Below are 56,871 nucleotides of genomic sequence, written 5' to 3'. Positions count from 1 at the left end.
ATGGCCATGTTGATCTGCTCGATGCCGATGGTTTGCTCGTGCGTGGCGGAGGTGATTTCTCCCATGATGTCGGTCACGCGCACGATGCTGTCGACGATGTCGCCCATGGTCTGGCCCGCCTCATTGACGAGGCGCGAACCCGTATCCACGTTGGCGACGGACGCGGCGATCAATTCCTTGATTTCCTTGGCCGCCGTGGCGGAGCGGTGCGCCAGGTTGCGCACTTCCGTTGCCACCACGGCAAAGCCGCGTCCCTGTTCGCCGGCGCGCGCCGCTTCCACGGCCGCGTTCAAGGCCAGGATATTCGTCTGGAAGGCGATGCCATCGATAACGCCGATGATGTCGACGATTTTCTTCGACGACGCGTTGATGGTGCCCATGGTGTCGACCACTTGCGCGACGATGCTGCCGCCGCGCACGGCCACTTCCGATGCGCTTTTCGCCAGCTGGTTCGCCTGGCGTGCATTGTCCGCATTCTGTTTCACGGTCGAGGTCAGTTCTTCCATGGCCGACGCCGTCTCTTCCAGCGAACTGGCTTGCTCTTCCGTGCGTGACGACAGGTCGAGGTTGCCGGCGGCAATTTCGCTCGATGCCGTGGAGATCGCATCCGTGCCCTGGCGCACTTGGGCCACCACGCCCAGCAGGCTGGTGTTCATGGCTTTCAAGGCGCCCAGCAGGCGGCCCGTTTCATCGCTGGAATTGACGACGATGTGCGACGACAAATCGCCCGAGGCCACGGTTTCCGCCACGGCCACGGCTGCATTGATGGGATGGGTGATCGAGCGCGTGATGATCCAGGCAACAAAAGCGCCCAGCAGCACGGCCACGCTGCCCAGGGCAATCATGGAGCCGCGCGCGCTGGCGCTCAGCGTTTCGGCGTCTGTTGCCGCCTGCGCCGCCTGCTGCGCTTCATAGGCGACCAGGCTGTCGAGCGCGCCCAGCACGATCTTCAGGCTCGGTGCCGCCTGCTGCGTCAAAAAGGCGATCGCCTCTTCCGTCTGGCCCGCATTGCGCAGCTCGATGACCTTGTTGTTCAGTGGTGCGCCCGATTTCAGGGCGGCGTCCAGTTCGGCCATCAGGGCCGTTTCCTTGTCCGTCGAGATTTTCTTTTGCAAGGTTTCCTTGGCGGCGCCGTATTTCTTGCGCGCTTCGCCAATTTTTGCCAATTCCGCCTGCACCAGCGCTTCCGTCGGCGCCACCACCACGCTGGTGATCGCCAAAGTAATGTTGCGCACGTTGTCGCTCATGGTATTGGCGGCCGCCATCTTGACGTTCTTGTCGGCCACGATGTCGTGCGTGCGTGCGCTCAGTTGCCCCATGGAATACAGGCCGACGAGCAAGACGGCCACCAGCAGGCCGAGGACGACAGCAAACCCGATCCCGAGCCGGGTGCCGATTTTGAATTGTGTGAGTGACATGATTGCTTTCGTGGTGCGGAAGTGAGGGGAAACGTCGACAGGCCAGGTGCCAGACACGGTCATGCCTTGCCACTACGGGTTAGTACGTAACGACAGCCAGGCTGTAATTGTTCCTCAAAATTCCGCACTGCAATACAAAAACTTGTATCAAGTCCCCGAAAAGTTTGAAAATTGTTAGCAAATTAAATAAGTTGTCGTGTGGAAACAACGGGCGCGGCGCCAGCAGACGTCAGCTTTCCGCAAACACGTGGATGGCCAGAAAATCGATGAAGGCGCGCAGTTTTGGCGTCAGGTGGCGGCTGCTGGGCCACAGGATGCGGAAGGCGCCAGCGTGCTGGCGGTGCGCGTCCAGCACCGGCTGCAAGCGGCCCGCCGCGAGCGACGCGCGTACGGTAAAGTCGGGCAGGGCGGCGATGCCCAGGCCGCTTTCGGCAAAGTGCAGCAGGGTTTCCACATTGTTGCAGTTGAGCAGGGCTGACAAGCCGGCCGCGTGCAGGGCTGGCCACTCGGGCAGGGGCCAGGCCTCGACCTTGCCGCTGCTGGGAAACTTGTACAGCAAACAAGTATGGCGCAGCAGGTCGCCGGGAAGCTCCGGCGTGCCGTGCTGCGCCAGATAGGCGGGCGCGGCCACCAGCTGCAGCTGGAACTGGCCCAGCTGGCGGCTCATCAAACGGCTGTCGGCGCTCTCTCCCGCGCGCACGACGGCGTCGTAGCCTTCCTCGATCACGTCGACCCGGCGGTCGCTGAAATCGAGATCGAGTTCCACCTGCGGATAGGCGCGCGCGAACGCGGCCAGCACGGGATTGAGCAAGCTGCCGACCTGTGGCAGGCTGATGCGCAGCCTGCCTTGCGGCGCGCTCTTGCTGTTGGATAACTCCAGCTCGGCCGCTTCGATCTCGCCCAGGATGCGCCGGCAGCGTTCGAGAAACACGGTGCCTTCGCTGGTCAGCGCGATGCTGCGCGTGCTGCGCTGAAACAGGCGCACGCCCAGGCGCTCTTCCAGCCGCGCGATGCTTTTGCCGATGGCCGAGGCGGAAATACCGAGCACCCGGCCCGCCGCCACAAAACTGCGCGTTTCCGCCGCCTGCACGAAGGCCGTGAATCCCGCCAGGTTATCCATATCGTCCCCTGTCACCATTGATTGCGGATGCTAACGTCCGCACAGACAGAAACTATAGCCTGTTTTTCTTTGATTGCGCCTGCTTTACCTTGGCAGCTTGATCATTTGAAAGGCTCCGCCATGATTTACAACTGCTCTCCTGCGGCCTTGTCCGCCCGTATCGATCCCTTGCTCGATGCCGTCGTGCAGCAGCAGCGCCTGGTGGGCGCCGTCGTGCTGGTGCGCCACCGGGGCCAGGAAATCTATCGCCGCGCGGCCGGCTACCTGGACCGCGAGGCAGGCACGCCCATGCGCGAGGACGCCGTCTTCCGCCTGGCGTCCGTCAGCAAACCCATCGTTTCTAAGGCCGCGCTGGCGCTGGTGGGGCAGGGGCGCCTGGGGCTGGACGACCTGGTGACGCGCTGGCTGCCGTATTTTGCACCGCGCCAGCCGGACGGCGCCGTGGCGGCGATGACCGTGCGCCACTTGCTCACGCACACGGCCGGCCTCGACTACGGCTTCTTCCAGCCGCCGGGCGGCGCGTATGCGCGGGCGGGGGTGTCCGACGGCATGGATGCGTCCGGTATTTCTCTGGAGGACAACCTGCGTCGCCTGGCCACCGTGCCGCTGGCATATGCGCCCGGTGCGCGCTGGGCGTACTCAATCGCCACCGACGTGCTGGGCGCCGTGATCGAACAGGCGGCCGGCATGCCGCTGGCGCAGGCCGTGGCGGCCTTGGTGACGGCGCCGCTGGCCATGCGCGACACGGGCTTTTTGGCTACCGATCCGGCGCGCCTGGTTGTCGCCTATGCGGACCGCGCAGCGGGAGAGTCCCGGCCGCGCCGTTTGCTGGACGAAGGGGATGACCATCTGCCGTTTCTCGATGGCATGGCAGGTTTTACCTTGTCGCCGGCGCGCGCCCGCGATGCGCAGGCCTACCCGTCCGGCGGCGCCGGCATGCTCGGCTCCGCCCCTGACTTCATGCGCCTGCTGGAAACCCTGCGTTTGGGCGGCGCGCCCCTGTTGCCGCCTGCGCTGGCGCGCCAGATGGGCGCAAGCCAGACAGGTGCGTTCGACTTGCCGTTCTGGCCTGGTCGTGGCTTCGGCCTGGGGTTTACCGTCTTGACCGATCCGCAACTGGCGGCCACGCCTGAAACGGCGGGCACGTGGCGTATGGGCGGCACGTATGGCCACGCGTGGTTTGTTGACCCTGCACAAGAACTGTCTGTGGTGGCGTTCACGAATACGGCGCTGGAAGGCATGGCGGGTCCGTTCGTGATGGAACTGTGCCAGGCTGTGTATGGCGTGGAGCAAGGGCAATGACGCCCATCGTCTTCCTCGCGCTGGGCCTGTTCGGCGTGTATTGCATCGAGTTTGGCGTGGTGGGCATCTTGCCGATGATCATGCAGCGCTACGGCGTGACGGCGGCGCAGGCGGGATCGCTGGTGAGCCTGTTCGCCCTGGTGATCGCCGTGGGCGGGCCTTTCCTCGTGCTGCTGGCCACGCGCTGGCGCCGCAAGCGTGTGCTGATCGTCTCCCTGCTGGTGTTCGCGCTGGCCAGCGTGGCCTCGGCGTATGCCTCCCGCTTCGAGGTGTTGCTGGCGCTGCGCATCGTGCCGGCCCTGTTCCATCCCGTGTATTTCTCGCTGGCCATGGTGGCCGCCGCCGCCCTGTATCCGCCGCAGCAAGCGGCGCGGGCCGGCGCGCATGCGTTTACGGGCACCAGCATGGGCATGGTGCTGGGCATCCCGCTGACGACGTGGATCGCCGCGCAGTATGGCTATGAGGCATCGTTCCTGGCCTGCGCCCTGGTGAATGTCCTGGCCGCGCTGGGGCTGTACCTGTTCTTGCCGGACATGCCGCACGAGGCGCCGATGGCGTATGGCCGCCAATTGGCCGTGCTGCGCAAGCCCGCGCTGTGGCTGACGATTGCCTCCGCCGTCTTTGTCTTTGCCGCGATGTTTGCCGTGTATGCGTATGCGGCCGCGTATCTGCAGCAGGAAGCGGGCTTGTCGGCGCGCCAGACGGGGCTGGCGCTGGCGGTGTTTGGCGTGGGCGGCGTGGCCGGTAATCTGTTCGCGGGGCGCCAGCTGGGTACGCATGTGCTGCGCACGGTCTTGCTGCAGCCCGTGCTGCTGGGGCTGGCGTACTGGTTGCTGTATCGGTATGCGGACACTGGTGCCGGCTGGGCAGCGTTGGCTGTCTTGCTGCTGTTCTGGGGCGCGGCGCATACGAGCGGGTTGATCGTGACGCAAGTGTGGCTCAGCAGCGAAGCGCGCGAGGCGCCCGCGTTTGCCATCGGCGTGTATATCGCCGCCATCAACCTGGGTGTAACGGTGGGCGCGCTGGCCGGTGGTATGGCCATCGCCCGCTACGGCATGCCGGGGGCGCTGGGCTGCGGTGCGCTGCTGGGTGCGCTGGCGATGGCATTGATTGCGCTGAAAGCGTGGTACTACCGCTTGCCGTCAGTCGGCAATATGGTTGGGGATGCGAAACAGTAAATCCGTATCGCCGATGTCCACGCCCGCTTGCGACAGCAGGGTGCTGGCCTGGCCCCGGTGATGCGTCTGGTGATTAAAGAAATGCATGAGCAGGCTGAAAAACTCGCGCCGGTTCGGTCCCTTGCTGTTGCGGTAGTCGAGCAAATGGTCGAGGTCGGCTTCCGTGATGGAGGCGGCCCAGTCGACGATGACTTGGTCCAGCCATTGCCGGTGCGCGTGCATGGTGGCAAAATCCTCGGCCGCGAACAGCGGCTGCGTGAGTGATGCGGGCGGCGTGATGGCGCGGATGGGGTCGAGCAAGGGAAAGCCGGCCGGGTGCTGCGCGTAGCGCTGCAGCCACAGGGTGTCGCCCACCATCACGTGGTTCAAGGTGGCCAGCAGGGAGCCAAAATACGCACCCCGCTCGCGCTGCAGTTCGCCGGGCGGCAGGCCGGCCGCGGCCGCATAGACTTTGGCATTCATCCACTGGTTGTAATCGGCCATCAGGCAAAGGTGGGCGCAACGGCTCATGCTGGACTCCTTCAGTGGATGAATGACAATAGTAAGCTGAATAAATTAAACGGATTTCAGGAACGCGCGTATGCCAGCGAGCAACATTTCAATGGCCATCGCCGTCAAAATCAAGCCCATCAGCCGTTCAAACGCCGTCATGACCCTTGGACCGAGCGCCCGCTGCAAGCGTTCGGCGCACAGGAAGACGGCCAGCCAGACCACTGCCACGGCCGTCAGCCCCGCCACGTGGGCGATGACTTCGTTCATTTCATGCGAGGAAAACAGTAGCACGGTCGCCAGTGCCGACGGGCCGGCCAGCGCAGGGATGGCCAGCGGCACGATAAACGGTTCGCCGCCCATCTCGTGGTCGCTATTGCCGGCGTTGGGCTGCGGAAACACCATGCGCATGGCGATCAGGAACAGGATCACGCCGCCGCCGATGCGCAGCGCTACTTCCGACAATTGCAAGGCGTTCAGGAAATGGCGGCCGAAGAACATAAACAGCAGCAAGATGCCGAAGGCGATCATGCATTCGCGCACCACGACTTTCCAGCGCCGTTCGACCGGTACCCGTTTCAGGGCATTGACGAACAGGGAAACGTTGCCGAACGGGTCGGTGACGAGCAAGAGCAGGATAAAAGTCTGGAAGAAATTCTGTGTCATGGTGGCGTGAAATAAGGTCAACACCGCTGCCAGGATGGGCGCGGTGCGATAAGGCTTGCGATGATAACAAGCGCGGAGACTATCTCCCATGATTATTGATGCATAGCAGCATTTTTTTTACGCTGCGATGACTTTTGCCTGGTAAAACGCGGTCGGCGTGGTGCCGAAATGCTTCTTGAACATGGCGCTGAACGCACTCTGGCTGGTGTAGCCATTGTCCATGGCAACATCGATGACCTTGCTGCCATGCGCCAATTGTTCGAGTGCCCGCAGCAGGCGCGCCTGCTGGCGCCACTGGCCAAAGCGCATGCCTGTCTGTTTCTGGAACAAACGGTGCAGGCTGCGCTCGGTGATCGCCAGTTCCTGCGCCCAGTGCGCCACCTTCTGCTGTTCGCCCGGTTGCGCCATCAGCCGCGCGCAGATGCCGCGCAGGCGCGCATCCACGGGTAACGGTAAATACAGGGGCAGCACGGGCAAGCTGTCGAGCTCGTGCAACAGCAATTGCAGCAGATGCCAGTCGCGGCTGCCTTCCGTGAAATCGGGCGCGATGTCGACGGCCGCCACGATCAATTGCCGCAGCAGGGGGCTGATGTCGAGCACGCAACTGTGGCGCGGCAGCAGGGGTGAGCTGGCGCAGTCGATGAAGACGGTGCGCATTTTCACGGCGCCGCTCATGCGCACCTGGTGCGCGATGCCGGGCTGCAGCCACACGCCGCGCGTGGGCGGCACCACCCAGCGCCCGCCTTGCGCCTCGATGGTCATCACGCCTTCGATGGCATACAGCAACTGTGCATGCGTGTGGCGGTGCACGGAAATTACGTGGCCATGCGCATAGTCGACGGCCAGCGCCATGGCGCGCGCCGTGACGGGCAACAATTCCTGAAAGGCGGGGGAGGTGCAATCCATACAAAAAAGGTCAGTTTTGCGATAGGTACAGACATCTTAGCGCGAGAAGGCGCGACGCGTCTGGGGCAAGATGAATACCCGTAACTATTCCCGGAGCTACACATGCCTGTGCGCGCCTATCTGTATCCGTTTCTGGCCATGCTGCTGTGGGCTGGTAACGTCATCGTGTCCAAGTTGGCCGCTTCCAGCATCGCCCCCACGGCCATTACCTTTTACCGCCTGGTGCTGGTCTTGCTGGTGATGACGCCGTTTATCGCCCGTCCCCTGTGGCGCAACCGCGCCGCCATCCGTCGCCAGTGGTGGCAGCTGGCCCTGTGCGGCGTGATGTCGATGGCGCTGTTCCAGAGCTTGTCTTACCGCGCCGCCGAATCGACGACGGCCACCAATATGGCCATCGTCACGGCGCTGGCACCCCTGATGACGGCCCTGCTCAGCGTGCTGCTGCTGGGCGAGCGCCTGACGGTGGGCATGGCGGCCGGCGGCGTGCTGTCGTTTGGCGGCTTGCTCTACCTGGTGGGGCGCGGCGATGTGCTGGCCTTGCTGCAGCAGGGCGTGCACGCGGGTGATGCGCTGATGCTGCTCGCTTGCCTGGTGTTTGCCCTGTACGGCGTGCTGCTGCGCCGCTGGCGTTTATCCATTCCTGCCTGGCAATCCATTTATTGCCAGGCGCTGGCGGCCCTGGCTTGCATGCTGCCGCTGTTCCTGCTGCTGCCGCCCGGCAGCGCCAGGCTGGATGCCACCACCTTGCCGCTGATCGGCTATGCGGGCATTGGTTCATCCATCGTGCTGTCCTATCTGTGGATCGAAGGTGTCAAACTGCTGGGGCCGAACCGCTGCAGCATCTATGTCAACCTCTTGCCCCTGCTGACGGCCTTGCTGGCCATCGTCTGGCTGCACGAAAGCATGCATATTTATCACCTGGTCGGCGGCGGCATCTCGCTGCTGGGCGTGCTGCTGGCGCAGACGGTGCAGCGGCCCCTGTGGCGCCGGCGTCCTGGCGTGTCCGGTCTTGCCTGAATGGCCATGCATAATGGCGCTTTTCGGCAGTGGAGTTGACATGCGGCAAACAGTTTTGATGAACACGATGGCGGCGCTGCTGGCGCTGGGCGCCTTGGCGCCGGCGCAGGCTGCAGCGCGATTCTATGACGGCGCCCCCATGGCCACCGCCAGCGCCGTCGAGCGCCGCGATGGCGGCGTGGTGCTGGCCTTCCTGCGGGAAAATGGCGAGGTCAACGGCTACTATTGCCAGTGCAATGAAGGCAGCGAGAAGCGCATGAACCTGGATAAATACGGCAAGGCCAGCATCGAAGCCGTGTTCCAGCTTGACCTCGACAGCGAAGGCGAGACCACCTTGGTACTCAGCCGCAGTGCTAATGCCTATGGTTTGCATGCCTACCGCTACGAACGCAGCGGCGGCAAGATGTTCAAGGTGGCCACCTTGCAGCCCGCGCTGGACGCCATCGTGCGCGGTGCCGCCGCCATGGATGAAGCGCGGGTGCGCGCGGCGCTGGCGTCCCTGCAGCTGATCGATTACAGCATCGCGTACGCGCCCTCGGGCGTGGCCGAGTTCGACGCCATCGAGCATGCGCATGGCACCCTGGTCGGCTATTTCAATATCGATGGTGAGTTGTTGCCGGGCAAGCCAACGGAAGCGCCCGCGTTTGCCTATAAAAAAACCTTCCAGGAAAAGGAGGGCCATTTCCTTACCGTCACCTACTTGCTGGGCAAGGATAGGCAAGGGGGCCGCGTACCCAGTTACCACGTCAAGTGGATCACCTGGGAAACGCAGCCGCAGCGCTTTGCCGCCAGCCAGGATGGGCTATTCATCGAATACGAGGTGAACTGCTGCGTGGGCAGCGTGCTTGCCCGCGGCCAGTATGCGCAGGGCAAGCGTACCGGCGTATGGCATTACGAAGAGCCGAACACCATCCGCTCGTTTGGCGCCTTTGTCGACGACAGGGCAGAAGGGCCATGGACGTATGAAAGCGGCGATGAAACGACGACGGGCATGATGCAGCGAGGCCAGCGCACGGGCCGTTGGGAAGTGAGCCCGGGCGTGGCCGAATGGCGTGCAGCGGACATGCACAGTTTCACCGGTTATGACCATTTTGTGAAAGACCGCTTGAATGGACCCAGCGAGCGCCGCATCGATGGCGTGGTGCAATGGCAGGGACAGTATGTAAATGGCAAGAAGCAGGGTCAGTGGATCCAACCTGGCGGTGGCGGTAACTACGTCGATGACGTCAAGCAGGGGCCGTGGAAGAAGGCGACGCCGGACGGTGGCAGGCAAGTGCTGACCATGCTCGATGACAAGCCCGATGGCAAGCTGGAGCAATATGCGGCCGATGGCCAGCTGCAACTGGTCGAGCATTACCGCCTGGGTGTGCTCGATGGCATGATGGAAAGTTTTTATCCGGATGGCAAGCGGCGTTACCAGGGTACCTTTGCCGACGGCAAGCGCGATGGCGCGGAAACCCTGTTTTATCCGGACGGCGAATTGCCGCAATTTCACCGCAACTGGAACAAGGGCGTGCTGCATGGCGTCAGCATTGAGAATTTCCAAAACGGCAAGCCCAGTCAGATCGGTGCCTACAATATGGGCAAGAAGGTGGGGCTGCATCAGTCTTTCCGCGACGATGGCCAGCTCATCGAAGAAACCGTCTATTAACATACCTGGCATTCCGGCGCGACCGCGCACGACAGCGGAATGCCAGTTCTGCGCAAAAAACATCATCCGCTTGTTACAAAGCGTGAAAATCCATGCTGGATGTTGCTACTGGTAATTTTTCCCTGTATCTTGCAGTTAGGAAATTAAAAGTACAGGAAACCTCAACCCTGTTGCCCTGTATTTCACTCCTGACGATGATGAGCGGGCCGCCTTCCCCCAGCCGCCAGTAACGCTCCGTCGACCGAATTTTGTCCTGAACAATTAAGAACTGTCCCGCCCATCTGGCGCTTGTGCTTCCGTCCGGCATGCGCAAGCATGGTTGCGCCCTTACCAAGGAAAATAGCATGCTGTCAAATATAACAATAAAAATGCGCCTGATTGCCACCATGAGTGTGCTGGGCTTGCTGATCGCCGTGTTGGGCGTCATGAGTATCATCAGCTTGAAATCGGCCAACAATACTCTCAACGAGGTCTACAGCAATCAGCTGGCATCGACGCAAGCCATCGGCGAGTCGCAAATTGCCCTGGGCCGTGCCCGTTTCACGATGGATCGCGTGATGGTGCACCCGGATGCGCCGGATGCCAAGGAGACCCTGGCACGCTCCGAGCAATTCCTGGAAGCGTCGAGCAAGTCCTGGAAGGCGTACCTGGCCTTGCCGCAAAACGCGGAAGAAAAGCGCCTGTCCGACGACATGGACAAAAAGCGTAGCGACTATATCAACAATGGCGTGCTGGCCATGGGCAAGGCTTTGCGCGAGAACAATATCGAGCAGGCGGACAAGCTGATGATGACGGGCCTTTCGCCCCTCTACCGCACGCTGGACCAGGCAGCCGAAACATTGACGCAATTCCAGGCAACCTCAGCCGCCGCAATGTATGCGGACAGCCAAGCCAGTTACCGCACGCAAGTGACCATGGCCATCATCGGCATGGTAGTGGGCGCCTTGCTGACCATTATTTCCAGCATCTTGCTGCTGCGCGCCATCTTCGGCCCGTTGGACCAGGCACTGCGCCATTTCGACGCCATTTCGGACGGCAACCTGGCCAATGACATCGTCATCACGCGTCACGATGAGATGGGCGCTTTGCTGACGGGCTTGCAGAAAATGCAGGAACGCCTGTCGACCACCGTGCGCGGCGTGCGCGACGGCAGTGGCGCCATCGCCACGGCCAGCAATGAAATCGCCTCGGGCAACCTGGACTTGTCCAGCCGCACGGAGCAGCAAGCCTCCAGCCTGGAAGAAACGGCTTCGTCGCTGGAAGAGCTGACCTCGACCGTCAAGCAGAATTCCGACAATGCGCGCCAGGCGAACCAGTTGGCCGTCTCCGCTTCGGACGTGGCCGTCAAGGGTGGCGCGCTGGTAGCGCAAGTGGTCGAGACCATGGGCACCATCAGCGAATCGTCGAAAAAGATCGCCGACATCATCGGCGTGATCGATGGCATCGCCTTCCAGACCAACATTCTGGCCCTGAACGCGGCCGTGGAAGCGGCGCGTGCCGGCGAGCAAGGCCGTGGCTTTGCCGTCGTCGCCACGGAAGTGCGCAACCTGGCGCACCGCTCGGCCAGCGCCGCCAAGGATATCAAGGTGCTCATCGAAGCGTCGGTACAGAACGTGGGCGCCGGCAGCACGCTGGTCAGTCAAACGGGCACGACGATGGACGAGATCGTTTCCAGCATCCGCCGCGTGACGGACATCATGGGCGAAATCAGCGCCGCCGGCCGTGAGCAGGAACTGGGCATCGGCCAGATCAATCAAGCCGTGGCGGAAATGGATACCGTGACGCAACAGAATGCGGCCCTGGTGGAAGAAGCGGCAGCCGCTTCGGAGTCGATGCAGGAGCAGGCGGCGGCGCTGGCCGAAATGGTCAGCATCTTCAAGCTCGACGCCAACCATAGCGGCCCGGCAGCGCCCAAGCCTGCCTTGCGCAAGCCTGTCATGGCCGCCGCCAGCACGGCCTTGAAACGCCCCGCACTGCGCCTGGCGCCGTCCCGCGCCGCGGCAGCCCCTGTCACTGCCGCAAAACCGCGTCCGGCCAAGCCCGCCGCAGACAACAGCGGCGAGTGGGAAGAGTTCTAAGTTACTGCGCTGGCAGGGTGGCCTTGCTGCCCTGGTCCTGCAGCAGCGCCGCCTCGGCCAAGGCTTGGGCGCGCGCTTCCTCTGCCGCTTGTTCCGCTTTCTCCAGCGCATCGTGGCGTGCCTGCAAGGCCGCCCGGGCGCGCACGAAGACGATCTTGATGGCCGCCATCACGGGTACGGACAGGAAGATGCCGACCACGCCACCCAGCTGGTCGCCGGCCAGCAAGCCGACGATGACCATCAGCGGACTCACTTCCACGCCTTCGCTCATCAAGTACGGGTTGACCACGTAATCCTGGAACAAACGGTAGGCGGCGATAAAGCCGATCAGCCAGAACACGTGCTCGAAGCCGCTGAAGCCGGCCACGACAACGGCGATGATGGCGGCCGCCAGCGGACCGGCAAACGGGATGAATTCCAGCAGGGCGGCGGCACCCGCCAGCAGCAGGCTGTACGGCACACCCATCAGGGAAAAGGCGATGCTGTAAGACACAAAAGTGGCGATCGACAATAGCAGCAGGGCGCGTACATAGCGCGACAGCAAGATGTCGAGGTCATCGATGATGGCGCCCCAGAGTTTCTTGTTCGGGCGGTTCAGCAAGGAGAGCAAGCCGTCGCGCATGTCCGGGCCTTCCTTGATCAGCAAAAAGCTCAGCACGGGCACCAGCACCAGATAGATCAGGTTGCTTGCCGCATGCATGACGGTCAAGCCCAGTTCTTTCGCCAGCGGCATGGCTTGTCCGGTACCGCTGCTCAGCTGTGTCTGCATGAATGACAGCAGGCGCGCACGCAAGGGTTCCATGAATTCCGGCAAAGGGATGCGCTCGGCAAAGTTGTTGCCTTTGAGCAGAGTCGGCAACTGATCGCTGAGCTTGATCGCTTCCTCCTCGATGCGCGCGCCGAAGATCGAGCCCAACACCGCCACCAGCAAAATCACCACCAGGAAGACGATGCCGATGGCGGCCGTGCGCGGCAGGCGCTTCGGTCCATACCGTTCCAGCAGTCCGATCAGCGGATACACGAGGTAGCTGAAGAAAATGGCAAAGACCACCACGATCAGGGTTGACGAGACCTTGTAGGTGAGAAATAGCAGGAAGGCGATCAGGAAAGCCGTCCACACCATCTTGGCAACGCGCAAGTTAAAACCGAACATATGAATTCCTTAGGGCAGGATGTTACGCAAGCGTGGCTGGCTTAACGGACTGGGTGGGCAAGGCAGGAATCGGGCCGCGCCGCACGGCCGGAAATCATACCGCAAAATGACAAAATGCCATGCTCCTGTGCGTAATGGCAATGCTTTCCCTTGTCCGAACTCCCCTCCGGCCTATTTTTCCCGCCAGCTGGCCACGGTGATGAACACGCCGTTTTCCTTGTCCGGCTCGCGCAAGGTCACCGTGTAGCGGCCGCTGGTATCGCTGCCGGTGAACACGACCTTGTCGTCATGCCCCTTCACTTGCGCGCCCTTGGCCAGTTTGGCGTAAGTGTTGAGCACCCAGTGGAAGTCGGCATAGCTGCGCAGGGTGATGCAGGCATCGGGCATGGGCTCGTCGCCCGCCTCGGCCGCTTCCGTGGGCGTGCGCATGGGCAAGCCGGCCAGGCCGGCCGGTGCGATGCGTTTGCCGCCGCTGAAACTGCTGTTGAGTTCCGCATTCGGCAGCAGCAGGTGCAGCAAGCTGGCGGGAAAGCCGGGTGGCACGTCGCGCGGCTCCCAGCCGGGCTGGCCGGGGCGGGTCGTGATGTATTCCACCGCAGCAATGCTTTGCCGCTGTGCCGGCGCAGCCTGCGCCAGCCTCTGCGGCACACCAGCAGCGGCGCGGCCATCTCGTCCTCTGCGCCCGCTGGCAAAAACAAGGTCAGCACGGCATGCGCGCGCCGCGATCGTAGCATTTCAGGAATAAATCGCTTTCTGCTAAGCTTGGCTATTGAATCACTGTCCCCCGTTGCCATGGCCCAGATCACCATTTCCTGCAGTATTCCCGTTGACGATGAGGTAGTCAGCGAGTTCTTGCACAAGTATGTGGTCCACTCGCGTCTCGGCGTGGCCAGGAAATTGCGCATGGGAGAGAAGGGCTGTTTCTATACCTGCTCCTTGTATCAAGATGAGTACGCCAAGGTGAGCCGATTGATTCGCCGCATGCTGGCGTTCTTTGAAAGCAAGGACATTCCCTTGACTATCCTCAAGATCGGCGCCCAGGACAGCTGGGATGAGGTGGACTCCAAGCAGCGCGATCCCTGGAAGATTTCGCCGCAAGCCTTGCTGGCGCTGCTCGATGCCACGCCCGACGGCGATGTTCAGGCGGCGTTGAGCACGTAGCGGTTCTTGCCGCTTTTCTTGGCCTGGTATAGCGACTCATCGGCACGCCGGTAGCTGTGCGACAAGTCCGCTTCCTTGATCATTTCCGCCATGCCGATGCTGACGGACACCTTGCGTTCCGGCACGAAAGCTGCCTCGACGCTGTCAACCAGTTGCGCGGCAAAGGCGCAGGCCGCGTTCTTTTCGCCCAGGTAAATGACGGCAAACTCCTCGCCGCCCAGACGACCACATAGATGCTCGCCCGACAGCCCCGCGATCACTTCGGCGATTTTTTTCAGCACTTCGTCACCCGCGTCATGGCCGTACACGTCGTTGATTTGCTTGAAGTCATCGATGTCGATCATTAAAAAATACGCGGGCGTGTGCGCCGTACGCTGCAAGACGCGGGCGCTTTGGGTAAACATGCGTCGGTTGTTGAGCCCGGTCAAACCATCCTTGTAGGCCATCGTCGTCAGTTCGCGCTGGGCACGGTAGTTATGGATGCGCAAGACGAGAAAATAGATATTCAGCGCCAGGCCGATGATTACGCTGATGGTAACGGCCAGCACGGGCCAATGCTGGTCGGCCTGGCCCGCATGCACGGGAAACTGTCCCAGCCCCAGGATGGCCCACACGCCCAGCGATACGCCCAGGTAATACGCGATGCCGCTAAAGATCGGCGCCGTCGTCAGGGTGATCATCACGCCCAGCGGCAATACCCAGAAAGCGGGGTCTTCCGTGCCCAACATCAGCACGCGAAAGCCGAAAGCAATGAACAGCACGCTGATGGTGCCGCTGACGATGATCGCTTGCAGCGACTTCGCATACTTGGTCAGCACCAGCCCGACCACCATGCCCGTCACGGCCATCGCGGCATGCGCATGTTCGAGTGAGGCGCGCGGCAAGGTCAGGCTGAACGTGACCAGCCAGCAGGCCAGGCCAAACGTCAGGATGGCTATTGAAATGAAATGCAGTTCCTTGAAAAAGCGCTGCTGCTGCTCCCGTTCTCCTGAAAAGAACAGGTAATACAAGGCAGGAGACAGGCTGCGCGAAGTGAACATGGCATTTGTCCAGGCAGACAACAAGCCTTGCGGCAGGGACGCCTCCCGGCAAAGGCAGGCGGCTTGGCGCGCGCACAAAATTAGTTGCGCTCAGGAACTAGTGTACTGGTTTCTCGGGGGGAATGGTGATCCTGGCGAGGAAATCGGCAGCTACTGTCCTGCCGCCGCCACATTATGAAGGAAGTGCGCTTATTGCTCGATCAACACAGCTATACCGAGGCCATGCTGCAAATCGTCTGGCGCAGCAAGACCAATCAGGATATCGCCGCCAGCATCGTCGGCGTCTTAACGCGATGTTGGACGGCAAGTTGGAACAAGTGTTGCAAACCTTTGGGGAAGTGCTGTGGCCGAAGGCGGCTTGATGGCGGCAACATAAAATAAGGATTTCATTATTTCATTTTTCTCTTTAAGTTAAAATAACGCCTCCATTCATTTTAACTTCAGCGAACCTATGCAACGTGGACTCACGGGGACCTACACATCGACCATTGCCGGTGGTGTGGCGTGCCAGGCCTTTGTACCCTTGCCACTGCCACCCACGCCGGGATTGGACTTGAACGGCAAGCTGCAAAGCCGGCTGGACGAAGCCTTGATCGCACTGGGACGACTCGATGCCATCAGCACGCTCTTGCCCGATGCACGGCTGTTTCTGTACAGCTACGTGCGCAAGGAAGCCGTCATGTCTTCGCAAATTGAAGGCACGCAATCATCGCTTAGCGACCTGATGCTGTATGAGATAGAAGGGCAGCCTGGCGTGCCGCTGGATGATGTGCAAGAGGTCTCGTGCTATGTCAAGGCGATGTCGCTGGGCGTGGAACGGATACGGCAAGGGCAGCCCATTAGTTTTCGATTGCTGACGGAAGTGCATCAAGTGCTGATGACGTCGGGCAGGGGCGTGCAGCGCAGCCCTGGCGAATTTCGTTGCAATCAGGTGTGGATCGGCGGCCATCGCGCCGACGAGGCAACGTTCGTGCCGCCGCCCGCTAACCAGCTCGCTGACTGCTGGGCGGCACTGGAAAACTTCATCAACGACGTGCCGCAGCCGACTGCCGCCATCATCAAGGCGGCATTGTCGCATGTGCAATTTGAAACCATCCATCCCTTCCTGGATGGCAATGGCCGCCTCGGCCGCATGTTGATACCGTTGATACTGATGGAAGCCCGTATTTTGCAGGAACCGCTGCTGTATCTTTCCGTGTTTTTCAAACAGCATCGTGAAACCTACTACAGCTTGCTGCAACAGGTGCGCATCAGCGGTAACTGGGAAGCGTGGCTGCTGTTCTTTGCCGATGCCATCGCCGCCACCGCCAATCAGGCCGTCAGCACGGCCCAGGCGCTGACGCAATTGCTGGCGCAAGACAAGGCGCGGCTGGCGGAACTCGGGCGCTTGGCGGGGTCGGCCAGGAAAATCCTCGATGCGCTGTTTGCGCATCCCATCTTGAATATTGCTACCTTGAGCAAGACCACCGGCTTGACCTCCGCGACGGTGGGCAAGGCGCTCGATGCCATGGCAGGTACGCTGGGCATGGTGCAGGAAGTGACCGGCCAAAAACGCAACCGCGTGTATGCCTATGGTGCTTACATCAACATTTTGAATCAGGAAACAAGCTAGTGAACGACAACGATATTGTCCAGAAACTCTGGAACCCCAGCGATGTGCTGCGTAATGATGCATTGGCGCTGAGATTGCGCAGAGGTTTGAATATCGGCATGGCTGAGATCGTGTCGTAATGGCGGACCTGACCCCGTCTCCGTGGTTGCCCAGCAGGGAGGAGATGCGGTTCTTGGATGGACTTTGTGGGAGTTGCCCGGCCTTTTCGTCGAGGCTGAGTTCCATTCGGTCTGGCGCATGCCCACTGGAGAATTCGTTGACGTTGCGCCGAAGGCGGAAGCCACGCAACGCATACTGTTTTTGCCAGATCATGCAGCACGGTACAAAGGCGTTCAGGTCAACAATGTACGACGCGCGGTCGCCCGGGACAGTGAAACCGAAGAATACCTAGCGATGTTCGATCAACTGTTCGAATTGCTCAATCGCGGGGAACGCGCGGAACAGCACGGGGAGATTCAGTTTACGGGCACCGAGGCGGCCGAGTATGACCGGATGGTAGACAAAATGGCCTTCATGCATTCCCGCATTTCTAATCGATTCCCCTACTTCGGCCCTTATACAGCTTGCTGGTGCGGCAGCGGCAAGAAAATGAAATGGTGCCACAAGACCGTGCTTCCCGACGCTTAAAGCGCCGCGTCTCCATCGGTTTTCCCACACAATAGGTCGTCCGCTTGTTCACCACTGATGCAAGCACGGTACATAAAGCGTTAGATAGTCTATTTGTCACGGGCGATGAATCTCGCAAAAAAAATGCCAACTGGTCAGTTGGCATTTTTTTTCACTATCTATGACACGGATTTTTCACTAACTTGGCATAGTTTTCACTTTCCGTGTCACCCGACAAATCTTACACGTCAATATTCCCCGCCCGCAGCGCGTTGTTTTCGATGAACGCTCTGCGTGGTTCCACGTCGTCGCCCATCAGCGTCGTGAAGATTTGATCCGCCGCAATGGCGTCTTCGATCTGTACCTTCAGCAGGCGGCGCACGGTCGGGTCCATCGTGGTTTCCCACAGCTGGGCCGGGTTCATTTCACCCAGACCTTTGTAGCGCTGTTTCGAGACCGTGCGTTCGGCTTCGTCGCGCAGCCATTGCATGGCTTGGTGGAAGTCGACCACGGCGATTTCTTTGATGCGCTCGCCTTCGCCGCGGCGCACGAAGGCGCCTTCGCCGATCAAGCCTTCGAACGTGGCGGCGCCGCTGCTCAGCACGGCGTAATCGGGGCCTTGCACGAAGTCGGCGTCGATGGCCGTTACTTTGATGTTGCCGTGGTGCATGCGCTCGATGCGCAGCATGTGTTTTTCCGACAAGTCGTCAGAACGCACATGCACGCGCACGGCGCTGTCGTTGATGGCCGTCTGCAGGGCCAGGGCGGAGGTTTCCGCCAGGTCCAGGGTCGACAGGTCCAGCTGCACGCCCGTCATGATGGCCGTCAGGGCAGCGCGGTCGATGACGCGCGTCAGACGCGTCATGATGGTGTTCGACAGATTGAACTTGCGCACCAGTTCCGTCAGCGTCTCGCCGGAAATGCCTTCCGCGCCTGTGCGCGGCACCAGCACGGCCGTGTTCAGCGCCACCGTCATCATGTAGCTGGCTTCTTCGGCGTCATCTTTCAGATAGCGCTCGTCGCGGCCGGCTTTCACTTTGTACAGCGGCGGTTGCGCGATATAGATGTGGCCGCGTTCGACCAGTTGCGGCATCTGGCGGTAGAACAGGGTCAGCAGCAGGGTACGGATGTGGGCGCCGTCGACGTCCGCATCGGTCATGATGATGATGCGGTGGTAGCGCAGTTTTTCGACGTTGAATTCGTCCGGTCCGATCGAGGTGCCAAGCGTGGCGATCAGGGTGGTGATCTGCTCGGACGACAGCATTTTCTCGAAACGGGCTTTTTCCACGTTCAGTACCTTACCGCGCAGCGGCAAAATCGCCTGGAACTTGCGGTCGCGCCCCTGTTTTGCCGAGCCACCTGCCGAGTCACCCTCGACGATGTACAGTTCACACAGGGCGGGGTCTTTTTCCTGGCAGTCGGCCAGCTTGGCCGACAGGCCCAGGCCGTCCATGATGCCTTTGCGGCGCGTCAAGTCGCGGGCCTTGCGGGCCGCTTCACGCGCGCGCGCTGCTTCGACGATCTTGCCGCAAATGATCTTGGCGTCGTTCGGTTTTTCTTGCAGGTAATCGGCCAGGGTCTTGGCGACAATCTCTTCGACGGGGCCGCGCACTTCGCTCGATACCAGCTTGTCTTTCGTCTGCGACGAGAATTTCGGTTCCGGCACTTTCACGGACAGCACGCAGGTCAAGCCTTCGCGCATGTCGTCGCCGCTGATTTCCACTTTCGCCTTCTTGGCGAACTCGTGTTCATCGATGTATTTGTTGATCACGCGCGTCATGGCCGCGCGCAAGCCCGTCAAGTGGGTGCCGCCGTCGCGTTGCGGGATGTTATTCGTAAAGCACAGCACTTGTTCGTTGTAGGCATCGTTCCACTGCATCGACACGTCGACCGAGATGTTCGTGCCCTGGTCCGACAGGCGCTCGCCCGTGGCCTGGAAAATGGTCGGGTGCAAGACCGACTTGGCCTTGTTGATGTATTCGACGAAGCCGCGCGTGCCGCCTTCGAAGGCGAAGATTTCTTCCTTGCCCGTGCGCTGGTCGGACAATTTGATCTTGACGCCATTGTTCAGGAAGGACAGTTCGCGGATGCGCTTGGCCAGGATTTCGTAGTGGAATTCCACGTGCGTGAAAATCTCTTCGTCGGCCCAGAAATGCACGTCGGTGCCGCGCTTGTCGGTGTCGCCGATGACCTTGATCGGCGAGGTGGCGATGTCGCCCACCATGACGATCTGGCGGTCTTGCGGCACGCCGCGCACGAATTCCATGTGATGCACTTTGCCATCGCGGCGGATGGTCAGTTTCAGCAATTTCGACAGGCCATTGACGCAGGACACGCCCACGCCATGCAAACCGCCCGAGACTTTATACGAGTTCTGGTCGAACTTGCCGCCCGCGTGCAACTCGGTCATGACGATTTCCGCCGCCGAACGCTTCGGATCGTGCTTGTCGTCCATTTTCAGGCCGGTCGGCACGCCGCGGCCATTGTCGGTGATTGAGATCGAATTGTCGCTGTGGATGGTGACGTGGATGTCCGTGCAGTGGCCGGCCAGCGATTCATCAATGGAGTTGTCCAGCACTTCGAATACCAGATGGTGCAAGCCGGTGCCGTCCGAGGTGTCGCCAATGTACATGCCCGGGCGTTTGCGTACGGCTTCCAGGCCTTCCAGGATCTGGATGGAGGAGGCGCCGTATTCTTCCGTTTTGGCCTGGATCGGGGTGTCTTGTGGATTCTCGGACATGGACTGCTTTCTCAAATAACGATTGCTGATTGCGGGGCCTGACCCTGTTGGATCAGACCCCAGTTTTGCATTGGGTTACGCTTAAATCCGCATCGGCATGACGACATACTTGAAGTCGGCATTGTCCGGGATGGAGATCAGGGCGGACGAGTTCGAGTCGCCCAGCGCGATGTTGACGTATTCGCATTTCAGGTTGTTCAGCACGTCCAGCAGGTACGTCACGTTGAAGCCGATGTCGACTGAATCGCCGCCGTAGTCGATTTCCAGCTCTTCGACGGCTTCTTCCTGGTCCGCATTGGTCGAGCTGATCTTCATGCTGCCCGGGGTGATGATGCAGCGCACGCCCTTGAACTTGTCGCTGGTCATGATGGCGGCACGTTGCAGCGAGCGCAGCAGTTCATCGCGGCCGATGGTGAAGTCGTTTTTGTAGCCTTTTGGAATCACGCGCGTGTAATCGGGGAACTTGCCTTCCACCAGCTTCGAGATCAGCTCGATGTCGGCAAAGGTCAGTTTCACCTGGTTCGCGGCGATGTCCAGCTGCACCGGCTCATCGTTCTCTTCCAGCAGGCGCTGCAGTTCGATGATGGTCTTGCGCGGAATAATCACTTCCTGGCGCGCAAACGTCTGCTCGGTGGCGACCTGGCAAAACGCCAGGCGGTGGCCGTCGGTGGCCACGGCGATGACATGATTGCCATCCAGAACCAGCAGCAAGCCGTTCAGGTAATAGCGGATGTCTTGCTGCGCCATCGAGAAATGCACCATGTTGAACAGGTGCTTCAGCGTTTTCTGCGGCAGGGTGACGGAGGCGTTGTAGCTTTCCGCTTGTTGCACGGTTGGAAACTCTTCTGCCGCCAGGGTTTGCAGGGCGAAGCGCGACTTGCCCGTTTGCACGGTCAGGCGCTTGTTCAGCAGGGTCATCGTGACGTCGCCCGATTCGGGCAGCGCGCGCAAAATGTCCAGCAGCTTGCGCGCGGCCACGGTGGTGCCCGTGACGTCCGCGCCGGAGCCGATTTCCGCGTGCGTGGTGATCTGCACTTCGGTGTCGGTCGACAGGAAGGAGACATTTTCACCGTCTTTGCGGATGAGGATATTGGCCAGAATCGGCATAGTGTGCCGACGCTCGACAATACCGCTCACGATCTGCAGTGGCCGGAGAAGGGTATCTCGGGTGGTTTTGACCAATTGCATATTTATCCTCAATGTATAGGTTGAACAGTACGACGTTTAACGTATTAATTTAACAATTGTTGCCATAGGGAGCCCCGACAGACCGGCTGCGGTGCCCTCCCAGATAATAAGGGTAAAGCACGTTTTGAGCCAGTCTTGCCAAATGGTGCTTAGCCCTTCAAGGTTTGCTCCAGCACATGCAATTCGTGGTTGCATTCCGGGTTCTTGGTGCGATCCAGTGCGATCTTGCGCACGGCATGCAGCACCGTGGTGTGGTCGCGGCCGCCGAACAGCTCGCCGATTTCCGGCAGGCTCTTCTGTGTCAATTCCTTGGCCAGGTACATGGCAATCTGGCGCGGTCGGGCGATATTCGCGGGCCGGCGCTTCGAATACATGTCGGCAACCTTGATATTGAAGAAGTCGGCCACCGTTTTCTGGATGTTTTCCACGGAAATCTGGCGGTTCTGCACCGACAGCAAGTCCTTCAGGGCTTCCTTGACGATATCAATCGTGATGTCCTTGCCATGGAAACGCGAGTACGCCAGGATTTTGCGCAGCGCGCCTTCGAGCTCGCGCACGTTCGAGCGCAAGTGCTTGGCGACAAAGAAGGCCACGTCGTCCGAGAAGGTCACGCCTTCCTGCTTGGCTTTTTTCAGCAAAATCGCCACGCGCATTTCCAGTTCCGGCGGTTCGATGGCCACCGTCAGGCCCGAGTCGAAGCGCGAGATCAGGCGGTCGTCCATGCCCGTGATTTCCTTCGGATACGTATCCGAGGTGATGATGATCTGTTTCTTCGCAGCAATTAATGCCTCGAACGCATAGAAAAACTCTTCCTGCGTGCGGCTCTTGCCGCCAAAGAATTGAATATCATCGATCAGCAGCATGTCGAGCGAGTGATAATAGTGCTTGAAGTCGTCGAAACCCTTGCGCTGGTAAGCGGTCACTACGTCTCGAACATACTGTTCTGCGTGGATGTAGCGAATCTTCGCGCCCGGATTGTCGGCCATCACCTGGTTGCCGATAGCGTGGATCAAGTGGGTCTTGCCCAGGCCGACGCCGCCGTAAAAGAACAGCGGGTTATACGACACGCCCGGATTGTTCGCTACCTGGATGGCGGCGGCGCGCGCCAGCTGGTTGGCCTTACCCGTTACAAAACTGTCGAAGGTCAGGTCGGTGTTGATGCGACTCTGCTCGCGGCGCGGCGCTGCGCCGATGCTCAGTTCCGGCACGCTCGGCTGCGGCTCCGCGGCGCGCGCGCTGGGCGCGCCGCCATTCGGATCGCTGGCCGGGGTGCTGGTAGTGACGGGCTTCTTCGGCAGGGCCAGACGCGGGTCGAGCACGAACTGCACTTCCGTGGGCGCTTCGAAGTACTGAATGGCCAGCGCAGTGATGCGGCTGGCGAACTGGGTCTTGACCCAATCGAGCTTGAAGCGATTGGGCGCAGCAATGCGCAGCTTGCCCTCTTCGTAATCGAGAGGGATAAGCGGTTTGATCCACGCACTGAATTGTTGCGGTGTCAGCTCCAGTTCCAACTGCGCGGAACAGGCCTGCCAGAAATTATCCATGTATGTCTATGTGAAAAGGTGTGGGAGGGCGTATCGATTCTGCCCTGCGTTCACCGTGTTGCAAGGCCGGCGTCGCGCGAGGGCTCGCCACACGTAACGCGCTATTCTACTCCCGACTGCCAAAGTTATCCACAGGCACGGCTGTTATTTTTCTGTGCCAGGGTGGGGCGCCGTGTGTATAAGAGGCGACTTATCCCCCGGTTATCCCGTGACAGTCAGTGCTGGCGCGGGGTGTGGCGGGGGCTTGCCGGCAGACGGGGTCCGGCGCGCAAATTTCCGGGCGATCACGGCAATCCTTGACAAGAGGGGGGCATATGCTGAATAATTCAGGGTTCCCCGCCCGTATTCCGTGTTTATTCATTTGGAACGACAATATGGACTAAGCGTGGATTAAGCGGGCGATGAGATTGGCCAGCTTGTGCCTTGGCATAAGTGCGCGATTGTCATTGGCACCAAAAACTGACGGGACGTCAGACCCGATTTTGCATTTTTTTTGTTTTTAGCGAGACCAACATGAAACGTACTTACCAACCTTCCGTCGTTCGTCGCAAGCGTACGCACGGCTTCCGCGCTCGTATGGCTACCCGTGGTGGCCGTGATGTGCTCAACGCACGTCGCGCAAAGGGCCGCAAACGTCTGGCCGTATAGGCTTGTCGTTGACAGCTGATCGCGTGGCTAGCTGTACTCCAGTCGGCAATCAACGCGAAGGTTCACACGACTTCGCGCGCGTTCGGCGTATCGTTAAAACGGATGAATTTTCATCCGTTTTTCGTTTGCGCCCTTCGCAAAAAACAGCGCATTTTGTGCTGTACACCCGACACAATCAATTGCCGCATGCGCGGCTGGGCGTCGTTGTGGCGAAGCGTTTCGCGCCGCGCGCGGCGACCCGCAACACGATCAAGCGCGTCACGCGCGAGCTGTTTCGCAACAGCGCGATGCCGCCGGTCGACTGCGTGGTGCGTTTGTCGCGCGCCGTCAACAGCAAGGATGGCCCGGCCACCACGACCCGGCTCAAAGCCGAGCTGCGTGAAGAATTGAGCCGCCTGTTTGCGGCGCAAATCGCCGCCCAGGCCCGTTCTGTTGCTGCGCCACCACCGTCAGCGCCATGAAAACCCTGTTGCTGTTCCTGCTGCGCGCTTATCAGTTGCTGATCAGCCCCATGTTGGGACAGAATTGCCGTTTCTATCCGAGCTGTTCGCATTACGCGATGGAAGCGTTGCGCGTGCACGGCGCCGCCAAAGGCAGCCTGCTGGCTGCCAAACGCGTGTGTCGTTGCCACCCCTGGAATGAAGGGGGTGTCGACCCGGTGCCGCCGGCCGATGCTAAACAATCTTCAACGACCGCTTGCGGTTGCAACCACTCCTGACAAATACCCTAATGGATATCAATAAACGTACCATCCTGTGGATCGTGTTTTCCGTCTCGCTGGTAATTCTCTGGAACGAATGGATGATCTCGAACGGCAAGCCGTCGATGTTCTCCGCGAACACGGAACAAACCGCCAAGGCGCCAGCGACCCCTGCCAAGACGGATGCCCTGGCTGCCGCGGCTGCGGCAGGCGTGCCTGCCCTGCCGGGTGAGGCTGTCGATTCCGCCGCGTTCAAGCGCGAAGTGATTACCATCACCACCGACGTCATCAAGGTCGATATCGACACCCTGGGCGGCCAGGTCAAGCGTCTGGAATTGCTGAAATTCAAGGGCGCGGGCAATCCGGGCTGGTTTGGCGGCTGCTTCGGCCTGTTCAAATGGTGCCAGCCTGACGATGGCAAGCAAAACGAAGTGTTGTTCGACGAAGGCCCGAACCATACTTACCTGGCGCAATCGGGCCTGGTCGGCGGTCCATTCCCTACCCACGCGAGCGGTTTCACCGTGCAGCCTGGCGTGCGTACCCTGGCCGATGGCAAGCAGATTCAACTGGTGATGGAAGCGGTCGAAGGCGGCGTCAAGCTGACCAAGACGTTCACTTTCAAACGTGGCGACTACGTCATCGACGTGCGCCATGACGTGGCCAACGTGGGTGCCGCGCCTGTCACGCCACAGCTATATCTGCAACTGACGCATGACGGCAACAAGCCGGTTGGCGACTCGTTCTTCAACAGCAGCTTCACGGGTCCGACCCTGTACACGCCGCAAGACAAGTATCAGAAGCTGACGTTCGAGAAAATCGAAAAAGCGGCTGTGGAAGACGAGAAGAAGGGCAACGACAACGCCATGAAGGGCCTGCACCCTGCCACGGCGAATGGCGGCTGGTTTGCGATTTCGCAGCACTTCTTTGTATCCGCCTTTGTGCCGCCTGAAAATGCCAAGCGCGATATCTTCACCAAGAAGGTCGGCCCCAACCTGTACGCCATCGGCAACGTGCTGCCACTGCCTACCCTGGCGCCCGGCGCCACGGCCAGCATGGACAGCAAACTGTATTCGGGTCCGCAAATCGCGCACCTGCTCGAACCGGTCTCGCCTGGCCTGGAACTGGTCAAGGATTATGGCTGGCTGACCATCATCGCCAAGCCGATGTTCTGGGTCATGGAACAGATCCACAGCGTGCTGGGCAACTGGGGCTGGACCATCATTGCCTTCACGATCCTGATCAAGCTGGCGTTCTTCCCGCTGTCGGCCGCCGGCTACCGCAGCATGGCCAAGATGAAACTGGTCACGCCGAAGATGCAAGCCATCCGCGAACGCTACAAAGGCGATCCGCAAAAGATGAACCAGGCCACGATGGAGCTGTACAAGACGGAAAAGATCAATCCGCTGGGCGGCTGCCTGCCGATCCTGATCCAGATGCCCGTGTTTATTGCCCTGTACTGGGTGCTGAACGCGTCCGTGGAAATCCGCGGCGCGCCATGGATAGGCTGGATCACCGATTTGGCCCAGCATGACCCATGGTGCATCTTGCCCGTGCTGTACGCGATCTCGATGTACATCACGACCAAGCTGAACCCGGCTCCGGCCGATCCGATGCAAGCGAAGATGATGCTGTTCATGCCACTGGCATTCTCGGTAATGTTCTTCTTCTTCCCGTCGGGCTTGGTACTTTACTGGGTCGTCAACAACGTCCTGTCGATCGGCCAGCAATGGGTGATCACCAAGAAATACGCGGTCGCCGCCAAGTAATTCCGGCCAGCGAACAGAAAGCCCGCCTCGCGCGGGCTTTTTTTTGACATCGTACCCACTGGGTACGATGTCAAAAAAAAGTGGGTTTTGCCGGCTTTCCACTGACCTCTCCCCTCAGGTGCCCCCGGGTTGTCGCTGAAAATATCGCGGCTCCTGCCGCCTTTCCCGAATACACTACAATAACCCCATGAAACTCGACTCTTCCCCTATCGCCGCCATCGCCACCGCACCCGGACGCGGCGGCATCGGCGTGGTACGCGCCTCCGGCAAAAACCTCGCTCCCCTGATGACGGCCCTGTTCGGCGCGCAGCAACTGAAACCGCGCCATGCCACTTATCTGCCATTTACGGAAAACGATGGCAGCATTATCGACCAGGGCATCGCCATCCATTTCAAGGGCCCGCATTCCTACACGGGCGAAGACGTGCTGGAATTGCAGGGCCACGGCGGCCCTGTGGTGCTTCAATTATTATTGGCGCGCGTGCTGGAAGCGGGCAAGGACAGCGGCTTGCGCCTGGCCGAACCCGGTGAATTCACGCGCCGCGCGTTCTTGAATGACAAGCTTGACCTGGCGCAAGCCGAAGCCGTGGCCGACCTGATCGACGCGTCCACGGAAGCGGCGGCCAAGTCCGCCTCGCAATCGCTGTCGGGCGCGTTTTCCAACACCATCCACGCGCTGGTGGAGCAGGTGACGGGCTTGCGCATGCTGGTCGAGGCAACGCTGGATTTCCCGGAAGAAGAGATCGATTTCCTGGAAAAATCGAATGCGCGCGGTCAATTAAAGGCCGTCATCGACGCGCTGCATAAAGTGTTTGCCCAGGCGGCGCAGGGCGCGCTGCTGCGCGAAGGCCTGAATGTCGTGCTGGCCGGCCAGCCCAACGTCGGTAAATCGTCGTTGCTGAACGCGCTGGCGGGCGCCGATGTAGCGATTGTCACGCCGATCGCCGGCACCACGCGCGACAAGGTCAGCGAAACCATCCAGATCGAAGGCATTCCGCTCAACATCATCGACACGGCCGGCATCCGCAGCGCCGGCGACACCATCGACGCCGTCGAGCGCATCGGCATCGAACGCACCTGGGGTGAAATCGGCAAGGCCGACGTGATCCTGCATCTGCTCGACGCCGACCATGGTCCCACCCTGGCCGATGAAACCATCGTTGCCGCGTTCCCCGAAGGCGTGCCCGTGGTGCGCGTGTGGAACAAGATCGATTTGTCCGGCCACAAGCCCGGCGTCGACAGCTTGCCGGACGCCACGCACGTCTACCTGTCGGCGCACGAGCACATCGGTATCGATTTGCTGCGCGCCGAGCTGCTGCGCATCGCCGGCTGGCAGCAGACGGGTGAATCGCTGTACCTGGCGCGCGAACGCCATTTGATCGCGCTCAAGTCGGCCGGCAAGCATTTGAACATCGCTGCCGCGCACGCGGCGCAGGATGACCAGTCGCTGGACCTGTTCGCCGAAGAGCTGCGCCTGGCGCAGGTGCAACTGTCGAGCATCACGGGCGAATTTTCGCCTGACGATTTGCTGGGCGTGATCTTCAGCCGTTTCTGCATCGGCAAGTAAGGGGACATGATGAAAAGACTGTTCGCTTGCGTGCTGTGCTGTCTGCCCTTGCTGGCGACGGCCGAGGAAAAACTGCCGCGCGACGTGGCGCAATTCATTGAGCATGCGCAAATGTGCGAGCACTTTGCCGGCGAATGGGATGAGCACGACAAGGCGCGCCAGCGCGAAATCACGCAAGCCATCGAGCAATCGTGCGGCCAGGCGCAACGCCAGTGGAAACGGCTGTCCGCCAAGTATGCGCGACAGCCGACGCTGCAAAAAATCATTGCCGAGAATGCCAATGACGCGGTGCGCAGTTTCCGGAAATAGCGGCTGCCCTGGTCTGTGGCTGCTCAGCTCTTCTTGCGCTTGGCCTGTTCTTCCCTGAATTGATGGAACATCTCGATATGCTCGGCGCGGCGCAGCACGCGTGAGTGCGGGTCGAGTGTGTAAGTGGCGCCAGCCGGCAGGGGCAGTTCACCAAAGCCCAGCGACATGGAAACGGTATGGATTTCCTTGCCGATACGCACTTCCACTGGCATCGGAAAGGCGATGTCGGCAGGAGTCTTCCATAGCAGGCGCAAGGTGTCGCCGTCACGCACGGCGGACAGCTCTGGCAGCGCGGCCTGGTACAGATAGGCCTGGAAAAACCAGTCGTAATTGCTGCCCGTGACTTTGTTGACGATGGCCATGAATTCCTTGGTGCTGCCATAGCGCGGGTGGAAGTGGCCCGGCTGCGGCTGTTCCGTGCCGTACACGAGCAGGCGCACGGCGCGGAAGAAGGCCTCGTCGCCAAGCAGGCCGCGCAAGGTGTGCAGCACCAGCGCCCCTTTCACATAAATGTCGCCGCCCGGCCCGCCCTTTTTCAAATCGTAGACCTCTTCCTCGCTTTTCGGCTTACCCGAGACCATGGGCGCTTTGTTGACGATGCCGGCACGCATTTGCTGCAGCGAAGCAAAGTATTCCTGATCGCCGCGCAGATATTGCATGTACAGCGGTTGCATATACGTGCCGAAGCCTTCGTGCAGCCACATATCGTCCCAGTTGCTGTTGGTTAGCTGGTTGCCGAACCATTCATGCGCAAATTCATGCTGCAGCAGTTCATCGTAGCCGTAGCTGGTCCTGGCGAATTTGTTGCCATAGGCATTGATGGTCTGGTGTTCCATGCCCTTGTGCGGGGTTTCGGCAATGCCGACTTTTTCGTCGCCGAACGGGTAGGGGCCGATGGTGCTTTCAAAAAAATCTAGCATGGGCGGCAATTCCGCGAACAGGGCACTTGCCTTGGCCTCGCTTTCCGGCAGGTACCAGAACTGCAGGGGGATGCGGTTGCCGTAGCGGCTCGCATACTCGCCCTGCAGGCTGCGGTAGGGTGCCACGTTCAGGGCGATGCCATAGGTGCTCGGATGCTTGGCGCGCCAGTGCCAGCTGCGCCAACCATCGGCCTCATCCATACCCAGCGCGATGCCGTTGCCGGCCGCCACCAGCGGCGCCGGCACCTGGATGTGCTGGTCGATCAGCTGGGCCTTGCCCATCGGGTGGTCGATGCAGGGCCAGAACAGGTCGCAGCCTTCGCCTTGCACGGCGCTGGCGATCCATGGCGCGCCAGCGGCCGTGCTCGACCACACCATGCCGCCATCCCACGGCGCTTTCACGGCGACGTGCGGCGCGCCGTGGTAGACGATGCGGATGGTGGTACGCGCACCTGCCGCGACGGTGGCCGGCAAGGTCATGCTCAGGCGCCCATCCGGGTTGGCATAGTCTTGCGGTCGCAGCACCTTGCCGTCGATTTCGATGGTATCGACCGGCAGGTTGCGGTCCAGGTCCAGCGCGAAGCGCGAGATCGCTTGGGTCGCCAGGAAGGTCAGGCGCGCATCGCCGGTGATGCTGCGGCTGGCCGGGTCGATGCGCAGGGTCAGGTCGGCGTGTTCGAATACCACTGCCAGTTGTTCCGGCGTGCGTTCGGCACCCGAATTGAGGGTGTAGGCGGTGGGCGCGCGCGTGGCGCAGGCGCTGAGCAGCAAGCAGGAGAGCAGTAGAGGGATAGGTTTCATGGCGAACGCGCAAGTGAACGGAACACGGATTGTAGTGTTAAGTGACAACATTGTCGTTCGGAAATTTCAGCGTGCCGTTGGGGCAAGCGTGGCCGCCGTTGAGAAATGTCATGGGCTGCAAACTGCGCTGACGTAATCTTGCTGAGCGGCCTTGAAGTGCCGCTAGGAAAGGAAGCGCCATGGACAGCAAACAGCCGGATGTCGTGGAATGCGAGGATGAGGTAGTGGCGCGACCACTGCCCGCCATGCCGGAATTGATCGCCTCCTTGCCGCCCAAAGGCGCGTGCTGGTATTGCGACAAGCCGCTCGATGCCGTGCGCCGTTTCTGTTGCAAGAGTTGTTGCGTGGCGTATGCGGAAGAGGCGCAGTACAGCAGCTGAGCGCTAGCGGCGCCGCAGCAGCGCCGCCAGCGCGCCGTCAAAGTCGAACTCATGCGCAGCGGCAGCCACTTCCTGGTAGACGTGCACGCCCAGGCTGGCGGCCAGCAGGCTGGCCGAGTTTTCCAGGATGTCGATGGCCGCGCCATCGCCTTCGCGCAGATGGCTGGCCAGGCGCGCCAGCAGCAACTGGATGGCGGGGGCGGCTGGATCGGGCGCGACGTCCTGCGCCGCCGTATGGGTCGCTTCCGGCGTGCCCAGCATGCTGCTGACCGCACCGAGCAATTGATCTTGCGCCAGTTCCAGTTGCAGCATCTGCTGGGCCAGATCGGGCGCCTGCGCACGCAGTGCCGACTCCAATGTTGCCGACAGGCCATGCACGTGGTGCGCACCGATCATGCCGGCGGCGCCCTTCAGGGTATGCGCCTTCAGGCGCGCGCAGGCATAGTTGCCGGCGTCGAATTCGGCGCGGATCTGGCACGGCGTGGTGCTGTGGTCATGCAGGAAGCGGCGCAGGATTTTCAGGTACAGGATGCGGTCGCCCATGATGCGGCCCAGTCCGTTCTCGACGTCGAGAATACGAACCATGTTGGATGCCGCGACGGCGGCATCATCATCGCAAGTGGCGTGTGGTTTCAGCATGCTGTGCAGAGAGCCCCAAAACTTGTCACTGTCAGTAAAGCAGGAAGCACTATTTTACATCCTGTCGTCCTCAATACCGCGCCCGCTTGCCATGCGATGCCAGGCTAGCGTGTGCTGAATGACCAGTTGTACGTGATGTCCGCGCCATTGACTTTGCCAATGAAACTCACGTCATAGCTGGTGTTCGCGCTCAAGGGTGCCAGCGGAATGATGGATGCGGCCGAGACCGGCGTATGCACATCGCTGCCGCTGGTCAGCAGGCGCACCGTCAAGTCCGTACCGGCACCGCGCTGGCGCACGCTGAACGCCGTCACGCTGACGCTGGTGCCGTAGTTGGCATGCACGCTGATCGGGTAGCCGACCACGTCCTGGTTCGGCACGGGATCGGGCGCTTCGTTATCGCTGGAAAAACTGACGGCCACCTTTTGCTGTCCGCCAAAGGGATAGGTGACGATTTGCGCCGCCGTCAGCCCGGGGCCATAGTTACGGTTGCCTGCCAGGTCGGTGGTGAAATACGCGTAGCCGGCGCCACTGACGGCCGCCCCCGCGCCACCTTCCTTGAAGAGCGGCTCGAAAATGACGAAGCGGTGATAGATGGCCGTGACCAGTTCTTCGGCCAGGTAAAAGCCGGACGTGTTGCTCGCGCCGGCGATGACTTCGCCCTGCAGCGACGTGACGACGTAGCCGGCCTTGGCCAGGCGGTCGCCCAGTTTGACGCCGGTAAAGCCGGGCTTGCCCAGCACTTGTTCGTGCGCCACCGTACTGTTGAGATTGAGATAGCTGGAATGGCCCAGGGCGGCGCTGTCGATCAAGCCATTGCGCGCCAGTGGCGACAGCCCGACCTGGCTGCGCCGGTAGTTGAACCAGTTGAAGCCATCGGTAGCAATATTGTTGCTGAAGACGGGAGCGCCCGGTTCCTGTACCAGCTGCCCGGCCGGAGTTGAGGTGGTTTGCGCAGCATTGCGGCTGTCGCTGCCGCCTCCGCCACAGGCGCTCAACAGGGCTGCGCTCAGCAGGGCGGGTATCCAGTGTTTCCAACGCAGTGACGAGACAATCAAGTTGACTCCTGTATAGGTAGGCGGACAGAGATGGGGGCCGGTGTGCTGCCCTGTGAAACGATTCTAAGGCATTTTGATCTGTCGTAGAGCATCCATGAAAAGATATGCCGCCCGCTCGTGCGCAGACGGTGCCGTGGCTGCACAGGGTAGAATGAGCGTAGCGCAGCGTTTGCCGCTGCATTGCCTCATTCCCGCTACTTTGATTGCCCATAATTTGAACACATTGCCCAAGTCGCGCCTGCAGCGCGCCAAGTACGCCTTGCCCAGCATGGTGACTTTGCTGTCGATAGCCTGCGGCTTTGCCAGCATCGTCATTTCCGTCGATAACGCCGCGGTGGGCGACGCGGATGCCTATCGCCTGGCTGCGGCGCTGCTGGTGCTCGCCGGGGTGTTTGATGCGCTTGACGGCTATGTGGCCCGGCTGACGAACACCAGTTCGCAGTTCGGCGTACAGCTCGATTCCATTGCCGACGTGATGAATTTCGGCTGCGCCCCGGCCGTCTTGTTGTACTGCTACGGCTTTGTGCAGATGGGCGTGCACGATCCGCTGCTGCTGCGCTTTGGCGGCATGGCCAGCTTCTTCTTTGTCGCTTGCGGCGCCATGCGCCTGGCGCGCTTCAATGTGAATGTCGGGCGTACCGACCCGCTGTATTTTGTCGGCATGCCGATCACGGCCGGTGCCGCCTGTGTGGCGGCCGTGGTGGTGGCCTGGCCGGCGCCCATCGATTCCATGCTGCACAGCTATTTGCTGATGTTGCTGCTGGTGGGCGTGGGCAGCCTGATGGTGTCGACCTTGCGTTTCCCCAGCTCCAAGCAAAAGAAAAGCCTGGCCGCGCTGCTGGTGCTGATCGTTGCCGTCGCCCTGTTGGTGTGGCTGAAGACCAGCTTCTTCGCACTGTTCTTCGCCGTCTACATCGCCGCCACCCTGGCGCTGAACCTGGCCTGGTATCTGGGCTGGCGCGGCATTGCGCTGCCGCAGGTATTCAACGACCCGGACGAGATAGACTAGGCAACCTCGTGTCCGCGCGCGGCGCGCAGGATGGCGAACCAGTCACTGCGGCTGAGTGTGAATTGCGTACCTTCCACGGCCACGCCCACGGCTTCGATGCGGCCCGAGCCCGTCAGCGGCAGCGGGCGGCATGGCAATTGCATGATCCAGGCAAACACCACGCTGGCAAACGGGCGCTGCAGCTGGTCGGCGATCTGCTTGATGACATTGCGCAAGTTCTCCACATTCGCATCGCCACCCTGGAACAGCCTGCCGCCGGCCAGCGGCGACCAGATCATCGGCGCCAGCCCCACATCCTGCAAGCCGTCGAAGGTTTCGTCGAACAGGGGCGCCACGTGCAGCGGCGAGAATTCCACCTGGTTTGTTGTCAGCGGGAAACGTCGGTGCAGGCACTCGAACTGGTGGCGGCTGAAGTTCGACACGCCGAAATGCAGCACCTTGCCATCTTTCTTCAATTGGGTAAACGCGCCGGCGATCTCGTCGAAATCCATCAGCGGATCGGGACGGTGGATCAGCAGCAAATCCAGGCGGTCCGTGTGCAACTGGCGCAAGGTGTGTTCCACGGAACTGGTGATGTGCGCCGCGCTCGTGTCGTAATGCTGAATGGCGTGTCCGGGACGGTGCGGCGAGAGCAGCTTGATGCCGCACTTGCTGACCAGTTCCATCTTGTCGCGCAAACCCGGTTGCAGGGCCAGCGCTTCGCCAAACAGGCCTTCGGCGCTGTAGTCGCCATAGATATCGGCGTGGTCGAAACTCGATACGCCCAACGCCAGGCATTGCTCGATGAAGGCCAGGCGTTGTTGCGCCGTCATATTCCACTCGCCGATGCGCCACATGCCGGCGACGATGCGCGACAGTTCGGGACCGTTGCTACTCAAACGGCTGCGCGGTGCTTGCAGGCTGGCGGAAAATACATGGCTCATGGGCTGGCTTTCTGGTGGTGGTGAAGAAGTATTCGCCACGATTATATCCAGTGCTACAGCATGCTGCGGATAAAGCGGCAGCAACGTTCCTGCAGCGCAAGGTCGAGCTGGCCGCCCAGTTGCATTTGGTACACCAGCGCCGATTGCAGCATGAAGGCAAATAAACGCAGGTCGAGGTCGGCGCGCACGCCGATGTTCACCAGGCGCTGTACCACCAGGCTGATCCACGGCGCGACGATCTGCTCGCGAAAGCGCAGCTGCGCCGCCGCATCGTTGTGGATCAGCACCAATAAATCGCAGGTAAAGCGGCCATCGGCGTTCAGGTTGTCGAAGATGCGCGCGCAGATCGCCTCGATTTCCTGGCCGTCCGGCATGTCGAGCGCGCGCTGCAGCTTTTCCGCCGTGCGCTTGACGAGCGCGTCAAGCAGCATGTCTTCGCGCCGCGGCCAGCGCCGGTATATCGTCTGGCGTCCCACGCCAGCCGCATCGGCCACCATCTGTATCGTCACCGTTTCCAGTCCATGTTGCCTAACCAGCATGACGATCGCTTCGAGCACCGCATCTTCCACACCCGCCTTGCGCGGACGTCCACGCGGCGCTGCTGCATTTTTAATCACCTTGAACCTGTCTCTGAATATTTATTTTAATTATGGTACGATGTGCACCGTAAATGCAAAGCAACTGCTTGTCAATCACCTTGATCAACCTTGATCAATTAACCGGCAAGTGGATGCGCCGCGCCGCGCCGCGATACCCCCCAGTCATCTCTACGTGAAATCTGCAATCTCAGCGGCGCTTGCCCGCATTTTCTTTCTGACTCCCACATCCATCACTGTGGCGGCTCGCGCCGCCTGAGGAAAACCTATGAAAATCATCGGGATTTCGCCCCATCGGCGTAACTTCTTGCGCAAGGCCGTCGGCGCCGCGCCTGCCGTGGCCTTGCTGGCCGGTGCCGGCGGCGGCCTGGCCATGGCCGTCTCCAAGGACCAGCCTGCCTACAAACCGCGCTTCTTCGACGCCACCGAATGGGCCACCCTGAGCGCACTGGTCGATCGCTTGATTCCCGCCGACGCCGAAGGGCCGGGCGCGCTGGAATCGGGTGTGCATGAATTCATCGACTCGCAGATGAACACGCCTTACGCGTATGGCGCGCTGTGGTACATGCAGGGGCCGTTCGTGCCCTCGATCGAACAATTCGGCTACCAGTTCCACATGGCGCCGCGCGCGCTGTACAAGAGCGCCCTGGCCGGCGTGAACACGGCCGTCAACAAGCAGTCGGGCAAGCCTTTCGTGCAGTTGAACGCGGCCGAGCGCGATGCCGTCATCACGCAATTGCAAAAGGGTACCCTGGACATCGGCGAGGTGCCATCGAAGATCTTCTTCAACCAGCTGCTGCAAAATACGCGCGAAGGCTACTTTTGCGACCCCGTGCACGGTGGCAACAAAGACATGCTGGCCTGGAAGATGGTGGGTTTCCCCGGCGCGCGCGCCGACTACATGGATTGGGTGGAACAGTACGGGAAAAAATACCCGCTTCCTCCCGTGTCGATTGCCTGAGCCTGTAACCGTAACTTTGTTGTACCAGATCAAAGAAAAAGAAAAACCATCATGAGTGATATCAAAGCAGATTTGAAAATGCAGCCTGTCGATGCCGTGATTGTCGGCTTCGGCTGGACCGGCGCCATCATGGCCAAGGAATTGACGGAAGCGGGCCTGAATGTGGTCGCGCTGGAACGCGGCGAGTACCGCGACACCTATCCGGACGGCGCCTATCCGAAGACCCTCGACGAGCTGACCTACATCCAGCGCAGCAAGCTGTTCCAGGATATGTCGAAGAGCACGTTCACCTTCCGCCACAGCATCACCGGCGTGGCCGTGCCGTACCGCCAGATCGGCGCCTTCAAACCCGGCACGGGCGTGGGCGGTGCGGGCTTGCACTGGTCGGGCATGCACTGGCGCGTCTTGCCGGAAGAGCTGCAAATCCGCAGCCACTACGAACGCCGCTATGGCAAGAAATTCATCCCCGAAGGCATGACGATCCAGGATTTTGGTGTGACTTACGCCGAACTGGAGCCGCACTTCGATTTCGTCGAGAAAGTGTTTGGCACCTCGGGCCAGGCGTATAAAGTCAATGGCATCGTCGTCGGCGACGGCAATGTGTTCGAGGGCGACCGCTCCGACAATTACGCGCTGGCGCCGCAAAAAGTGCCGTACACGGCCGAGCTGTTCCGCCGCGCGGCCAAGGCCGTCGGCTACCACCCGTTTGTCAATGCCTCATCGAACGCCTCCGGCCCGTACACGAATCCGTATGGCTGCCAGATGGGACCGTGCAACTTCTGCGGTTTCTGCTCCGGCTACGCCTGCTACAACTATTCCAAGGCCTCGCCCAACGTCAACATCATGCCGGCCCTGCGCATGGTGGCGAACTTTACATTGCGCGCCAATTGCAACGTCGTGCGCATCAACCTCGACAGTAGTAAAAAACGCGCAACGGGCGTGACCTATATCAATGCGGATGGCCAGGCCGTCGAGCAGCCGGCCGACCTGGTCATCGCCAGCGCCTTTGCCTACAATAATGCGCATCTGTTCTTGCTGTCGGGCATCGGCAAGCCATACGATCCCGTCAGCAATGAAGGCGTGGTGGGGCGCAATATCGCTTACCAGATGATGTCCACCATCCAGACTTTCTTCAAGGAAGACACGAACACCAACCCCTTCATCGGCGCCGGCGGCACCGGGGTCGCGCTCGATGACTGGAATGGCGACAACTTCGACCATGGCCCGCTGGGCTTTGTGGGCGGCTCGCCCGCCTGGTGCAACCCGGCCGGCTCGAAGCCGATCTCGGGCATTGCCACGCCGGATGGCACGCCCGCTTGGGGTTCGGCCTGGAAAAAGGCTGTCAAGAAGAGCTACCTGAACACGGTGTCCTTCGATTGCCATGGCGCCAACATGACTTACCGCGACTGCTATGTCGACCTCGACCCGACCTACACGGACAAGTATGGCCAGCAATTGCTGCGTTTTACCTTCGACTGGAAGGAAAACGACATCAAGATGAGCCGTTTCGTTACCGACAAGATGATGAAGGTGGCCGAAGCGATGAACCCGGAAGCTATCAAAGTCTCCGTCAAGAGCGTGGGCGACCACCTCGATTTGCGCAATTACCAGACCACCCACTGGGCGGGCGGCACGGCCATGGGCGCGGACCGCAAGACCAGCGTCGTCAACCGCTACCTGCAAAGCTGGGATGTGCACAACGTGTTTGCCGTCGGTTCCAGCGTGTTCCCGGTCGGCATCGGCTACAACCCGACGGGCCTCGCCTGTGCGCTGACCTATTGGTCGGCCAAAGCCATCCGCGAGCAATACCTGAAAGATCCCCGTCCCCTGGTCGCTTGATAAAGAACAAGAAGATGAACAACACATTCACCACTACCGTGGGCGCGCTGCTGCTGGCGCTCGCCGCCAGTACTCCCAGCACCGCCTGGTCCGCCAGCGCGGTTAGCACCGCTACCACCGCCACCGTCCCGAACGCCCAGCTGATACGCCAGGGCGAATACCTGGCCCGCGCCGGCGATTGCATCGCCTGCCATACCGCCGGCACGAAAGGTCAGCCGTTCGCGGGCGGCCTGGGCATGGAAACGCCGATCGGCAAGGTGTATTCCACCAACATTACGCCAGATAAAAAGGCCGGCATCGGCGACTGGAGTTTTGCCGATTTCGATAAGCTGATGCGCACCGGCGTGACCAAGCACGGCTACACCGTCTATCCGGCCATGCCGTACCCGTCATACTCGCGTCTGAGCGAGGCGGACATGCAAGCGCTGTACGCCTACTTCATGCATGGCGTGAAGGCGGACCCGACGCCAAACAAGGCGGCCGATATTCCGTGGCCGCTGTCAATGCGTTTTCCTTTGACCATCTGGCGCTGGGCCTTTGCGCCCACGCCGCAGCCTTACCAGGCTCCGGCCACGGGCGACGCGCAATTGCTGCGCGGCGCCTACCTGGTGCAGGGCCTGGGTCACTGCGGCGCCTGCCATACGGCGCGCGGCGTGGGCATGCAGGAAAAATCGCTGACGGACGCCGGTAACACCACCTTCCTGGCGGGCGGTGGCGTGATCGACGGCTGGTCCGTGCCCTCCTTGCGCAATGAACATGGTGGCGGCTTGGCGCGCTGGAGCGCGGCCGAGATCGCCGAATTCCTGAAAACGGGCCGCAATAGCCATACGGCCTCGTTCGGCGCCATGAACGACGTGGTGGCCCATTCCATGCAGCACATGACGGATGGTGACCTGGCGGCGATGGCGAAATACCTGAAGTCATTGCCGCCATCGAACCCGGCCACGTCGGCGTTTGTCGCTGATGACAAGCTGGGCAAGCAATTGTTCCGCGGTATCGTCAATTCCAAGGGCGCACAGTTGTACCTGGACCGCTGCGCCGGTTGCCACCGTTCCGACGGCAAGGGCTACGACAAGGCTTTCCCTGCGCTGGCCGGCAATGCCGTGCTGCAGACGAGCGATCCCACGTCGGCCATTAATATCGTGCTGTCGGGCGGCGCCGTGCCGGCCACGCGCATGGCGCCGTCGGCGCTGACGATGGCGCCGTATGCCGACATCTTCAACGATGAGCAGACTGCGCAGGTGGTGACTTTCATCCAGACCAGCTGGGGCAACCGCGGCGCACCCGTGACGGCGGCGCAGGTGGCCAAGGTGCGCAAGGTGGCTATGCCGGTGGCAGCATCGCAGACGGAAGCGACGTTTGCGGCAGGCCGCCACGGCACCTTCCCGCCCGTGGCGCGTCAGCCGCACCTGAAGGATGCGCCGCTGAAGTAATTTGACGTAGCGCAAGACGAAAAAAATGCCCGCAGCGTCTGCGGGCATTTTTTATGGAGTACAAGAAATAATTACTTCATCCACAGACGCATCGAATCCCAGGCACGGCCAAAGATGGTGGCCTGGTTGATGGTTTCCAGTGCCACGACAGGCAGTTCCAGCAGAACCTTGTCGTCGACCATCATTTTCAGCTTGCCGACAGGGGCGTTTTCAGCCAGTGGCGCAACCAGCGGGTCCTTGCGTTCCAGCACCGGTTTCATCTTGGCAGCCGTGCCTTTGGGTACGGTGACGAGCACATCGCGGGCGAAGCCGATTTTCACGGTGCCTTTCGAGCCTTTCCACACTTCCGGCGTGGCCACGGCCTGGCCTTTCGAGTACAGCTTGACCGTATCGAAGTTTTGGAAGCCCCAGTTCAGCAGCTTCTGGCTTTCCTGTGTGCGGGCCTGGTCGGACGTGGTGCCCAGCACCACGGAGATCAGGCGGCGCTCGCCGGTGCCGCCTGGACGGCGGGCTGACGCGATCATGCAATAGCCGGCCGCTTCCGTGTGGCCCGTCTTCATGCCGTCGACGGTTGGGTCCAGCCACAGCAGGCGGTTGCGGTTAGGCTGGGTGATTTTGTTGTAGGTAAAGCTTTTCACGGAATCGATTTTGTAGAATTCCGGGTAATCGGCGATCACGCGCTTGGCCAGCACGGACAAGTCTTGCGCTGTGGAATAGTTCTCGGGGCTAGGCAAGCCATGCGGATTGGCAAAACGCGTGTTTTTCAAGCCCATGCGTTGTGCTTCGCGGTTCATCAGCACGACGAAGGTGCCTTCATCGCCGGCGACGGCTTCAGCCAGCGCCACGGCGGCGTCGTTACCCGATTGAATCATCAGGCCATGCAGCAAGTCGTCGATCGACACGGGGGTGGCCGGGTCGATGAACATCTTCGAGCTGCTCGAATCGACTTTCCAGGCGCGCACGGAGACATTCACTTTCTGGTCCAGCGCCAGTTTCTTTTCGCGGATAGCGGCAAACGTCAGGTAGGCCGTCATGATCTTGGTCAATGAGGCCGGCTCGATGCGGGCGTCCGGATCTTGCGAAGCAATGATCTGGCCACTCGTGGCGTCAAGCAGCAGCCAGGACTTGGCGGCGATGGTCGGGGCTGGAACGCTCTGGGCGTAGGCGGCGGATAGGAAAAGTACACTGGAGGCCAGTGCCGCTAAAAGTTTTTTCATGGAGGCTGGTCTGCGAAAAAGATGAAGGCTGGGGGCCATGTTGTTGCTACTGACATGGCCGCGTGGAAAAAACGGATCAATTATAGCTGTGGTGACGGTAGTAAGCCCACACTTCAATGATCATCTGCTGCGATGGCGGGTTTGTCACCATGCCACAGCGCAATCACGAGGTGCTTGATGTGATTGAGCTTGCGGTGGAAAAAGTGGTCGGCGCCGGGGATCACGATCACGGGAATGTCTTGTGGACGGGCCCAGTCGAAGACGGCGGACAGGGGAATCGTGTCGTCCAGTTCGCCGTGGATCAAAATGGTATCGGCCGGAATATCGGCCATGGCCCACTTGCCGGCCGCGCTGCCGATCAGCGCCAGGCGCTCGACGGGCGTGCCGGCGGCGGCCAGGCGTTCCTGCAGTTTCGATTGCACGAAGGTACCGAACGAGAAACCGGACAAGGCCACGGGCAAGCCCGGGTACAGGCTGCGCATGTGTTCATACAGCAATTGCATGTCGTCTGTTTCGCCCACGCCATGGTCATGCACGCCTTCGGAAGCGCCCACGCCGCGGAAGTTGATGCGCGCCACTACGTAATCGAGGGCGACAAAGGCGCGCGCCAGGGTTTGCGTGACCTTGTTATCCATCGTGCCGCCATACAGCGGATGCGGATGGGCCACGAGGGCAATGCCGCGCGGGGTGTCTGCCGGGAAATCGAGCAAGCCTTCCATGCTGCCTGCATGGCCGGCGAGGGTAAATTTTTCGGAGTTTCTGTTCATGATGCTCATACTGGTGGCGTAGGCTTAAATTAGGATTAAATATGGGGCTTAGATTTTCAGGCGTTCGACAATCTTGCCGCCCACCAGGTGCGTATCGATGATTTCATCGATGTCGCTGGTGTCGACATAGGTGTACCAGGTCGCTTCCGGGTAAATGACCAGCAACGGGCCTTCTTCGCAGCGGTCCATGCAGCCGGCCTGGTTAATGCGGATCTTGCCCGCGCCATTCATGTCGAGTTCCTTGATGCGGCGCTTGCAATGCTTTTGCGCCGCTTCCGCGCCATGGTCGCCGCAGCTGTTGCGGCCGTCTTCACGTTTATTCATGCAGAAAAAAACGTGGCGTTCAAAATACGGTGCGTCGCTCATACTGTTCTCCTGCTGATTCATCAATACGCCATGATAGCGCTTATGGGTGGTCTTCGCGACGCTGGCGCTGCACGTCATCTTGCCGGTTCAGGCGGTGCGAGGGCAGGCACAAGAACCACAAGGCCATGAATGGCCACAGCAAGGCGAGGAATTGCGCCGCGCCATTGAAGTTGAGAAACTTGCCTTGTACCCAGCCTTGCAAGGTCGACATGAAATACGGGTTGATCGGCGTCGTATTCACCATCACTAGGCTCAGCAGCAAGGTGGCGGCCGCGATGCGGCGCTGCGCCACATGGGGCGCGAACGCCAGGCCGCCCAGCATGATCAGGCCGATCAAGAAACCGCCTTGGGCACCCGGCGTGATCCAGACGAAGGCGTTTTCGGGCGAAAACAGCAGCGCGCTGGCCATCGAACGCACGATCAAGGCGGCGGTGATCAGGATCAGCATCAGCATGGCGCGTGGTGCGGCGCGACGCAGCAGACACAGCAAGGTAAGCACGGCGCCCGTCATGCCACAGGCCGTGATGATGGTTTCAGAAAGCCAATATTGTTCGACCGTCAATATCACGTCGGGGCGCAGATACGTGGCCAGGTCGATCTCCATGCCTGTTAGCTGCGACAGCCAGTCCGAGAGGATGGGCAGCAGCTGGCCCAGGCCGAACAGATAGCCTTGCGGATAGATCTGCGCCAGCGGCCACAAGGCCAGCAGCACCAAGCCCTGGCTGGCGTGCTGGGCAAACCAGCGCTGGCGCAAGCGGTACAGATTGCTATGGTCGAGCAGCTTGCGCGCCGTCAATGCACCGATGATGGAACCGATAAAGCAGCCGGCCGCATTCGTATAAAAATCGAGATTCGACGATACGCGGCTGGGCAAATAGGTTTGCACGGCTTCCATGCTGCCGGAAATCAACATGCCGCACAGGCTGGCGACGATGACGGCAAAGAAACCCGTGATCCTGGGAAACAGCGAATACACGATCAGCGCGCCCAGCGGGATGTAGCCGACGATGTTGATGCCCACGTCAAAGCCCGTCCAGTAGCGGGGCATGCGCGTGTTCTCCAGGAAAGTCAGCGGCGACAAGCCATTGCTGTGCCAGCCCGTAAACGGAAACCAGCTGGCGTAGATGATCAGGAAGACGTAGGCGAGCAGGGTCGCGCGCGACACGGGCGACGAGCGTACGGGCGGCAGTGGCGCTGGCGGGCTGGCGGGGGCTGCGGGGGCGGTCATCGTGCTGCGGTCACTCTTTCGGCATGGTCAGCGTGCCCAGCCAGGTCAGCAAGTCGGTGGCGATGGCGTCCGATGCTGCCGCCAGCGCCTGCGCGCCGCCTTGCGCGTCGGCACTGCCGGCCGGGCCACTGCGGCTGAAGGTTTTCTGGTCGATCAGGCGGTGGCCGCGAAACAGCGAGGCGCGCAGCGAGACGTGGCCGCTGCTATGCGTTTGCGTATCGAAGTTTTGCGAAAAATCATCGACGTCGATGCGCAGCAGGGGGATGCCGGCGGCCGCGTCCGTGGTAGACAGCACTTTCACGCCGCTTTGCGCCACGCGGGTTTTCAGGCGCTGGCTCAACAGTTGCAGCGGCGGCGTGTTCCAGCGGTTGTAGGCGTACGGACGCGATTGTTGTGCATCGGCGTACAGCAGCCGGTAATACATGCGCTGGCTGTCCAGCCACGAAGGGCCGTTGGCGTCGGCGATCACCAGCACGGGCACGGGCGGCGTGCTCGCCGGCACGGTCGCCATCGGCGCCACCGGGCCGAAATCATAAAAAGTGGGGACGGGGCCGCGGCTGGCGCAGCCGCCCTGCAGGAAAGCGCCGGCCAGGATGAGTGCGGTGAGATTGCGAGGGAGTTGCATGCTGTGTTCTCCTTATTTGCCCGGCGCCGAAAAACCGGGCTCGCCCGGACCGGGTGGAATGTCTGGGGCGCCGAACAAGATGCTCTGCGGCTGTTCATTGAGCGTGCTCATGGTGGTTTTCAGGGCACGCATCGAGGAACGCGCTTCGCCGCTCAGCTCGATTACCTGCGGCAAGACTTCCAGCGATACGCCATTGGCCACCGTTTCCACCGAATTGCCGACCCGGTCGACCGTGCCATTGACCTTGTCGAGCACGCCGCCGGGCGCCTGGATATCGTTGCCCAGTTTTTTCCACGTTGCTGTCAAGTCCGACACATTTTTGCTGGCCGTGCTGACGGCCGTCAAGGTTTGGCGTGTTTGTTCCGTCAGCTGCGGCAATTGCGTCAGGGTCGGCTCCAGTTGCTGCGGAATGGTGCCAAAGGCCTTGGCTGCCTTGCCCACTTCATTGAAGGCGCCCAGCATGGCGGCCTGGTTGTCGGGGCTGAGCAGATTGTTGACCTTGTTGGTGATCTGCTCGGCCTGGTCGAGGATGCGCTTGCCGCGCTTTTCCAGCTGGTCGAGCAAGCCGGCGCGCAGGGGAATCAGCGAAGGCTTGTCCTTGCTGGTTCCCAATAATTTGGAACCCACGTGCTCGTCGTCGAGCTGGATGTAGGCGATGCCCGTCACGCCTTGGTAGCCCAGGGTGGCAAAGGTGGTGTTGGTAACGGGCGTGTCGGGCGCGACGCTGATGTGCACGAGGATTTGCCCCGCCTTTTGCGTGTCGAAATCGATGGCGTCAACCTTGCCCACTTCCAAGCCCCGGTAGCGCACGGTCGCCTGCGGGTTGAGGCCTGGCACGGACAGGGTGGTGGCGAGCAGATACGGGACTCTTTCCACGCGGTCGCGGTTGAACCAGACGCCGAACAAAATGGCGGCCACCAGCAGGGTGAGTGTAAAAAATCCCGTCATCAGGGCATGTGATCTGTTTTCCATTACTTCTCCGCTTTCTTGTCTGTGCCGGCGTCAGCGCCTGGCTGCGCAGCATTGCCCGCTGCCGCCTGTTTTTCATCGAGGACGGCCAGCGCGCGCTTGCCGCGGTCACCGAGGAAAAATTGCTTGATGAACGGGTGGTCGACTTCAATCACCTCGCGAGTGGGGCCGATGGCGATCACGTGTTTTTCCGCCAGCACGGCGATGCGCGTGGACAGGGCGAACAGGGTGTCGAGGTCATGCGTGACCATCACCACCGTCAAGCCCAGCTCGCGGTGCAGCGACTGGATCAAAGAAACAAAACTTTCCGACAAGTCCGGGTCCAGGCCCGCCGTGGGTTCGTCGAGGAACAGCAGCTTCGGTTCCAGCGCCAGGGCGCGCGCCAGCGCCACGCGTTTGATCATGCCGCCCGACAAGTCCGACGGCATTTTCAGCGCATGTTCCGGGCCCAGTCCCACCATGTTCATTTTCAATAGTACCGCGTCGCGTATCAGCGCTTCGGGCAGCACGCGCAATTCGCGCATCGGCTGGGCCACATTGTCGAACACGGTCAGGGCCGAATACAGTGCGCCTTGCTGGAAAAGCATGCCCCAGTGGTTGCGCAATTGCTGCAACTGGTCGGAACTTGCTTTGTTGATATCTTCGCCAAAGACTTTGACGCAGCCGCGTGCCGGATGTTCCAGGCCCAGCATCTGGCGCAGCAGCACCGTCTTGCCCGTGCCGGAGCCACCCACGATGGAAAGGATCTCGCCCCGTTCGATTTCCAGGTTCAAGTCCTGATGTACGACGGTGCGGCCGAATTTGGTCCACAGATTGGTGATTTCCACCACGGGCGCGCTGCCATGCAGGTTGAACCGGCCCTCGTTGCCCTCGCTCACCTTGCAAGCGTTATCGTTGTCCGCCATCAATATCCCACTCCATTGAAGACGATGGCGAACACGGCGTCGGCCAGGATCACCACGGTAATGGCCGTGACGACGGCAGTGGTGGTGCCGTGCCCCAGGCTTTCCGTATTGGCCTTGATGCGCAGGCCGAAGTGGCAGGAGACAAGTGCGATCAGCATGCCGAAAATCACGCCCTTGCCCAGGCCGATCATGTAGTTGGCCAGCGGCACGGCGTCCGGCAGCTTCTGGATGAAGTAGCGCGCCGACAGATTCAATTCCACCTTGGCCGCCACCATGCCGCCGATCAGCGCGGCCGTATCCGTCCAGATGACGAGCAGGGGCATGGAAATGGCCAGGGCCAGCACTTTTGGCATGATCAGGCGAAAACCGTGCGAAATACCCATCACCAGCATGGCGTCGAGCTCTTCCGTGACGCGCATGACGCCCAGCTGCGCCGTGATGGACGAGCCCGAGCGGCCGGCCACGAGGATGGCGGCCAACAAAGGCCCCAGTTCGCGGATGACGCTCATGCCCAGCAGGTTGACCAGATAAATGTCGCCGCCAAAGGCGCGCAGCTGCTGCGCCGACAGATAGGACAGCACCACGCCGATCAAAAAGCCGACGAGGGCCGTGATGCCCAGCGCCTGGAAGCCCGCATGGAAGATATTGGCGGAAATTTCACGCCACGGCCCGCGCATGGGATGGCGCGCGAAGCGGCCGACATCCTGCGTCACCTGGCCCACGAGGGCAATAAAACCCTTCAAGTGTTCGAAAAACAGCAAAATGGTCATGCCCAGTTTCATCACGGGCGTGAGGCGGTTGGCGCGCGAGGGTGGCGTTTCCAGCGGACCCGTCTCTTCGATGCGCCGGAAAAACTCTTCCTGCGATGGCGCCAGGGTCAGCTGCGCGGGACGCTGCTTGCCCCAGACATTCCAGAATAGCTGGGCACCGATATGGTCCATGCTGTCGATCTGTGACAGGTCCCAGCTGGCATTCGCCTCGCCCTGCAAGGGCTTGAGCTGGGTGTCGATGGCCTTGATCGCATTGTCATGCGCGAGGGCGTGCACCTGCCAGGTGCCGCTGGCAGTGACAAGGGCTCCCTGTTGGGAGCTGGTCTGGGAGAGGGTCAGTTTCGGCGATTGTACAGTCGGCATCGTGCCAGTTTAAGGGAGAATGGCGCAGACCGCCACCGCTGTTCAATCGCCGGCCTGTCAGGACGCCAGGTGGCGCGCCTGCCGCTGCGGCAGGGCGACGTCCGGGCGCACCTTGGCGCTGCTAGTACTCACTTCGCTTGGCTTGGCGTGCGCGGCCGTCTGTGCGCCGCCCGCGTAGTCGCTGGCCAGCAGGGCATTGGCCTCGGCCGCGCTCATGCCGCGCGTCTGCAGCCATTGCGCCACCAGCTTGGCCAGACGCTCCATGGCAATGCGATGGGTGGCGTCCGTGTGGGCGTACAGCCAGTTCGAAAAATCCATGAAGTTTTCAAACGGCGCATCACCGAGCATCCATTGCACCGTATTGGCAAAGCGGCCTGAGTTGGCCACCAGGTCCCAGTAGCGGGCGAAGCGCACCAGGCGCTGCATGCTCATGAAATCGAGGTGTTTATTCGCCAGGATGGTGTAGGGCGGGTGCGGGTCGAACACCAAGCCGTAATTTTCCGTGTGGCGGATGATGGGCGTGCCGCGCAGGCGCTTCAGGATGCCGAACTGGATTTCATGCGGTTTCAATGCCACCAGCTTGTTGAAACCGGCCGCAAAGCTGGCTTCATCTTCGCCCGGCAAGCCGGCGATCAAGTCCACGTGCAAGTGGGCGTTCGATTCCTCGCACAGCCAGCGGATATTATCGGCCGCCTTTTGATTGTCCTGCTTGCGGCTCACCAGCGATTGCACGTCCGGATTGAAACTCTGGATGCCGATCTCGAATTGCAGCGCGCCGGGCGGGAACTTGCTGATGCCTTCCTTCAAGGCATCGGGCAGGTGGTCGGGCACCAGCTCGAAGTGGGCATAGATCGGGTCGTCCGGGTTGGCGTCGATCTTGTCCAGAAAGAACTGCATGATCTTCAGGCTGGTCTTGATGTTCAGGTTGAAGGTGCGGTCGACGAACTTGAACAGCCGGGCACCGCGCGCATGCAGGGATTCCATCTCGGCCAGGAAGTTCTCCAGGGCGAAGGGCCAAGCCGTCTTGTCCAGTGCCGACAGGCAGAATTCGCATTTGAACGGACAGCCGCGCGACGCTTCCACGTAAATCGTGCGGTGGCGGATATCGTCGTCTGTATACAAGGAGTAGGGCAGCTGGAGTTCCGCCAGCGGCGCTTGCACGCCCGCGTGGATCTTCATCAGCGGTTTCGGGCCGTTGAGGATCTCGCCGCACAGCTTGGCGAAGGTGACGTCGCCCCAGCCTGTAATCAGGTAATCGGCCAGCTTGACGATTTCTTGCTCGCCCGCCTCGTGCGACACTTCCGGCCCGCCCAGCACGATGATGACTTCGGGCGCCACGCGCTTGAGCATGGCCACCAGTTTCGTGGTTTCTTCGACGTTCCATATATACACGCCAAAACCGATGATGCGCGGCTTGTTCGCCAGGATGCGCTCGACCAGTTCCGTAGTTTTCGTGCCGATGACGAATTCCTGCAGCCGCGTCTGTGCCTGCAACGGCCCCATATTGGCCAGCAAATAGCGCAATCCCAGCGAGGCGTGGGTGTAGCGGGCGTTCAGGGTGGAGAGCAGGATGGTCATGGGAGGCGATTGAAACGGCGAAACCGCTATTTTACGCTGTCGCGTCAGCTGTGCGCTGCGGCCACAAATGCCATGTTACCATTTGTCAATAATTACCAACTTGGCAATGCTTCGACAGGGCAACAGGGGATACACGGTGCTGGTGAAAAAAGTACAAGATAAAAAAGTGCTTAATAAAAAAGTGCCTAATAAAAAAGTGCTTAATAAAAAAGTCCTGTTCGGCTCGCTTGCCGGCGTGGCGCTGGTGGCCGCCGCGCTGGTCGGCTACCGGGTCTTCGGCTGGGGCGTGATGGGGCCGGTCAACAGCCTGAAGCTGGATTTATCCAGGCCCGACGCGCTGGTCCGCACGAAAAGCCTGTCTACCTTGCCGCGCGACTTGTTGACGGTGCCGCTGGCGCGCGACGTGCTGTGCGAGGATTTCCTGTTCTATTACGAGCAAAGCGAAGACCGGCTGGGGCTCAAAGGCAGTCTGCGCCGCATCGCCTACGAACATGCGCTGGGATGGGGCGACCAGTTGCTGCGCATGGTGCTGGACCAGCCGGCGGAAGTGGCCTTGTGGCGCGACGCCGACGGCTCGCTCAAGCATTTCGCCATCGCCGTGTCACGCAACCAGTTGACACGCCTGCTCGAAGAAGCGGGCAAGATCGCCTTGAAGGATACGCAAATGCGCGTGGCCGGCAGCTTGCGCGTCGATGGCGACCAGGTGCCCGTGTATGCACTGAACTATGCCTATCAGCGCACCTTGCTGTTTGCCGCGCACGGCCAGCGCCTGGTCATCCTGTCCCATCCCGGCATGCTGTATGGCGGCACCGATGGCAAGCATGGCGATGGCACGGCCGAGAAAACCGTGGCCAGCCTGCTGGCGCCGGAACCGGCCAAACAGAATGTCTTTCATGCGCAATTCCATCTCGACAGCGCCGCGCCCGAGGGCCACAGCATCGCCGTCAAGGTGGACTTCCTGTCGTTCGGCTACCAGCCTTTCTTTGGCGCGCTCGAAGCGCTGCGCTTCGATTTTCAACAGGGCGCCTGGCAGTCCAAGGTGCTGCTCAATGCCGACAAGCTGAAAAACGGCGGTTACGACAGCAGCGCCTTGTGGCCGCTGCTGCCCCATAGTCCCAGTGCCTGCTTCAGCGTGCCGGTGGACTGGGCCGCGCTGCAGCCCGTGCTCAAGCGCTTAGGCGACAAGACATCCGAGCCGGTGGTGCCGCTGGCCGAGCACTTGCAAGGGCCTGCCGCCGCCTGCTGGTACGGCAATTCTCGGCTGCATACGCCCGTATTTGTGGCCACTCGCCGTCCTGATGCTGGCAACGACGCCCTGTATGGAAGCCTGTTCGAGGCGGCCATCGGCGGCAAGGACCCCGTGCGCAAGACTACCGGCAAGGATGCTAAAGGTCCGTTCGTGCGCTGGGAGCGCGGCGTCGCCACGCCCCTGGGCCAGTCCACGCCGGCGCTGGCCTTGGCCGGCAACACCGTTGTCTTTTCCGCCGACGGCAAGCTGGTGGACCAGGTGCTGGCCGTGCGCCGCAAGCAGGCGCCGGCGGCCAGCGACTTGCTGCCCGATGGCGCGCGCACCATCGGCCTGATCGCGCCGGCATCGCTGGCCGGGCTGATCCAGCTGGAAGCCTTCGATACCCTGCCGGCGAATAAGGAACCGGTCTTGCGCGCAGCCGCCAATGAACACCTGGTGCCGCGCCTGAACGCCTTGAAAAAATATCCGCCGCTACGCATGGTGCTCAAGCGGCAGCCAGGCAGCGGCACAGGCCTGGTGTGGGAAACACTGGAATGGCAGGAGACTGCGCGATGACGGTGTGGCATGCGCGCCGTGCCGTTTTGCGCTGGATGGCTGGCGGGGCTGCCGCTGTTACCAACCCCTATGCCTGGGCCCTGCGCGCGGCGGCCGAACCGCAAGTGCGGTTGTCGCAAGCCCAGAGCCGTGCCTTCCAGGCCTGGATGCTGCGCATCGTCAACGCGCAAATCGAACGGGGCCCGTCGCCGCGCTGGACGCACCGCGATTGCGCCGGCCTGGTGCGCTTTGCCGTTAACGAAGCGCTCACCGTGCATGACGCGAAGTGGCTGCATGCGAACGGCATCGCCAGCGACCGGCGTCTGCCGCCCGAGCTGGACCTGGATGCCAGCCAGGCCGCCTTGCGCAATCGCTGGCTGCAAACGGGCGGCAAGGTTGGCCACTTCGTCACGGCGCTGGCGCTGGTGCAGCACAACAGCCGTTTCATCGCCCGCGAGATCAGCCAGGCGTTGCCCGGCGACCTGCTGTTTTTCGACCAGGGCGACGAACAGCACTTGATGGTCTGGATGGGGGCGCGCATCGCCTACCACACCGGCACCGTCACCCCCGACGACAATGGTCTGCGGACCGTCGATATCAAAGAACTTACGAGCTGGAAGGACACGCGGTGGCAAGCTGTGGTCAACAATCCGAATTTCGCCGGTGTGTTCCGGCTGGCGTTTTTGTCATGAAGCCGATTTTTCTCATGAGGCTGCTATTTGCCAGCTTGTTGGCGTTGGTGTTCATTGGCGGCACCTCGGCGCAGGAACGCGAATCCAGCAACGAGTCTAGCAACTACACGACCTTCAAGGGCGAGCCCTTCTTCCTGCTGTCGGACGCCAGCTATGGCAGTCTTGATGAAGCACGCGTGCGCCTGGAAGTGCCCGGCCGCGATATGGGACGCATGAACCTGGAAGCGTATTCGGGCGCCGACATCGTCATCTACCGCGTGCCCGAGCCGATGGAATTCCTGAAGAAGCAGCGCAATCTGCATCGCATCCAGGTTGAAGGTAATTACCAGGGCGAAGGTCTGGCCAACACCTTGAGCTTTCTGTGGGATAGCTGGTGGAAGCAGTCGCGCCTGGCCTGGCGCAAGCTGTTTTCCGGCGAGGCGCGCCGCGCGGTAACGAAGGAACAGCCGCAGTTGGCCACGAATGACGCGATCCGCCGGCCGACCGTATTCGCCAACCATCCGCAGTACAAGCCGATCAAGGGCATGGAGTTGGTCGACAGCTTCCGCTATCCGATCTGGCAAGCCAAGGCCATCGCACCGCCGAAGGGCGTCAAGCTCGATGGGTCGAGCAGCGATTTCATCGTCGCCGGCGCCGGCAATGTGATGATCCCGCTGGGCAAGCGCAAGCCGGGCTTGTACTTGGTCGAAGCGATCATCGGCGAGCACCGCGCCACCACCCTGGTGTTCGTGTCGGACACGGTGGCCGTCACCAAGGTGTCGTCCGGCCAGATGCTGGTCTGGACGGCGCGGCGCGACAACAGCGCCGCCGTGGCCGGCGCCAGCGTGGCGTGGACCGACGGCACCGGCGTGCTGCAGTCGGCGGTCACTGGCTTTGATGGCGTCGCGTCGCTCGAACGCGGCAGCCCGGAACACACATATGTGCTGGGCCAGGACCGCGCCGGCGGCGTGTTCGTGTCCGAGAATTTTTACTATGACAGCGAGATCTATAACACCAAGATTTATGCGGTGACCGACCGACCACTGTACCGGCCCGGCGATGAGGTCAACGTCAAGTTACTGGGCCGTGAATTTACGTCGGCGCGCGCATCGCAGGCGGCGGCTGCCGCGCCGATCAGCCTCACCGTGCTCAATCCGAACGGCACGCCGCTGCTGACGCAATCGCTGCAGCTGTCCGGTGACACGGGCGCTGACACGCGCTTCCGTCTGCCCACGGAAGCCACCGCCGGCGGCTATGAACTTCGCTTCAATTACAAGGATGGCGTGTATGGCGCGGCCTTCCGCGTGGCCGAATACGTCAAGCCGCACTTTGAAATCAACGTCCAGCCATCGAAGCCGGAATTCAAGACGGGCGAGGCGGTCAACGGCAGCATCGCCCTGCGCTACCCGGATGGCAAACCGGTGAAAAACGCGAAGATGACCCTGTCGCTGCGCAGCCAGCAAAACACCATGGTCGAGGGGGAGCTGCGTTACAGCGGCCTGTTCCCGGTGTCCCTGAAAACCGAGGAAGTGACGAGCGACGGCAGCGGCAATGTGGACTTCAGTTTGCCGCCCGCCGCCGATCCCTCGCGCTACATCTTGACCGTGCTGGCGACCGATGGCGCGGCTTACCGCGTCAAGGCGACGCGCGAGCTGATGATAGAACGCTCGAGCAGCAGCTACCAGTTGAAGGCCACGCGCCAGTTTTCCGATCCGGGCCAGGCCGTGCATTTCGACTTGCTGGCCGATGGCCAGGGCGCGGCGAAGCCCGTGCGCTGGGAAATGGTGCAACTGGAAAAACAGAGCAAGACCGAGGGCGCGTTCGATCCAAGCGCCAAGGGCTGGGACGTGACATTCCCGGCCTCCGGCTCGTATCAGCTGGTGTTGCGCGACGAACGCGGCAACCTGCTGGCCGCCGCCAGCCACTGGGTCGCCGGCGATGGCGTGCAGACGACGCCTGGCAGTATCGAGATCGTGCTCGATCGCGCCCGCTATCGTCCGGGTGACATCGCCGAGGCCTTGATCACCTTTTCCGACAAGGTCGACCAGGCGCTGTTGACGCTCGAGCGCGACAAGGTGGAACACTATGGCCTGATGGCCGGCGCCGCTGATTGGTACCAGGCTACGCGCGTGGCGCCGCGGCAGTGGCGCGTGCGCATTCCCGTCAAGGAGGAGCACGGCCCGAACATGACGTTCTCGGTGGCGTACACGCGCAATGGCGACTTCGTGTTCGAGAACGCCGGCCTGCAAGTGATCGAGCCACGCATCGCGCTGCAGTTCAAGAGCGACAAGGAGGTCTACCAGCCCGGCGAGAAGGTGACCCTGGACGTCAAGGCCACCCTGGACGGCAAGCCATTGAGCACCCTGGTGGCGCTGGGCGTGGTCGATGAAATGATCTATGTGCTGCAGCCGGAAATCGCGCCGGACATCGGCGACTTTTTCTATCATCCGCGCCGCAACAACGTGCGCACCACGGCCAGCCTGTCCTTCATCAGCTACGACATGGCGCAGGGACGCAGCGCTGGCGCGCCCGCGCGCCACAATTACAACGAGCGTGGCGTCAAGGTGCTGGAGCGCCCGCGCCGCGACAATATCGACACAGCCTATTGGGCGCCATCGCTGAAAACCGACGCGAATGGCAATGCGCGGGTCAGCTTCACCATGCCTGACGCACTGACCCGCTGGCGCATCACGGGCCGCGCGATGGATAGCCAAGGTCGCGTGGGCCAGCGCACCGCCTATCTGCGTTCGGACAAGAACTTCTATGCCAAGTGGACCGCGCCGGACTGGATGCGCGCCGGCGACGCGCCGCGCGCCTCGGTGGCCGTGTTCAACCAGACGGGCAAGGAGCAGGCGCTCGACGTTGTCCTCTCCGGCGGGGCGCAGCCGAAGACGGAACAGGTGTCCGCCAAGCCGGGCGTGAACTATGTCGAATTCCCGCTTGCGCCAGGGGCCGGACCGCTGCGCCTGGAAGTAAAACAGAACGGAAAACTGGTCGACGCGCTCGACACGGCCATGCAAACCTTGCCCGCCGCCTGGAGCAGTCCGCGCACGCTGGTGCTGCCGCTCGATGGTGCTACTAGTGCGATGGGTGACCTAGCGCTCAAGCTGCCGGCGGATGCGCGCAATATCCGCGTCTCGTTCGCACAGGGCGCGGCCAGCCAGTTCGCGCGCATCGCCGACGACCTGATCGACTATCCGTATGGCTGCGTGGAGCAGACGGCGAGCCGTTTGATTCCGCTCGCGCTGGCCACGCAAAGCCTGGGGCCGGACGCCGGTGCGGCAAGCGAACGCCTGCAAACGCTGCTCACGGCACAGCGCCTGCGCCTGGTCTCCATGGCCGGTCCGAACGCCGTCTTCGGCTGGTGGGGCAACGCCACGGCCGGCAATGCCTTGATGACGGCCTACGCCTATTATGCCGACTGGTACGCGGCGCGCGCGCTGCACATCGAGCTGCCGCCCGAGCACTGGAACAAGCTGCTGGCGGTCTATAGCGAACATGGCTTGAAAGATGCGATGGGCGACCGCGCGCTGGTGCTGTGGATGGCGCGCGAGATGGGCCTGCCCACGCAGACGCTGGCGGCCGGCCTGGTGGACGACAGTGCCATCGCCATCCTTGGCGGCAAGCCGCGCCAGGCGGGCGATAGCGGCAGCCTGCTGCTGGGCGGCGCCTCTGACCGCGAAGCGCAATCGATGGCGTTGGGCCTGGTGGCGCTGGTCGCCAGCCAGAATGGCATCGCCTTGCCGCATGGGCTGCAGTTGCAAGTGGCCAGCGCCTGGCAAGTCTTGCGCGAGTCCAAGGCGCCGGTGGCGCAGGCCTTGCTGATGCTGGCCGGCGAAGTGCCGTCATCGCAGGCCGATGCGGTACTGGCCAGCGTGCGCGCCGAGATGCCGACTCTGGACCGCGCAATGACCTTGCTGTGGGTGCAAAAGAAGCTGGGCGGCGCATCGTTCGGCAAGGGGCCGGCCGTGGCGCTGGACGGCGCCTGGCAAAAACGCGACAGCCGCAGCGGCCAGCCGTTCTGGCGCTGGACGGACGCCAGGAGTATTCCCGATAAATTGCGTCTCGCCACATCGGCTCCGGCGCCGGCCGGCACGGTGGCCGTGCTGCAGTACGACAGCCACGCCGCCGAAGCGCAAACCTTGCCGGTTGCCGTCGAACGTCGCATCCTGCGCATGAAGCAAGGGAAGGGCGGCTACACGACGGAACTGGTCGATCCGGGCGAGGCGCTCAGTACGGACGCGCTGTACCTCGATGAAATCACCTTGAAGGCAGCGCCGGGCGCGAAGCACCGCTTTGGCTTGCTGGAAGTGGCGTTGCCGCCAGGCGCGATGGTCGAATCGACCACCTGGGGCATGGTCATGGCAGGCGACAAGCCGGCCGCGCTGGAACGCGCGCGCCACACGGAGCGCCGCGACGGCTATGCCGTGCCGATCGAGCCTTTGGCCGGCGACGTCACCGTGCGTCATTTGATTCGCTTCGCGCAGAAGGGCAGTTATGTGCTGCCGCCCGCGCGCTTTTACCGCATGTATCAGCCGGAGCAGAAAGCCTTCGAAGGCGGCGGCAAGACCACACGCACGCTGAAGGTCGAGTGATGCGCGTGGCACTTCCTGCATTGATGGCGACCCTGCTGCTGGCCGCGCCCGCTTGGTCTGCATCGCTGGATGTGGCCTGGCGGCGCGATGGCAAGACGGAAGTGCGCCAGCTACGCAAGGGCGGCGCCGCGCCGCCGCCTTTCGACGGCACGCGGCAAGTGCCGCTGGCCAGCCTGTGGAAGCTGTTCGTGTATGTGTATGCGACGGACACCAAGCTGGCGATGCCCGACTATCGCTGCGGCGGCCGCGATCCGGAAGAAGTGTATTGCTGCGATGCGGGCCAGAGCATCGGCCACGATGCGGCACTGGCGCAGTCCTGCGGCCTGTTTTTCTCGCCCAAGCGCTTGATGATCGCGCCGGCTTCGTGGCGCCAGTACTGGACTGGTCGCTTGGGTAGCGCGCCGGCAGGCGACTTTGCCTGGCTGTTTGACTCCGCTCAGCTGGCCCCGGCGCGCATGGTGCGCCTGGACAGCCTGCTGCGCGCGCTGGACAGCATCCCGGCCGCCAGCCGCCTGGACGCCGAAGCGGCCCTGTTGCGCGTGGTGCTAGATGGACGCGGTGGGCGCGGGGCCGGGACGGCGCGCTGGTTTGGCAGCCAGTTGCGCGTAAAGACGTATTCTTGGCACGAGCAGCGCCGGGCAGACGAACGTATCGGCGGCGCGGCCGGTTGGCTGGCCGATGGTACGCCGATCTGGTTTGGCGGAGCGGGCGGCAGCAGCAATGTCTTTGAGCAGTGGGCGCCCAAGTTGGCCGCCAGTCTGCCGAAAGTGGGCGCGGCCGACGATGGCGGCTGCGTGGTGGTCGATTACTTCAAGCGTTATCCGATTCGCGCCGTGCGCGGCGAGCGTGGCGTGGCCGTACCCGGGCCGCTCAATGGCCGCTACCATGTGCAATTCGAAAATGGCCAGAACCTGGCCTTGCGCAGTACCGGCGAGCTGATGCTGGTACAAGAGAAGGGCGGCCGTCCGCAATTGCGCGGCCGCTTCGGCGTCAATGAATATGTGGCGCGGGTGCTTGACCGTGAAGCGAATGCTGGCGAGCCGGAAGCGGCCAAGGCGCTGGCGATTGCTGCGCGCACGTATTTACAGCAGAACGCGGTGAGCGTGGCGGGCTGCCAGCAGATCGCTGACAGCAGCGCGACCCAGCGCGTCAGTCCCAGCCCCGCCACGCCGGCGGCGCTGGCGATTGCGCGCTGGACCGATCAACTGATCGTCGATGGCGTCACCGTGCGCTATCACAGCAATCAGCCGTCCGAGGGGACCATGGCGTGGAGCGAGGCGGTGCGGCAGGCTAAACAGGGCAAGTACTATGATGAATTGCTGGCGGCGGCTTATCCCGGCGGCGCGCTGAGCACCTTTGGCAACACCGGCGCGCGTTGCCGTCGCCTGGCGCAGAACGAGGATTGGCTGGCGCGGTCCGTGCAGCGCTGGCAGCGCGTGCTGCTGCGCGAGGCCGGCTACGAGGCGTCGCCACAAGCGCCTCTGGTCTGTGCCCTGTCCAGCGGCGCGCCGTATTCGGAACAGTCGCGCAACCGCATCTTCATGCGCCCGCTGGCCACGCGCGAAGACCGCATCACCTTGGCCCATGAATATTTACACCTTGGTCTGCGCCGCCATCCGCGCGGCCAGGACGAAGAATATGTCGAGCGGCTGGCCCGCCGGCTCGTCGACCTTAACCTGGAGGCCCTGTGAGTTCCCCTATCCGCTGCTGGATTTTGCTAATGTTATTGCCACTCTGGGCGCAGGCTCAGGTCACCATCGATGCACCGAAGGGCGGCTGGCGCAATTCGGCCGACGCGCGCGAAGACTATACGCAAGCGGTCAATTACCCCGCCGCGTCGGTCAACCTGCAGCCGGGCCAGGCCGAAACGGCGCAGATACGGGGATGTATCGGGCGCGCCGTCAAGGGCAAGCCCGCCACGCTGGTAGTCAATGGCGTGGCGATGCCGATGGAGGTGGCCGAGGATGGCAGTTACGGCCGCCCCTATGGATTCGGCAGCGGCTCGAACAGCGTGGAAGTGCGTTCGCCGGATGGCAGGAGCCGCGCGCGGACCCAGTTTGTCGACAGCTACCAGGGCAAGACGCAGGCGCGTTTGCGTATCGTGCTGTCGTGGGACAGCGCCAGCACCGATCTTGATCTGCATGTGCTCACGCCGGACGGTGGTCACGCCTGGTACGGCAATCGCGTCTTGAAAGATGGCGGCGCGCTGGATGTGGACGTGACCACCGGCTACGGCCCGGAAATCTTTTCCAGCGCGGCGCCCTTGAAGGGTAACTATCACGCCTATGTCAATTACTACGGCAGCGGCGAGAACACCGCCATGCTGACCGTCGCCCGCATATCGATCATCACCAACGAAGGCACGCCGCGTGAAAAACTGCAGAGCTTCCAGGTACCGATGCGGGCCGCTGGCGAGCTGACCTTGGTGAAATCGTTCGTCTTGCCATAAATGACCGCAAATGGCCCTTGCGGAGCCGCCGCAGCTTGGCTATAATTCGACCCCTCGCTGAACGACGCATGCAAATGCCGAGTAAAGCAGGGTGAAAAAGAAGGTTGACGAAATGCTGCAAACGCTTCATACTCTTCCTTCTTCGCAGCTGACAAACACAACGCTTT

At 61.6% G+C, this 56,871-nt stretch carries 49 protein-coding genes (1 of these 49 only partly in view); 24 read left to right on the top strand and 25 right to left on the bottom strand.

Annotated elements, in window-relative coordinates; translation table 11 throughout:
• Both ACQ4W7_RS25210 and ACQ4W7_RS25205 read right to left on the bottom strand, forming a co-directional pair.
• Positions 1-1,418, bottom strand: partial view of a methyl-accepting chemotaxis protein gene (locus ACQ4W7_RS25210; RefSeq protein WP_436534157.1) — the 5' portion only. The gene continues 298 nt to the left of window position 1, outside the view; 1,418 of the gene's 1,716 nt are visible here — the first part of the coding sequence; the start codon lies at positions 1,416-1,418; its stop codon lies off the left edge, out of view.
• A gap of 229 nt (positions 1,419-1,647) precedes the next feature.
• The gene (locus tag ACQ4W7_RS25205; RefSeq protein ID WP_436534155.1) at positions 1,648-2,538 is read right to left on the bottom strand and encodes a LysR family transcriptional regulator; all 891 of its coding nucleotides are present in this window, start codon (positions 2,536-2,538) and stop codon (positions 1,648-1,650) included.
• Between the two features lie 120 nt (positions 2,539-2,658).
• Between ACQ4W7_RS25205 and ACQ4W7_RS25200 the strand changes: the two genes are divergently transcribed.
• Complete coding sequence (locus ACQ4W7_RS25200; protein WP_436534153.1) at positions 2,659-3,840, top strand: serine hydrolase domain-containing protein; 1,182 nt, start codon at positions 2,659-2,661, stop codon at positions 3,838-3,840.
• Positions 3,837-5,018, top strand: a complete 1,182-nt coding sequence (locus ACQ4W7_RS25195; protein WP_436534151.1) for an MFS transporter — start codon at positions 3,837-3,839, stop codon at positions 5,016-5,018. Before ACQ4W7_RS25200 ends, ACQ4W7_RS25195 begins: the two co-directional genes overlap by 4 nt.
• On the opposite strand, the gene ACQ4W7_RS25190 is transcribed toward ACQ4W7_RS25195, so the two are convergent.
• The 3 genes from ACQ4W7_RS25190 to ACQ4W7_RS25180 form a co-directional block, all read right to left on the bottom strand.
• On the bottom strand, positions 4,983-5,528 hold the full coding sequence (locus ACQ4W7_RS25190) for a DinB family protein (RefSeq protein ID WP_436534149.1): 546 nt from the start codon (positions 5,526-5,528) through the stop codon (positions 4,983-4,985). The two genes, ACQ4W7_RS25195 and ACQ4W7_RS25190, sit on opposite strands and share 36 nt — an antisense overlap.
• A gap of 45 nt (positions 5,529-5,573) precedes the next feature.
• Positions 5,574-6,173: a MarC family protein gene (locus ACQ4W7_RS25185; RefSeq protein WP_070302926.1), complete on the bottom strand. Its 600-nt coding sequence runs from the start codon at positions 6,171-6,173 to the stop codon at positions 5,574-5,576.
• Positions 6,174-6,290: 117 nt separating this feature from the next.
• Positions 6,291-7,079 carry an AraC family transcriptional regulator gene (locus tag ACQ4W7_RS25180; RefSeq protein WP_436534147.1) on the bottom strand — a complete coding sequence of 263 codons (789 nt, stop codon included), beginning with the start codon at positions 7,077-7,079 and terminating at the stop codon, positions 6,291-6,293.
• A 102-nt stretch (positions 7,080-7,181) separates the two neighbouring features.
• Here ACQ4W7_RS25180 and ACQ4W7_RS25175 point away from each other — a divergent pair, with 102 nt between their 5' ends.
• The 3 genes from ACQ4W7_RS25175 to ACQ4W7_RS25165 all read left to right on the top strand — a co-directional run bounded on the left by ACQ4W7_RS25175 (position 7,182) and on the right by ACQ4W7_RS25165 (position 11,825).
• Positions 7,182-8,096, top strand: coding sequence for a DMT family transporter (locus tag ACQ4W7_RS25175; RefSeq protein ID WP_436534145.1), 915 nt, complete (start codon positions 7,182-7,184; stop codon positions 8,094-8,096).
• A gap of 40 nt (positions 8,097-8,136) precedes the next feature.
• The gene (locus tag ACQ4W7_RS25170; protein WP_436534143.1) at positions 8,137-9,747 is read left to right on the top strand and encodes a hypothetical protein; all 1,611 of its coding nucleotides are present in this window, start codon (positions 8,137-8,139) and stop codon (positions 9,745-9,747) included.
• A 344-nt stretch (positions 9,748-10,091) separates the two neighbouring features.
• On the top strand, positions 10,092-11,825 hold the full coding sequence (locus ACQ4W7_RS25165) for a methyl-accepting chemotaxis protein (protein WP_436534141.1): 1,734 nt from the start codon (positions 10,092-10,094) through the stop codon (positions 11,823-11,825).
• A 1-nt stretch (position 11,826) separates the two neighbouring features.
• Here the strand turns inward: ACQ4W7_RS25165 and ACQ4W7_RS25160 are convergent, their stop codons facing one another.
• Together ACQ4W7_RS25160 and ACQ4W7_RS25155 are read right to left on the bottom strand one after the other, a co-directional pair.
• Complete coding sequence (locus ACQ4W7_RS25160; RefSeq protein ID WP_436534139.1) at positions 11,827-12,978, bottom strand: AI-2E family transporter; 1,152 nt, start codon at positions 12,976-12,978, stop codon at positions 11,827-11,829.
• A gap of 171 nt (positions 12,979-13,149) precedes the next feature.
• The gene (locus ACQ4W7_RS25155) at positions 13,150-13,572 is read right to left on the bottom strand and encodes a hypothetical protein (protein WP_426073872.1); all 423 of its coding nucleotides are present in this window, start codon (positions 13,570-13,572) and stop codon (positions 13,150-13,152) included.
• Positions 13,573-13,770: 198 nt separating this feature from the next.
• Here ACQ4W7_RS25155 and ACQ4W7_RS25150 point away from each other — a divergent pair, with 198 nt between their 5' ends.
• Complete coding sequence (locus ACQ4W7_RS25150; protein ID WP_436534137.1) at positions 13,771-14,139, top strand: hypothetical protein; 369 nt, start codon at positions 13,771-13,773, stop codon at positions 14,137-14,139.
• Here the strand turns inward: ACQ4W7_RS25150 and ACQ4W7_RS25145 are convergent.
• Positions 14,118-15,179 carry a GGDEF domain-containing protein gene (locus ACQ4W7_RS25145; RefSeq protein WP_436534135.1) on the bottom strand — a complete coding sequence of 354 codons (1,062 nt, stop codon included), beginning with the start codon at positions 15,177-15,179 and terminating at the stop codon, positions 14,118-14,120. The genes ACQ4W7_RS25150 and ACQ4W7_RS25145 overlap by 22 nt on opposite strands.
• 451 nt (positions 15,180-15,630) lie before the next feature.
• Here ACQ4W7_RS25145 and ACQ4W7_RS25140 point away from each other — a divergent pair, with 451 nt between their 5' ends.
• Together ACQ4W7_RS25140 and ACQ4W7_RS25135 are read left to right on the top strand one after the other, a co-directional pair.
• Positions 15,631-16,791: a Fic family protein gene (locus ACQ4W7_RS25140; protein ID WP_436534133.1), complete on the top strand. Its 1,161-nt coding sequence runs from the start codon at positions 15,631-15,633 to the stop codon at positions 16,789-16,791.
• Positions 16,792-16,974: 183 nt separating this feature from the next.
• Positions 16,975-17,418 carry a hypothetical protein gene (locus ACQ4W7_RS25135; protein ID WP_436534131.1) on the top strand — a complete coding sequence of 148 codons (444 nt, stop codon included), beginning with the start codon at positions 16,975-16,977 and terminating at the stop codon, positions 17,416-17,418.
• Between the two features lie 220 nt (positions 17,419-17,638).
• Here the strand turns inward: ACQ4W7_RS25135 and gyrB are convergent, their stop codons facing one another.
• The 3 genes from gyrB to dnaA form a co-directional block, all read right to left on the bottom strand.
• Positions 17,639-20,137, bottom strand: a complete 2,499-nt coding sequence (gene gyrB / locus ACQ4W7_RS25130; protein ID WP_426073867.1) for a DNA topoisomerase (ATP-hydrolyzing) subunit B — start codon at positions 20,135-20,137, stop codon at positions 17,639-17,641.
• An 81-nt stretch (positions 20,138-20,218) separates the two neighbouring features.
• Positions 20,219-21,325 (bottom strand): DNA polymerase III subunit beta, encoded by a 1,107-nt coding sequence (dnaN, locus tag ACQ4W7_RS25125; RefSeq protein WP_086147318.1) that lies wholly within the window; start codon positions 21,323-21,325, stop codon positions 20,219-20,221.
• A gap of 149 nt (positions 21,326-21,474) precedes the next feature.
• Positions 21,475-22,869: a chromosomal replication initiator protein DnaA gene (dnaA, locus tag ACQ4W7_RS25120; protein ID WP_230523232.1), complete on the bottom strand. Its 1,395-nt coding sequence runs from the start codon at positions 22,867-22,869 to the stop codon at positions 21,475-21,477.
• A 513-nt stretch (positions 22,870-23,382) separates the two neighbouring features.
• Between dnaA and rpmH the strand changes: the two genes are divergently transcribed.
• From rpmH to ACQ4W7_RS25090, 6 genes are all read left to right on the top strand, one after another.
• On the top strand, positions 23,383-23,517 hold the full coding sequence (gene rpmH / locus ACQ4W7_RS25115; protein WP_010401996.1) for a 50S ribosomal protein L34: 135 nt from the start codon (positions 23,383-23,385) through the stop codon (positions 23,515-23,517).
• Positions 23,518-23,540: 23 nt separating this feature from the next.
• On the top strand, positions 23,541-23,978 hold the full coding sequence (rnpA, locus tag ACQ4W7_RS25110; RefSeq protein WP_071653349.1) for a ribonuclease P protein component: 438 nt from the start codon (positions 23,541-23,543) through the stop codon (positions 23,976-23,978).
• Complete coding sequence (yidD, locus tag ACQ4W7_RS25105) at positions 23,975-24,235, top strand: membrane protein insertion efficiency factor YidD (RefSeq protein WP_102123285.1); 261 nt, start codon at positions 23,975-23,977, stop codon at positions 24,233-24,235. The genes rnpA and yidD overlap by 4 nt, the downstream gene beginning before the upstream one ends.
• 11 nt (positions 24,236-24,246) lie before the next feature.
• Positions 24,247-25,983, top strand: coding sequence for a membrane protein insertase YidC (gene yidC / locus ACQ4W7_RS25100; RefSeq protein ID WP_436534128.1), 1,737 nt, complete (start codon positions 24,247-24,249; stop codon positions 25,981-25,983).
• A gap of 187 nt (positions 25,984-26,170) precedes the next feature.
• Positions 26,171-27,550, top strand: coding sequence for a tRNA uridine-5-carboxymethylaminomethyl(34) synthesis GTPase MnmE (mnmE, locus tag ACQ4W7_RS25095; protein WP_436534126.1), 1,380 nt, complete (start codon positions 26,171-26,173; stop codon positions 27,548-27,550).
• A 6-nt stretch (positions 27,551-27,556) separates the two neighbouring features.
• Positions 27,557-27,859, top strand: a complete 303-nt coding sequence (locus ACQ4W7_RS25090) for a hypothetical protein (protein WP_436534124.1) — start codon at positions 27,557-27,559, stop codon at positions 27,857-27,859.
• Positions 27,860-27,882: 23 nt separating this feature from the next.
• Here the strand turns inward: ACQ4W7_RS25090 and ACQ4W7_RS25085 are convergent, their stop codons facing one another.
• A complete protein-coding gene (locus ACQ4W7_RS25085) occupies positions 27,883-29,580 on the bottom strand; it encodes a M1 family metallopeptidase (protein ID WP_436534122.1) in 1,698 nt (565 codons plus the stop codon).
• Positions 29,581-29,759: 179 nt separating this feature from the next.
• Between ACQ4W7_RS25085 and ACQ4W7_RS25080 the strand changes: the two genes are divergently transcribed.
• On the top strand, positions 29,760-29,960 hold the full coding sequence (locus ACQ4W7_RS25080) for a hypothetical protein (protein ID WP_426073861.1): 201 nt from the start codon (positions 29,760-29,762) through the stop codon (positions 29,958-29,960).
• Positions 29,961-29,963: 3 nt separating this feature from the next.
• On the opposite strand, the gene ACQ4W7_RS25075 is transcribed toward ACQ4W7_RS25080, so the two are convergent.
• Both ACQ4W7_RS25075 and ACQ4W7_RS25070 read right to left on the bottom strand, forming a co-directional pair.
• Entirely contained in the window at positions 29,964-30,545 is a 582-nt protein-coding gene (locus tag ACQ4W7_RS25075) for an Hpt domain-containing protein (RefSeq protein WP_426073860.1), read from the bottom strand.
• 158 nt (positions 30,546-30,703) lie between these two features.
• Positions 30,704-31,657, bottom strand: coding sequence for a CAP domain-containing protein (locus ACQ4W7_RS25070; RefSeq protein ID WP_436534119.1), 954 nt, complete (start codon positions 31,655-31,657; stop codon positions 30,704-30,706).
• 238 nt (positions 31,658-31,895) lie between these two features.
• On the opposite strand from ACQ4W7_RS25070, the gene pssA reads away from it, so the two are divergent.
• Positions 31,896-32,666, top strand: a complete 771-nt coding sequence (gene pssA, locus ACQ4W7_RS25065) for a CDP-diacylglycerol--serine O-phosphatidyltransferase (RefSeq protein WP_426074001.1) — start codon at positions 31,896-31,898, stop codon at positions 32,664-32,666.
• On the opposite strand, the gene ACQ4W7_RS25060 is transcribed toward pssA, so the two are convergent.
• The gene (locus tag ACQ4W7_RS25060; protein ID WP_436534117.1) at positions 32,663-33,589 is read right to left on the bottom strand and encodes an aldo/keto reductase; all 927 of its coding nucleotides are present in this window, start codon (positions 33,587-33,589) and stop codon (positions 32,663-32,665) included. The genes pssA and ACQ4W7_RS25060 overlap by 4 nt on opposite strands.
• A gap of 53 nt (positions 33,590-33,642) precedes the next feature.
• Positions 33,643-34,206, bottom strand: coding sequence for a TetR/AcrR family transcriptional regulator (locus tag ACQ4W7_RS25055; RefSeq protein WP_426073857.1), 564 nt, complete (start codon positions 34,204-34,206; stop codon positions 33,643-33,645).
• A gap of 247 nt (positions 34,207-34,453) precedes the next feature.
• On the opposite strand from ACQ4W7_RS25055, the gene ACQ4W7_RS25050 reads away from it, so the two are divergent.
• Genes ACQ4W7_RS25050 through ACQ4W7_RS25040 form a run of 3 tightly spaced genes read left to right on the top strand, consistent with a single transcriptional unit; the run spans position 34,454 to position 38,418 of the window.
• On the top strand, positions 34,454-35,146 hold the full coding sequence (locus ACQ4W7_RS25050; protein WP_426073856.1) for a gluconate 2-dehydrogenase subunit 3 family protein: 693 nt from the start codon (positions 34,454-34,456) through the stop codon (positions 35,144-35,146).
• Positions 35,147-35,197: 51 nt separating this feature from the next.
• Positions 35,198-36,985, top strand: coding sequence for a GMC family oxidoreductase (locus ACQ4W7_RS25045; protein ID WP_426073855.1), 1,788 nt, complete (start codon positions 35,198-35,200; stop codon positions 36,983-36,985).
• A gap of 14 nt (positions 36,986-36,999) precedes the next feature.
• Positions 37,000-38,418: a cytochrome c gene (locus tag ACQ4W7_RS25040; protein WP_436534114.1), complete on the top strand. Its 1,419-nt coding sequence runs from the start codon at positions 37,000-37,002 to the stop codon at positions 38,416-38,418.
• 71 nt (positions 38,419-38,489) lie between these two features.
• Here ACQ4W7_RS25040 and ACQ4W7_RS25035 read toward each other — a convergent pair whose 3' ends face one another.
• The 9 genes from ACQ4W7_RS25035 to ACQ4W7_RS24995 form a co-directional block, all read right to left on the bottom strand.
• Entirely contained in the window at positions 38,490-39,635 is a 1,146-nt protein-coding gene (locus ACQ4W7_RS25035; protein ID WP_426073853.1) for a D-alanyl-D-alanine carboxypeptidase family protein, read from the bottom strand.
• Positions 39,636-39,748: 113 nt separating this feature from the next.
• Complete coding sequence (locus ACQ4W7_RS25030; RefSeq protein WP_436534112.1) at positions 39,749-40,402, bottom strand: alpha/beta hydrolase; 654 nt, start codon at positions 40,400-40,402, stop codon at positions 39,749-39,751.
• Between the two features lie 48 nt (positions 40,403-40,450).
• The gene (locus ACQ4W7_RS25025; RefSeq protein ID WP_034781335.1) at positions 40,451-40,768 is read right to left on the bottom strand and encodes a (2Fe-2S) ferredoxin domain-containing protein; all 318 of its coding nucleotides are present in this window, start codon (positions 40,766-40,768) and stop codon (positions 40,451-40,453) included.
• Positions 40,769-40,808: 40 nt separating this feature from the next.
• Positions 40,809-41,996, bottom strand: a complete 1,188-nt coding sequence (locus tag ACQ4W7_RS25020) for a VanZ family protein (RefSeq protein ID WP_436534110.1) — start codon at positions 41,994-41,996, stop codon at positions 40,809-40,811.
• A 10-nt stretch (positions 41,997-42,006) separates the two neighbouring features.
• Positions 42,007-42,621: an ABC-type transport auxiliary lipoprotein family protein gene (locus ACQ4W7_RS25015; protein WP_436534108.1), complete on the bottom strand. Its 615-nt coding sequence runs from the start codon at positions 42,619-42,621 to the stop codon at positions 42,007-42,009.
• A 12-nt stretch (positions 42,622-42,633) separates the two neighbouring features.
• The gene (locus ACQ4W7_RS25010) at positions 42,634-43,593 is read right to left on the bottom strand and encodes an MlaD family protein (protein WP_426073849.1); all 960 of its coding nucleotides are present in this window, start codon (positions 43,591-43,593) and stop codon (positions 42,634-42,636) included.
• Complete coding sequence (locus tag ACQ4W7_RS25005) at positions 43,593-44,495, bottom strand: ABC transporter ATP-binding protein (protein WP_436534106.1); 903 nt, start codon at positions 44,493-44,495, stop codon at positions 43,593-43,595. Before ACQ4W7_RS25005 ends, ACQ4W7_RS25010 begins: the two co-directional genes overlap by 1 nt.
• Positions 44,495-45,628 (bottom strand): MlaE family ABC transporter permease, encoded by a 1,134-nt coding sequence (locus tag ACQ4W7_RS25000; protein ID WP_436534104.1) that lies wholly within the window; start codon positions 45,626-45,628, stop codon positions 44,495-44,497. The genes ACQ4W7_RS25005 and ACQ4W7_RS25000 overlap by 1 nt, the downstream gene beginning before the upstream one ends.
• Positions 45,629-45,685: 57 nt before the next feature.
• Entirely contained in the window at positions 45,686-47,206 is a 1,521-nt protein-coding gene (locus tag ACQ4W7_RS24995) for a B12-binding domain-containing radical SAM protein (RefSeq protein ID WP_436534102.1), read from the bottom strand.
• Between the two features lie 166 nt (positions 47,207-47,372).
• Between ACQ4W7_RS24995 and ACQ4W7_RS24990 the strand changes: the two genes are divergently transcribed.
• Genes ACQ4W7_RS24990 through ACQ4W7_RS24970 form a run of 5 tightly spaced genes read left to right on the top strand, consistent with a single transcriptional unit; the run spans position 47,373 to position 56,704 of the window.
• Positions 47,373-49,010 (top strand): DUF2138 family protein, encoded by a 1,638-nt coding sequence (locus tag ACQ4W7_RS24990; RefSeq protein WP_436534100.1) that lies wholly within the window; start codon positions 47,373-47,375, stop codon positions 49,008-49,010.
• Positions 49,007-49,681 (top strand): DUF1175 family protein, encoded by a 675-nt coding sequence (locus tag ACQ4W7_RS24985; RefSeq protein WP_426073844.1) that lies wholly within the window; start codon positions 49,007-49,009, stop codon positions 49,679-49,681. Before ACQ4W7_RS24990 ends, ACQ4W7_RS24985 begins: the two co-directional genes overlap by 4 nt.
• Positions 49,678-54,255, top strand: coding sequence for an alpha-2-macroglobulin family protein (locus tag ACQ4W7_RS24980; protein ID WP_436534098.1), 4,578 nt, complete (start codon positions 49,678-49,680; stop codon positions 54,253-54,255). Before ACQ4W7_RS24985 ends, ACQ4W7_RS24980 begins: the two co-directional genes overlap by 4 nt.
• Before the next feature lie 5 nt (positions 54,256-54,260).
• Positions 54,261-55,946, top strand: coding sequence for a DUF2300 domain-containing protein (locus tag ACQ4W7_RS24975; RefSeq protein ID WP_436534096.1), 1,686 nt, complete (start codon positions 54,261-54,263; stop codon positions 55,944-55,946).
• A 29-nt stretch (positions 55,947-55,975) separates the two neighbouring features.
• A complete protein-coding gene (locus ACQ4W7_RS24970; protein ID WP_436534094.1) occupies positions 55,976-56,704 on the top strand; it encodes a YfaP family protein in 729 nt (242 codons plus the stop codon).
• The last annotated feature ends 167 nt before the right edge of the window (positions 56,705-56,871 follow it).

Origin of the sequence: Janthinobacterium algoris (genome assembly GCF_051380935.1) — a bacterium.
Taxonomy (GTDB): Bacteria; Pseudomonadota; Gammaproteobacteria; order Burkholderiales; family Burkholderiaceae_D; genus Janthinobacterium.
Note: the sequence above shows the minus strand (reverse complement) of the source record. Positions and strands in the feature narration are given on the sequence as shown.

What these genes read in the sequence shown, in the direction of transcription:
- rpmH (WP_010401996.1), top strand. Translation starts at nt 23,383, where the DNA reads ATGAAACGTACTTACCAACCTTCCGTCGTTCGTCGCAAGCGTACGCAC.
- ACQ4W7_RS25035 (WP_426073853.1), bottom strand. Translation starts at nt 39,635, where the DNA reads ATGAAAAAACTTTTAGCGGCACTGGCCTCCAGTGTACTTTTCCTATCC.
- ACQ4W7_RS25000 (WP_436534104.1), bottom strand. Translation starts at nt 45,628, where the DNA reads ATGCCGACTGTACAATCGCCGAAACTGACCCTCTCCCAGACCAGCTCC.
- ACQ4W7_RS25190 (WP_436534149.1), bottom strand. Translation starts at nt 5,528, where the DNA reads ATGAGCCGTTGCGCCCACCTTTGCCTGATGGCCGATTACAACCAGTGG.
- ACQ4W7_RS25025 (WP_034781335.1), bottom strand. Translation starts at nt 40,768, where the DNA reads ATGAGCGACGCACCGTATTTTGAACGCCACGTTTTTTTCTGCATGAAT.
- ACQ4W7_RS25160 (WP_436534139.1), bottom strand. Translation starts at nt 12,978, where the DNA reads ATGTTCGGTTTTAACTTGCGCGTTGCCAAGATGGTGTGGACGGCTTTC.
- ACQ4W7_RS25170 (WP_436534143.1), top strand. Translation starts at nt 8,137, where the DNA reads ATGCGGCAAACAGTTTTGATGAACACGATGGCGGCGCTGCTGGCGCTG.
- ACQ4W7_RS25010 (WP_426073849.1), bottom strand. Translation starts at nt 43,593, where the DNA reads ATGGAAAACAGATCACATGCCCTGATGACGGGATTTTTTACACTCACC.
- ACQ4W7_RS24995 (WP_436534102.1), bottom strand. Translation starts at nt 47,206, where the DNA reads ATGACCATCCTGCTCTCCACCCTGAACGCCCGCTACACCCACGCCTCG.
- ACQ4W7_RS25090 (WP_436534124.1), top strand. Translation starts at nt 27,557, where the DNA reads ATGATGAAAAGACTGTTCGCTTGCGTGCTGTGCTGTCTGCCCTTGCTG.
- ACQ4W7_RS24980 (WP_436534098.1), top strand. Translation starts at nt 49,678, where the DNA reads ATGAAGCCGATTTTTCTCATGAGGCTGCTATTTGCCAGCTTGTTGGCG.
- ACQ4W7_RS25180 (WP_436534147.1), bottom strand. Translation starts at nt 7,079, where the DNA reads ATGGATTGCACCTCCCCCGCCTTTCAGGAATTGTTGCCCGTCACGGCG.
- yidD (WP_102123285.1), top strand. Translation starts at nt 23,975, where the DNA reads ATGAAAACCCTGTTGCTGTTCCTGCTGCGCGCTTATCAGTTGCTGATC.
- ACQ4W7_RS25200 (WP_436534153.1), top strand. Translation starts at nt 2,659, where the DNA reads ATGATTTACAACTGCTCTCCTGCGGCCTTGTCCGCCCGTATCGATCCC.
- ACQ4W7_RS25030 (WP_436534112.1), bottom strand. Translation starts at nt 40,402, where the DNA reads ATGAACAGAAACTCCGAAAAATTTACCCTCGCCGGCCATGCAGGCAGC.
- ACQ4W7_RS24970 (WP_436534094.1), top strand. Translation starts at nt 55,976, where the DNA reads ATGTTATTGCCACTCTGGGCGCAGGCTCAGGTCACCATCGATGCACCG.
- ACQ4W7_RS25085 (WP_436534122.1), bottom strand. Translation starts at nt 29,580, where the DNA reads ATGAAACCTATCCCTCTACTGCTCTCCTGCTTGCTGCTCAGCGCCTGC.
- ACQ4W7_RS25045 (WP_426073855.1), top strand. Translation starts at nt 35,198, where the DNA reads ATGAGTGATATCAAAGCAGATTTGAAAATGCAGCCTGTCGATGCCGTG.
- ACQ4W7_RS25020 (WP_436534110.1), bottom strand. Translation starts at nt 41,996, where the DNA reads ATGACCGCCCCCGCAGCCCCCGCCAGCCCGCCAGCGCCACTGCCGCCC.
- ACQ4W7_RS25145 (WP_436534135.1), bottom strand. Translation starts at nt 15,179, where the DNA reads ATGTTCACTTCGCGCAGCCTGTCTCCTGCCTTGTATTACCTGTTCTTT.
- ACQ4W7_RS25080 (WP_426073861.1), top strand. Translation starts at nt 29,760, where the DNA reads ATGGACAGCAAACAGCCGGATGTCGTGGAATGCGAGGATGAGGTAGTG.
- ACQ4W7_RS25140 (WP_436534133.1), top strand. Translation starts at nt 15,631, where the DNA reads ATGCAACGTGGACTCACGGGGACCTACACATCGACCATTGCCGGTGGT.
- ACQ4W7_RS24985 (WP_426073844.1), top strand. Translation starts at nt 49,007, where the DNA reads ATGACGGTGTGGCATGCGCGCCGTGCCGTTTTGCGCTGGATGGCTGGC.
- ACQ4W7_RS25040 (WP_436534114.1), top strand. Translation starts at nt 37,000, where the DNA reads ATGAACAACACATTCACCACTACCGTGGGCGCGCTGCTGCTGGCGCTC.
- ACQ4W7_RS25165 (WP_436534141.1), top strand. Translation starts at nt 10,092, where the DNA reads ATGCTGTCAAATATAACAATAAAAATGCGCCTGATTGCCACCATGAGT.
- gyrB (WP_426073867.1), bottom strand. Translation starts at nt 20,137, where the DNA reads ATGTCCGAGAATCCACAAGACACCCCGATCCAGGCCAAAACGGAAGAA.
- yidC (WP_436534128.1), top strand. Translation starts at nt 24,247, where the DNA reads ATGGATATCAATAAACGTACCATCCTGTGGATCGTGTTTTCCGTCTCG.
- ACQ4W7_RS25175 (WP_436534145.1), top strand. Translation starts at nt 7,182, where the DNA reads ATGCCTGTGCGCGCCTATCTGTATCCGTTTCTGGCCATGCTGCTGTGG.
- ACQ4W7_RS25015 (WP_436534108.1), bottom strand. Translation starts at nt 42,621, where the DNA reads ATGCAACTCCCTCGCAATCTCACCGCACTCATCCTGGCCGGCGCTTTC.
- ACQ4W7_RS25185 (WP_070302926.1), bottom strand. Translation starts at nt 6,173, where the DNA reads ATGACACAGAATTTCTTCCAGACTTTTATCCTGCTCTTGCTCGTCACC.
- ACQ4W7_RS25195 (WP_436534151.1), top strand. Translation starts at nt 3,837, where the DNA reads ATGACGCCCATCGTCTTCCTCGCGCTGGGCCTGTTCGGCGTGTATTGC.
- ACQ4W7_RS25060 (WP_436534117.1), bottom strand. Translation starts at nt 33,589, where the DNA reads ATGAGCCATGTATTTTCCGCCAGCCTGCAAGCACCGCGCAGCCGTTTG.
- mnmE (WP_436534126.1), top strand. Translation starts at nt 26,171, where the DNA reads ATGAAACTCGACTCTTCCCCTATCGCCGCCATCGCCACCGCACCCGGA.
- ACQ4W7_RS25075 (WP_426073860.1), bottom strand. Translation starts at nt 30,545, where the DNA reads ATGGTTCGTATTCTCGACGTCGAGAACGGACTGGGCCGCATCATGGGC.
- dnaA (WP_230523232.1), bottom strand. Translation starts at nt 22,869, where the DNA reads ATGGATAATTTCTGGCAGGCCTGTTCCGCGCAGTTGGAACTGGAGCTG.
- dnaN (WP_086147318.1), bottom strand. Translation starts at nt 21,325, where the DNA reads ATGCAATTGGTCAAAACCACCCGAGATACCCTTCTCCGGCCACTGCAG.
- ACQ4W7_RS25005 (WP_436534106.1), bottom strand. Translation starts at nt 44,495, where the DNA reads ATGGCGGACAACGATAACGCTTGCAAGGTGAGCGAGGGCAACGAGGGC.
- ACQ4W7_RS25205 (WP_436534155.1), bottom strand. Translation starts at nt 2,538, where the DNA reads ATGGATAACCTGGCGGGATTCACGGCCTTCGTGCAGGCGGCGGAAACG.
- ACQ4W7_RS25050 (WP_426073856.1), top strand. Translation starts at nt 34,454, where the DNA reads ATGAAAATCATCGGGATTTCGCCCCATCGGCGTAACTTCTTGCGCAAG.
- ACQ4W7_RS25150 (WP_436534137.1), top strand. Translation starts at nt 13,771, where the DNA reads ATGGCCCAGATCACCATTTCCTGCAGTATTCCCGTTGACGATGAGGTA.